Genomic DNA, 52,704 nt, shown 5'->3' with positions numbered 1-52,704 from the left:
AGGATGACAAGGACATCAACCGGCAGGTCGTGGCCGCGCTGGAGGAGGCCGGCTACGTGGCCGACAAGGCCTATGACGGCGAGGAGGGCGGCTATCTCGGCGAGAGCGAGCCCTATGACGCCATCATCCTCGACATGGGCCTGCCCAAAGCCGACGGCGTCACGGTGCTCCAGAAGTGGCGCCGGGCCGGCGTGAAGACGCCGGTGATCATCCTCACCGCCCGGGACCGCTGGTCCGACAAGGTCGACGGTTTTGATGCCGGTGCCGACGACTACGTCACCAAGCCCTTCCACATGGAGGAGCTGATGGCCCGCGTCCGGGCGCTGCTGCGCCGCGCCGCCGGACACGCCACCAGCCAGATCGCCTGCGGGCCGGTCACCCTCGACACACGCTCCGGCAAGGTCTTCGTCGACGGCGCCCAGGTGAAGCTGACGAGCCACGAGTACCGGCTGCTCTCCTACCTGATGCACCATACCGGCCGGGTCGTGTCCCGGGCCGAACTCACCGAGCACCTCTACGATCAGGATTTCGACCGTGACTCGAACACGATCGAGGTGTTCGTGGGCCGCCTGCGCAAGAAGCTCGCGGTGGACCTGATCCAGACCGTGCGCGGCCTCGGCTATCTCGTGGATCCCAACCAGCCGCCGGCGCGGATGTGAGCGCGGCCGCACGTTCCGGCACGCTGCCGGCCGTCTTCATGCGCGGTGGCACCAGCAAGGCGCTGATGCTGCACCGCCGGGACGTACCGGGAGATGTCGCCGCCCGGGAGCCGGTCTTCCTCTCCACCATGGACAGTCCCGACCCGTTCGGGCGGCAGCTCAACGGCATGGGCGGGGGCGTCTCGTCGGTGTCGAAGACCTATGTGGTGGAGCGCTCCGCGCGGCCGGATGCCGACATCGACGACACCTTCTTGCAGGTCGTGGTTGGCGACGGCTGGCGGGTCGCGCGCGGCGCGTTCGTCCGCACGGCGCGCCCGCTGATGCGGGGCGCCGTGTTCGACGATGCGCCGCCGCCCGTCTGAGCGACCGACGCATCCATGATCGACCTCATCGGCCTCTTCTCCCTGCGCCGCCGCTCCATCGCGGTGCGGCTCGCCGTGTCGGCGTTCCTGTCGAGCTCCGCGATTCTGCTGATCGCGGCCTGGATCCTCACGACCCTCTACCGCGAGAACACCGAGCGCTCCTTCGACAGCCGGCTCCTCGTCTTCGCCAACAACCTCGCCACCGATCTCGTCTCGCCCAACGATCCCGAGAGCCGGACCTTCTCGCTGGGCGATCCGCGCTTCGACCTGCCCCTGTCCGGCTGGTACTGGCAGGTCGGCAAGCCCGACGCGAAGCCGCGGGACGTGCGCACCTCCCGCTCGCTGGTCGGCGTGCCGCTGCCGGCGGCCACCGATTCGGACGGCAAGGCCGGCGTCGGCCAGATCCGCCAGGGCTACGGCAAGGGGCAGGACGGGCGCCTCCTGCGCATCATGGAGCGCGACGTCGATCTCGGCGAGGAGGGCCGCTACACGGTCCGGGTCGCGGGGCCCGCCGACGAGATCGTCAACGACGTCGACCGGTTCCGCAATTCGCTGACCATCACCTTCGGCCTGCTGGGCCTGTCCCTGGCGATCACAACCCTGCTGCAGATCCGGTTCGGCCTCGCGCCGCTCAAGAAGATGCGTGCGGCGCTGGGCGCCGTGCGCCGGGGCGAGGCCGACCGCATCACCGGCACCTATCCCCGCGACATCGCGCCGCTCACCGGCGAGGTGAACCTTCTGATCGAGACCAACCGGGAGATCCTGGAGCGCGCCCGCACCCAGGTCGGCAACCTCGCCCACGCCCTGAAGACGCCGCTCTCGATCATCGTCAACGAGGTCGGCGCCTCCGATGCCCCCGAGGAGCTGACGCACAAGATCCGCGAGCAGGCCGCGGTGATGCGCGATCAGGTCAATTACCATCTGGACCGGGCGCGGGCCGCGGCGCTCGCCGGCACGCTCGGCACCTCGACCGAGGTGGAGCCGGCGCTGGCCGGCCTCGTGCGCACCTTCGGGAAGATCTACCGGGACAAGGATATCGCCTACGACGTCCACGTGCCTCCCGGCCTGCGCTTCCGCGGCGAGCGCCAGGACTTCGAGGAGATGGTCGGCAACCTCGTCGACAACGCGTCGAAATGGGCCCACGGCCGGGTGGCGATCCGGGCCGAGGCGGTCGACAAGGACGATTATCCCCACCTCGTCGTCGCCATCGAGGATGACGGCCCCGGCCTGCCGCCGGAGGCCCGCCAGGCCGTGCTCGGCCGGGGGCGGCGCCTCGACGAATCGAAGCCCGGATCCGGCCTCGGCCTGTCGATCGTGGCCGACCTCGCCGCCCTGTACCGGGGGCGGTTCACCCTGGAGGAGGGAGCGCTCGGCGGCCTGCGGGCGGTGCTGGAGGTGCCGGGCGACCTGCCCGTCGGCACCGCGACCCACTGAGGCCGTCCGCGAGTTCCGCGAGGGGTCGGTGTGAGGTCGACGCGGCCTCATGGCCCAGCCCAGGCCCTTGTCATCGTGGGAGAGTTGCGTGACACCGTGCCGCCGTCGGGAGGCGTCGTGGCATCACGCTGCCGGCTCCACAGGGCGTGGGGAGGGGCGGGCCGGTCCGGCTCGTTGGCGGAAAGGTCCATGACGGCGATCTGGTTCATTCTGGCGGCCATGACCGCGGCGACCGTTCTCGGCCTGCTCTGGCCGATGTCGCGGCGCGCCGCCGTGCCGACCGGCGAGGCGGGCGGGAGCGGGCTCGCCACCGAGACCGCCTTCTACGAGGATCAGATCGCCGAGATCGACCGCGACTTCGAACGCGGCCTGATCGCTCCGGACGAGGCCGAGACCGCCAAGGCCGAGGCGGCCCGCCGCCTGCTCCGGGCAAGCCGCGAGGCGCAGCGCGAGGCCGAGGATGCCGGCCTCGTCGAGGCCGCGCGCCCGGCCGAGCCGCGCCTGCGCCGGCGGCGGGCCGCCTCGGCCTTCGCGCTCTCCACCATTCCCCTCGTGGCGCTGATCGCCTACGGCCTCTACGGCTCGCCCGAACTGCCCGCCCAGACGGAAGCCGACCGGCAGGCCACCCGCGGCGGGGCCGACGAACTCATGAAGGCTGTGGGGCAGATCGAGGCGCGCCTCGCCCGGGACCCGAACGACGCCCGCGGCTGGGCGGTGCTCGCCCCGGTCTACATGCGCACCGGCCGCTTCGACGATGCCGCCCGCGCCTACGCCAACATCGCGCGCCTGAAGGGCGAGACCGCCGACACCCTCGCCGATCAGGCCGAGGCCCTCACGGCGGCCGGCGACGGCACCGTCTCGCCCGAGGCCAAGGCCCTGTTCGAGAAGGCCCAGGCCAAGGAGCCGAACGCCCCGAAGCCGCGCTTCTATCTGGCCCGGGCGGCCGAGCAGGCCGGCGATACCGGTGAGGCAATCCGCCAGCTCACCGAACTCGAGGCCAGCAGCCCGCCGACCGCCCCCTGGCTCGGAATCGTCAAGCAGAGCCTCGCCCGCCTCAAGGGCGAGCCGCCGCCGCCCCCGACGACGCCCCAGGCCGCCCCGAAGATCCCGGCCGAGCAGCAGGCGGCGATCCGCGGCATGGTCGACGGTCTCGATGCCCGTCTCAAGGCCGGCGGCGGCACCTCCGACGAATGGCTGAGGCTCGTCCGGTCCCGGGTGGTCCTCGGCGAGCCCGATCAGGCGGCCGCCGCCCTGGCCCGGGCCCGGACCGCCCTCGCGGGTGACCCGCAGGGGCTCGCCCAGGTGGAGCAGGGCGCCCGCGCCGTGGGACTCGGCGCGGAGGGCGCGGCGCCCGGGCCCGCCGGGTCGGGTGAGGCCGGCCCGACCGCGCAGGCCGAGAAGGAGGCCGCGATGGCGGCGGTGCGCGCCATGCCGCAGGCGGAGCAGCAGGCGGCGATTCGCAGCATGGTCGAGGGGCTCGACCGGCGCCTCGCCGCACGGGGCGGCACGCCGGACGAGTGGATGCGCCTCGTGCGCTCCTACAGCGCGCTGGGCGAGCGCGACCAGGCCGTGAAGGCCCTCGACCGCGCCCGGATGGCGCTGGCCGCCAATAGCGACGCGGTGGCGCGGCTCGACGGACTCGCCCGGGAGCTGGACCTCGCCGCCAAGCCGAATCCCTGACAAGCTCGATCCGCGACACGGCGAAATCGTGAGGCCGCCTGCGCGGGACGGGGCCCGTACGACAATCGGTCCTGATGCCCGCCCTTGACCCGCGGGCGCCTGGAGCCGACACCCTCAAGACTAGAATGAGAACGGTTCCGGTCGGGGCGGGTCTCCGCGCGCCGGACCGCGGGGTGGAAGTATCGTGACGCGTAAGAAACGCCGCCTGATCCTGATCGCCGCCTGCGGCAGCGTGCTGGCGCTCGCCGTGGGGCTGATCCTGTACGCCATGAGCGGCTCGATCGTGTTCTTCCGCTCGCCCACCGACATCGTCCAGCAGGCCATCGCCCCGGGTACGCGCCTGCGGCTCGGCGGTCTGGTGAAGGACGGCTCGCTCAGGCGCGGCCCGGACCAGACGGTCGATTTCGCCGTCACCGACACGAACGCCACCGTCGCGGTCCACTACAAGGGGCTGCTGCCAGACCTGTTCCGGGAAGGGCAGGGCGTGGTCGCCGAGGGGGTCCTGGAGCCCGGCGGCGAGTTCCGCGCCGACACGGTGCTCGCCAAGCACGACGAATCCTACATGCCCCGCGAGGTGGCCGACGCGCTGAAGGCGCAGGGGCGCTGGCAGGAGGGGGGGCCGAACAAGGCGGCCCCGGCGCCGAAACCCGCTACGGCGGCGGCGGACAGCACCCTCGGCCCCCGCAGCGAGCGGTGAGGGAACCCGCATGATCGTCGAGACCGGTCACTTCGCCCTCGCGCTCGCGCTGGCGATCTCCCTCGTCCAAATGGTGATGCCGATCTGGGCGGCACGTTCGGGCGATCCGGCCCTGCGCCAGACCGCTTCGCAGGCGGCGCTCGGCGCCTTCGCCTGCGTGCTGTTCGCATTCGCGGCGCTCACCTGGGCGCACGTCACCTCCGATTTCTCGGTCCAGAACGTCGTCGAGAATTCGCACACGCAGAAGCCGCTGATCTACAAGCTCTCCGGCGTCTGGGGGAACCACGAGGGCTCGATGCTCCTCTGGGTGCTGATCCTCACGCTGTTCGGCGCCTGCGTGGCCGCCGCCAAGAACGCGGTGCCGCCGCGGCTGCGGGCCAACACCCTGGGCGTGCAGGGGCTGATCACCTTCGTGTTCGTGCTGTTCATCATCACGACCTCGAACCCGTTCACCCGCGTGATCCCGGCGCCGCTCGAGGGCAACGACCTCAACCCGCTGCTGCAGGATCCCGGCCTCGCGATCCATCCGCCGCTCCTCTATGTCGGCTATGTCGGCTTCTCGATCAGCTTCGCCTTCGCGGTGGCCGCGCTGATCGACGGGCGGATCGACGCCGTCTGGGCGCGGGCGGTGCGGCCCTGGACGCTGACCGCGTGGTGCTTCCTGACCCTCGGAATCGCGATGGGCTCCTATTGGGCCTATTACGAACTCGGCTGGGGCGGCTGGTGGTTCTGGGATCCGGTCGAGAACGCCTCGCTGATGCCGTGGATCGCCGGCACGGCGCTGCTCCACTCCACGGTGGTGATGGAGAAGCGCGACGCCCTGAAGGTCTGGACGGTGCTGCTCGCCATCCTGACCTTCTCGCTCTCGCTGATCGGCACCTTCCTGGTCCGCTCCGGGGTCATCACCTCGGTGCATTCCTTCGCCACCGACCCGACCCGCGGCGTCTTCATCCTGGCGATCCTGGTGCTGTTCATCGGCGGCTCGCTGACGCTGTTCGCGTGGCGCGCGCCGCTGCTCCGGCAGGGCGGTCTGTTCGCGCCGATCTCCCGCGAGGGCTCGCTCGTCCTCAACAACCTCTTCCTGGTGGCGGCCTGCGCCACCGTGCTGGTCGGCACCCTCTACCCGCTGGTGCTGGAGATGCTGACCGGCGAGAAGATCACGGTCGGGCCGCCCTTCTTCAATTCCACCTTCGTGCCGCTCGCGATCCCGCTGCTGCTGATCGTGCCCGTGGGGCAGGCACTGGCCTGGAAGCGCGGCGACGTGCTCGCCGCCGCCCAGCGCCTCTTCGCCGCGCTGGCGGTGGCCCTGGTCGTCGGCTTCGTGGTCCTGGCCCTCACCTGGGGCGGCCCGGTCCTGGCACCGGTGGGGATCGGCCTCGGCGCCTATCTGCTGATCGGCTCCGTTCTGGAGATCGTCACCCGCGCCCGGGGCTACGGGGCGAGCCGGGCCCGCTCGCTCGGCCAGATCGGGCGCCGCGCCGTCGGCCTGCCGCGCTCGGCCTGGGGCACCGCCATCGCCCATGCCGGGGTCGGCGTGGTGGTGCTGGGCATCGCCGCACAGGGCTGGGCCACCGAGGGCTTGGCGACCCTCAAGCCCGGCCAGACCCTTGCGACGGGGCCCTACACGGCCACCCTGGACCGGGTCGCGCCGCGCAAGGGACCGAACTACGAGGAGGCCGCCGCCTACCTGACGATCCGCACCCGCGCCGGCGACGAGGTGGGCCAGGTCGAGACCGGCAAGCGCTTCTACCCGAGCCGCAAGATGGCGGTGACGGAGTCCGGGCTGCTGACGATCGGCGCCAGCCAGGTCTATGCGAGCCTCGGCGAGATCGGCCAGGACGGTGGCGTCGGCCTGCGCCTCTACTACAAGCCGCTGGTCCTGCTGATCTGGCTCGGGGCGGTGGTGATGGCGGTCGGCGGCGGCCTGTCTCTGACGGACCGGCGGATGCGCGTGGGCGTCCCCGCCAAGGCGAAGGCGCGGCCGCTCCCCGTTGCGGTGCCGGCCGAATGATGGCGCGCCGCTCCCTCCGACCGGCCCTGGCGGCGCTGGCCCTGCTGGCGTCGCTTCCCGCCCACGCGGTCCAGCCCGACGAGGTGCTGAAGGATCCCACCCTGGAGCACCGCGCCCGGGAGATCTCGGCCGAGCTGCGCTGTCTCGTCTGCCAGAACCAGTCGATCGACGATTCCGACGCGCCGCTCGCCAAGGACCTGCGCCTGATCGTGCGCGAGCGGCTGCAGAAGGGGGACAGCGACAAGGCGGTGCTCGACTACGTCGTGGCGCGCTACGGCGAGTTCGTGCTGCTGCGCCCGGTCTTCGCGCTGCACACCCTGCTGCTCTGGCTGACCCCGGTTCTGGCGGTGCTGCTGGGCGGCTTCGGCCTGTGGCGCCTCGCCCGCCGCCGGCCGCCCGCACCGGTCCGGACTCTGTCGGCCGCCGAGCAGGCGGAGGTCGCGGCGCTGCTGCGACGCGATTAGAATTGGGGGCGGTAGCGATTCGCCCGCCCCATTCGGCACGAGTCTTGGATCGGGCTTCGCAGACCGCATGATCGGCGACGCGCCCCGGGGCAGGACGATGACGGCCGCTACGCTCACCATCTCGAGCCGCAATTATTCCTCGTGGTCGCTGCGGGGCTGGCTGATCTGCCGGATGGCCGGTCTCGACTTCCAGACCGAGGTCCTGTCCGGCACGGATGCCACCAGCCGGGCGGAGCTGCTGCACCTGTCGCCGTCGTTCCTGGTGCCGCGCCTGCGCCACGGCGACGTGGTCGTCTGGGACACCCTGGCCATCGCCGAATATCTGGCCGAGACTTTTCCCGCGGCCGGTTTCCTTCCCGGCAACGCGGCGGAGCGCGCCCATTGCCGGTCCATCTCCGGCGAGATGCATTCCGGCTTCGTCAATCTCCGCTCGGCCCTGCCGATGAACCTGCGTGCCTTCCACCCTGACTTCCGGGTGTTCAACGGCGCGAAGGCCGACATCGAGCGTATCGTGACGATCTTCGACGATTGCCTGGACCGCTACGACGGGCCGTACCTGTTCGGAGCGCGACCGTGCCTGGCGGACGCCATGTATGCCCCGGTCTGCACCCGCTTCCGCACCTACGACGTCGCCCTGCCGCCCCGCGCCGCCGCCTACCGCGACACGATCCTGCACTGGCCGCTGATGGTGGAATGGGCGGAAGCCGCTGCCGACGAGCCGGACGAGATCGAGGAACTGGAGATGGAGTTCTGACGAGCCGCCTGCTTGGCCTCCGGCCTGCGCAGGTCGTCCCTGCAAGCGGGGCGCGCAGGCAACCCGGATGCCCTCCCTCGGTCGCTCCCTGTCGCCGCCGGACGAAGGCGACCTACGCACCCTACGATCCAGGGTGACGGGACACGAGCCAGCGTCGCGGAGGTGCATGGCTCGCGCCGCTCGGAAAGGCAGAGGCGGACGATCGAGCAGATTCACCGTGTGGATGCAATTTATTGCAGGGCACAAATTCATGTTGCGCCGCACGCAGATGTGGTCCGTCACCGCTCCGATTCAAAAAATTAATTTCTGACAAAGAATTAGCCGGAATTGGCCGAGGCGCGGTCGGCCGGGTTACAGCTCGACAAACGTCCTTTGTCGAGCGACCGGACTGCGCGATTGAAGCCAACCGGCATTTCTGTTCCTCTTCGCATTAGAACAGGAACAGACTGGGCTGGAAACCATGGCGCGTCACGAGCCCTGGAGCGCGGAGCGCGCATCCGGGATCATCGCCGAACACACCCATCTCGAAGGGGCCACGCTGCCGATCCTGCACGCGCTGCAGGAGACGTTCGGCTACGTGGATTCCGGCGCCGTGCCGCTGATCGCGGACGCGCTGAACCTGTCGCGCGCCGAGGTGCACGGCTGCATCACCTTCTACCACGATTTCCGCGCCCACCCCGCCGGCCGCCACGAGGTGAAGCTGTGCCGGGCCGAGGCCTGCCAGGCCATGGGCTCCGACAAGCTCCATCGCGAGATCCTCGGCCGCCTCGGCTGCGGCTGGCACGAGACCACCGCCGACGGCAGCGCCACGGTGGAGCCGGTCTACTGCCTCGGCCTCTGCGCCAACGGTCCCGCCGCGCTGGTGGACGGTGAGCCCGTCGCGCACCTGACCGCCGACGCCCTCGAAGCTGCACTGACGGAGGTGCGCCAGTGAGCGTGACCCTCTACATTCCCCGCGATGCCGTCGCCCTCGGCCTCGGCGCCAACAAGGTCGCCCGCGCGCTGTTCGCCGGCGCCGAGCGCCGCGGTCTCGACGTCACCATCGTGCGCACCGGTTCCCGCGGCCTGTTCTGGCTGGAGCCGATGGTCGAGGTCGGCACGCCCGAGGGGCGCGTCGCCTACGGCCCGGTCAAGCTGGCGGATATCGACGCCCTTCTGGATGCCGGCCTCGCCACCGGCGGTGACCATCCCCTGCGCCTCGGTGATCCTGAAAAAATCCCCTACCTCGCCCGGCAGCAGCGGCTGACCTTCCACCGCTGCGGCGTGATCGATCCGGTCTCCGTGGACGATTACCGGGCCCATGGCGGCTATCGCGGCCTCGAGGCCGCGCTGAAGCTCGATGCCGAGGGCATCGTCGCGGCGGTGCGCGATTCCGGCCTGCGCGGCCGGGGTGGTGCCGGTTTCCCGGCCGGCATCAAGTGGAACACCGTGATGCTCGCCAAGGCGGACCAGAAGTATGTGGTCTGCAACGCCGACGAGGGCGATTCGGGCACCTTCGCCGACCGGATGATGATGGAGGGCGACCCCTTCAACCTCATCGAGGGCATGACCATCGCGGCCGTCGCGACCGGTGCCACCCGCGGTTACATCTACCTGCGCTCCGAGTACCCGCAGGCGTTTGCCACCCTCAAGGAGGCCATCGCCAACGGCGTGACCGCCGGCGTGCTCGGCGAGAATATCCTGGGCTCGGGCAAGACCTTCCACCTGGAAGTGCGCCTCGGCGCCGGCGCTTATATCTGCGGTGAGGAGACCTCGCTGCTGGAGAGCCTCGAGGGCAAGCGCGGCATCGTCCGCGCCAAGCCGCCGATCCCGGCGCTGAAGGGCTTCCTCGGCAAGCCGACGCTGGTCAACAACGTCATGACCTTCACGGCCGTGCCGTGGATCCTGGAGAACGGCGCCAAGGCCTACGCCGATTACGGCATGGGCCGCTCGCTCGGCACCCTGCCGATCCAGCTCGCCGGCAACATCAAGCACGGCGGCCTGATCGAGATGGCCTTCGGCATCACCCTCCGGCAGGTGATCGAGGATTTCGGCGGCGGCACCCGTTCGGGTCGGCCGGTCCGGGCCGTGCAGGTCGGCGGGCCGCTCGGGGCCTACTTCCCCGACCATCTCCTCGACACGCCCCTCGACTACGAGGCGATGGCGGCCAAGAAGGGCCTCGTCGGCCACGGCGGCATCGTGGTGTTCGACGACACCGTCGACATGGCCGCCCAGGCCCGCTTCGCCTTCGAGTTCTGCGCCACCGAGTCCTGCGGCAAGTGCACCCCCTGCCGCATCGGCGCCACCCGCGGCGTCGAGACCATGGACAAGGTCATCGCCGGCATCCGGCCGGATGCGAATCTCAAGCTGGTCGAGGACCTCTGCGAGGTCATGACCGACGGGTCGCTCTGCGCCATGGGCGGGCTCACCCCGATGCCCGTCATGAGCGCGATCACCCATTTCCCCGAGGATTTCAGGCGCGCCGGCGATCTGCCGGCCGCGGCCGAGTAAGGAGGCGTCGATGGGCCTGATCAAGGAGATCGACTACGGCACGCCGATCCGCGTGGCGGAGCAGACCGTCACGCTGACGATCGACGGCATGTCTGTGACGGTGCCGGCGGGCACCTCGGTGATGGCGGCGGCGATGCATGCCGGGACGCAGATCCCGAAGCTCTGCGCCACCGATAGCCTGGAGCCGTTCGGCTCCTGCCGCCTCTGCCTCGTGGAGATCGAGGGCCGGCGCGGCACCCCGGCCTCCTGCACGACCCCGGCCGAGAACGGCATGGTCGTCCACACGCAGAACGAGAAGCTCGCCAAGCTCCGCAAGGGCGTGATGGAGCTCTACATCTCCGATCACCCGCTGGACTGCCTGACCTGCGCGGCCAACGGCGATTGCGAGCTGCAGACGCAGGCCGGCGTCGTCGGCCTGCGGGACGTCCGCTATGGCTATGACGGCGACAACCACGTCAAGCCGAGCGCCGAGAAGTATCTGCCGAAGGACGAGTCGAACCCGTACTTCACCTACGACCCGTCGAAGTGCATCGTCTGCAACCGCTGCGTGCGCGCCTGCGAAGAGGTGCAGGGCACCTTCGCGCTGACCATCGCGGGCCGCGGCTTCGACAGCCGCGTGGCCGCCGGCCCGACCAACTTCTTCGAGTCGGAATGCGTCTCCTGCGGCGCCTGCGTGCAGGCCTGCCCGACCGCGACCCTTCAGGAGAAGTCGATCCACGAGTACGGCCAGCCCGAGCACGCCGAGGTGACGACCTGCGCCTATTGCGGCGTCGGCTGCTCGTTCAAGGCCGAGATGCAGGGCGAGCGCGTCGTCCGCATGGTCCCCTACAAGGGCGGCAAGGCCAATGAGGGCCATAGCTGCGTGAAGGGCCGCTTCGCCTACGGCTACGCCACCCACAAGGACCGCATCACCAAGCCGATGATCCGCGAGAAGATCACGGATCCGTGGCGCGAGGTCTCCTGGGAGGAGGCCATCGACCGGGCCGCGAGCGAGTTCAAGCGGATCCAGGCCAAGTACGGCAAGGATTCGGTCGGCGGCATCACCTCGTCGCGCTGCACCAACGAGGAGGCCTACCTCGTCCAGAAGCTCGTGCGCGCCGCCTTCGGCAACAACAACGTCGATACCTGCGCCCGCGTCTGCCACTCGCCGACCGGCTACGGCTTGATGTCGACGCTCGGCACCTCGGCCGGCACACAGGACTTCAAGTCGGTGGAGCATTCCGACGTGATCCTGGTGATCGGCGCCAACCCCACCGACGGCCATCCGGTCTTCGGCTCGCGGATGAAGAAGCGCCTGCGCCAGGGCGCCAAGCTGATCGTCGCCGATCCGCGCAAGATCGACCTCGTGAAGTCGCCCCACATCAAGGCCGACTATCACCTGCCGCTGAAGCCCGGCTCCAACGTCGCCTTCATCAACTCGCTGGCGCACGTGATCGTCACCGAGGGGCTGATCGACGAGGCCTATGTCCGCGAGCGCTGCGACCTCGCCGAGTTCGAGTCCTGGGCCCGGTTCATCGCCGATGAGCGGCACTCCCCGGAGAGCCAGCAGCCCTTCACCGGTCTCGACCCAGCGGAAGTCCGCGGGGCGGCCCGGCTCTACGCCAAGGGCGGCGCAGCCGGCATCTACTACGGTCTGGGCGTCACCGAGCACAGCCAGGGCTCGACCATGGTGATGGGCATGGCCAACATCGCCATGGCCACCGGAAACATCGGCAAGCTCGGCGCCGGCGTGAACCCGCTGCGCGGCCAGAACAACGTGCAGGGCTCCTGCGACATGGGCTCGTTCCCGCACGAGCTCACCGGCTACCGCCACGTCTCGGACGACGCCACCCGCGAGAGCTTCGAGGCCCTCTGGGGCGCCAAGCTCGACAACGCGCCGGGCCTGCGCATCACCAACATGCTCGACGAGGCCGTCGAGGGCTCGTTCAAGGGCATGTACATCCAGGGCGAGGACATCGCGCAGTCCGACCCGGACACGCACCACGTCACCTCGGGCCTGATGGCGATGGAGTGCATCGTCGTCCAGGATCTGTTCCTGAACGAGACCGCCAAATACGCCCACGTCTTCCTGCCGGGTGCCTCGTTCCTGGAGAAGGACGGCACCTTCACCAACGCCGAGCGCCGCATCTCGCGGGTCCGCAAGGTGATGGCCCCGATGGGCGGCTACGGCGACTGGGAGGGCACCGTGCTGCTCTCCAACGCGCTGGGCTACAAGATGGAGTACAGCCACCCGTCCGAGATCATGGACGAAATCGCCTCGCTCACCCCGAGCTTCACCGGCGTGTCCTACGCCAAGCTCGACGAGCTCGGCTCGGTGCAGTGGCCCTGCAACGAGAAGGCGCCGCTCGGGACGCCGATGATGCACGTGGACCGGTTCGTCCGCGGCAAGGGTCGGTTCATGATCACCGAGTTCGTGGCCACCGAGGAGCGGACGGGGGCGAAGTTCCCGCTGATCCTCACCACGGGCCGGATCCTGTCCCAGTACAATGTCGGCGCGCAGACCCGGCGCACCGAGAACTCGCGCTGGCACGAGGAGGACGTGCTGGAGATCCACCCGTTCGACGCGGAGCTGCGCGGCATCGTCGACGGCGATCTCGTCGCCCTGGAGAGCCGCTCGGGCGACATCGCCCTCAAGGCCAAGATCTCCGAGCGGATGCAGCCGGGCGTGGTCTACACGACCTTCCACCACGCCAAGACCGGCGCCAACGTCATCACCACCGACTACTCGGACTGGGCGACCAACTGCCCCGAGTACAAGGTGACGGCGGTGCAGGTCCGGCGGACCAACCGGCCGTCCGACTGGCAGGCGAAGTTCTACGAGGAGGACTTCTCCCTGACCCGGATCGCCAATTCCCAGGGCACTGCGCTCGACGCGGCAGAGTAAGAGTATCCGATGAGTGCCGTGACGCAGGCGGACAAGCTCGTCCGCATGGCCAACCAGATCGCCACCTTCTTCCGGTCCTACCCGGAGGAGGAGGCGGTCGCCGGGGTCCAGAAGCACATCAAGGCGTTCTGGACGCCCAAGATGATCGCGCATCTCGAGGCCGCCCTCCCGGAGCAGGGCGACCGGGTCGACAGCTACGTGCGGCGGGCGTTGCAGGGCGAGGAGCCGGCGGCCGACAGCCCGGTGAGGCCCGCGACCCGGGATCCGCAGCTCGCGGGGGCGGGCGCCAGCGACGCGGGCTGACCGATCGGCACTGGTCCGAGGCTTCGGGCTCTGACCCGGCCGGAGCCGAGCGGCGAAGGATCACGCGAAACGCCCCCCTCTTCCGACCGGGAGAGGGGGGCGTTTCGCGTCTGGCCTGTGCCGATGCGTGAAGGGGGGCTGGCGCTGACGAGGTGCGCCGACATCGGGCGCGTCTGAAGGGCGCCTGCGCCGTCATGCGATGGCCGCCCGATCTGGGCGGCCATCGCCCCGTTGGACCCGGCGACGTCGGTCGCCGGGCCTGCCGATGTCAGTTCTTGAGGGCGACCGTGAAGTCGGCCTCGGTCTTCTTGCGGATCTCGTCCTCGGTGACGCCGTCGGCGAGTTCGATCAGCGTCATGCCGCCGTCGCCCTTCTTGTCGATGGCGAACACGCCGAGATCGGTGATCACCAGATCGACCACCTGGGTTCCGGTGAGCGGCAGGTCGCAGGCCTTGAGCAGCTTCGGGCTCTCGGTACCGTCCTTGTTCTTGGCGACGTGCTCCATCACCACGACCACGCGCTTCACCCCGGCCACGAGGTCCATGGCGCCGCCCATCCCCTTCACCATCTTGCCGGGGATCATCCAGTTGGCGAGGTCGCCGTTGCCGGCCACCTGCATGGCGCCGAGGATCGACAGGTTGATGTGCCCGCCGCGGATCATCCCGAAGGAATCCGCCGAGGAGAAGTAGCTCGTCGTCGGCAGGGCGGTGATCGTCTGCTTGCCGGCGTTGATCAGGTCCGGATCCTCCTCACCCTCGTAGGGGAAGGGGCCCATGCCCAGCATGCCGTTCTCCGACTGGAGCTGCACCGACATGCCCTCGGGGATGTAGTTCGACACCAGCGTCGGGATGCCGATGCCGAGGTTCACGTAGAAGCCGTCCTCCAGCTCCTTGGCGGCGCGCGCCGCCATCTGCTCGCGGGTCCAGGCCATCGTTCTCGCTCCCTTCCCGTCCGGTCAGTGCGTGCCGCCGCCGGCCGCGGCGGCCGGGGTCGCATCGTTGCGCTTGCGCGTTGTGCGCTGCTCGATGCGCTTGTCGCGCACGCCCACGTCGACGATGCGCTTCACGAAGATGCCGGGCGTGTGGATCGTGTCCGGATCGATCTCGCCCGGCTTCACGAGATGCTCGACCTGCGCCACCGTCATCTTGGCGGCGGTGGCCATCATCGGGTTGAAGTTGCGCGCGGTCATCCGGTAGCGCAGGTTCCCCTCGGTGTCGCCCGTATGGGCGTGGACCAGGGCGAGGTCGGCGAACAGGCCGCGCTCCATGACGTAGTGCTCGCCATCGAACTCGCGGACCTCCTTGCCCTCGGCGACCTTGGTGCCGACGCCGGTCTTGGTGAAGAAGGCCGGGATGCCGGCACCGCCGGCGCGGATCCGCTCGGCGAGCGTGCCCTGCGGGTTGAACTCGATCTCCAGCTCGCCGCCGAGATACTGGCGGGCGAATTCCTTGTTCTCGCCCACGTAGGACGAGATCATCATCCGGACCTGGCGGGTGTCCAGAAGCTTGCCGAGGCCGACCCCGTCGATGCCGGCATTGTTCGAGACGACGGTGAGACCCTTGACGCCCGAGAGGCGCACCGCCTCGATCAGCTCGTCCGGGATGCCGCAGAGGCCGAAGCCGCCGCACATCACCATCATGTCGTCGTGCAGGAGGCCGGCCAGGGCCGCGGCGGCATCCGTGTAGACCTTCTTCATCGAACCGTCCTTTTCCCGCCGGACCCGACCGGCCGAAACCTTGGGAAGTGCGTGTCCTCGCGCCTGCTCTCCCCGATTCCGCGCGTGAAATCCAGTGGTGCGCCGCACCGGTCCGCGCGGACGCGGGCGATCCGTAACCGGCACTGCGTTGGGGAGGGCAGGGCGGCCCTGCGCGGGCGCGGCAGACAAAGCCGGCCAAGGACGCTAAATTGCTCACTCGACGTGCAGACCCTGCCGGGCCGCGGCAGCCCGAGGGGCCGGCGCGGCGCCCGGCTTCCGGTCACAGCCGCCGCCCCTTCGGAGCATGATGTCGCTGCGCCGCCCGATCTTCGTCCTCGCTCTCGGGAGCCTGATCGCGGCCGGCCTCGGCCTGCGCGATTGGCCCCTGGAGGACGGCCGGGTCACGGCCTACGCGCGCCGCGCCTTCGACGCCTACGGCCTGGGCCTGACGCTGCAGGGCCCCGCGAGCGTCGCGGTGCTGCCTTGGCCGCGCCTGACCCTCGACCGCGTCCGGCTCGCCGCCGGTTCCGACGGACCGGTCCTGGCGGATGCGGGCCGCCTGACCCTCGACCTCGACCCGCTGAGCCTCCTCGGCGGGCGCGCGGCCGTGAGCGGGCTTCGCCTGGAGGGTGCGCGGCTGTCGGATGACCCCGCCGGCTGGGACGCCCCCCTCGCGCGCCTCGCCGAGCAGGCCCGGTCCGGCGGGACGGCCCGGCCACGCCGCATCGTCGTGCGCGACGCGCGCCTCGCCGCCGGCGACACGGCCCGGGACATCGACCTGGACATCGCGTGGCCGCTCTGGGGAAAGACCGCCGAGGGCCGCGCCAGCTTCACGTGGCGGGGCGTGCCGACCCGGATCACCCTGACCCACCTGCGTCCGGCCGAGCTGGCCCAGCGCCGCCGCAGCCCGTTCACCGCGGAGGTCACGTGGCCGGACGGCAGCCTCGCGGCGGACGGAACGGTGGCGCCGCCCGCGGAGGGGAACGCGCTGCCCGTCCTGTCCGGGCAGGTCCGGTTCGAGACGCGATCCCTGCCGGAGAGCCTGGCCTGGATCGGCCGTGATGTGCCGCTGGCGCCGCTCGCCGGCGCCTTCTCGATCGACGGCCGGTTCGAGACGGCGGAGCGGTCCATCTCGTGGCCGAGCCTGCGCATCGGCCTCGGTCAGAACGTGCTGGAAGGCGCCGGCGCCGTCGCCTTCGGACCCGGCAAGGCGCCGCGCCTCTCGGTGCAGGCGACCCTGGCGGCCGAGACCCTCGACTTCACGCCGCTCGTCGAGGATCTGACCCGGCTCCTCGATCCCGCCCCGGTATCCGTCGCCCTGGCGCCGCTCACGCAGGGCGACCTCGACCTCCGCCTGTCGGCGGCGGAGGGCCGCGCCGGCGCCGTTCGGGTGCAGGATCTGGCGGCGAGCATCCTGGTGCGGGATACCGCCCTTGAGGTCGCGGTGAACCGGGCCCGGATCCAGGACGGCACGTTCAAGGGGCGCGTGAACCTGACGAGCGGGACCGATCCGGCCGCGACGGAGCTGCGCACCCAGGGGAGCCTCGACCGCGTCGATCTCGGTGCGCTCCTCGGCGAGATCGGCGCGGCCCGCTGGGTGGTCGGGCCCGTCCAGGGGCATTTCGCCCTCGAATCCAGGGCGCGTGACACGGTCGGCCTCCTGGCGCATCTCGGCGGACGGGCCACGCTCGCCATGGATGGCGGCGCCATCGCGGGCCTCGATCTCGCCGACGTCGTCCACCGCAACGGTGCCGTGGCGTCCGGAGCTCTGGCGCGCCGGAACGGCCGGACCGCGTTCGAGCGGGCCGTGGTGACGCTGCGCTTCGTCGACGGTGTCGGCGAGATCGCCGAGTCGGGTCTTCTGGGGCCGAGTGTCGGCGCCACCCTTCACGGCCAGGTGTCGCTGCCGGAACGGCGACTCGACGCCAGGGGCGATCTCGTTCTGCGGCCGCCCGGCGATTCCGCCCGCGGGATCCTGTTCGCGGTGACGGGCCCCTGGAACGCCCTGACGGCTCAGACGGCCGCCCACAGCGAGCCGTCCGATCCGGCCGGCCGGATCGGGGATGCGATGCTGCCCGATCCTCTCAAATTGCCCGCCACCCTCGGCCTGCCCGGCAGTGTCCGTGCCTTCGCGCCGTGACGGTCGCGCGTTGGCGCCGGCCCCGGCCAAGCTCTAAGATCGGATCCCGATCGCCGTCATGATCCCCATGCGCCGCCTGCTCATCGAGGAACCCGTCACCCGCGCAGGGCCTCTGGCCCGGCGGCTCGCCGTGTTCTCCGTCATCGCCACCGGCATCGCCCTGATCTTGGTCCGAGACCCGCGTGCCGACACCGACGCGGCGCTCGCGGCCCTGGTGGCCGGGTTCGGGGTCGCGGTGCTCGCCGCGGCGGCTGCGGTCTTCGCCTTCGTGCGGGTCTGGCGCGAGGGGGCTCGCGGTCTCGGGGCCGCCCTCGCAGGGCTGATCCTCGCGCTGGCGGTCCTCGGCTATCCCGCTTTCCTGGGCTTGCGCAGCCTGCGGCTGCCGGCGCTGTCCGACATCACCACCGACATCGACAACCCACCCGCCTTTTCGCGCTCGCGGGCGGCCTTCGCGGCTCGCGGCGGCCGCTACCCGGCGGATCCCGGCCCCGCGATCCGCGAGCGCCAGCGCGGCGCCTATCCGCAGATCGCGCCCCTGACCCTCGATATCGGCGCCGACGAGGCCTTCGAACTCGCCCGGCAGGCGGCGCTAAAGCGGCACTGGCAGATCGTCGAGGCGATCCGGCCGGGGGGACGCACCGGGAACGGTCGGATCGAGGCCGTGGCCCGCGGTCTGATCCTCAACCTGCCCGGCGACGTCACCGTGCGTATCCGCCCCCGCGCGGACGGGGCGCGGATCGATGTGCGCTCGGCCTCGCGCCTCAGCGGCCGCGATTTCGGCAGCAACGCGGACCGGATCCGGGCCTATCTCGACGACGTCGCCAACCTCGCCCTCGCGGTGAAGTGACCCGTCGCGTCCCTCAGGCCGGCGCGTAGGTGCCGTCCAGCCGGGGGGCGCCGTCGCAGGTTGCGCGCCCGCGTCCGACAAGATCCTCCAGATGGGCGAAGACCGACAGCGCCGCGGCGCCGCGGAGACGGGGATCGAGCCCCTGGTAGATCGCCGCGACGATGTCGGCGATCCGCCTGTCCCCGGCCGCCAGCCGCGCGCGGATCGCCGCTTCGCGCTGGCGGCGGTGCCCGGCCAGCCCGCGCAGGAACCGGGCGGGCTCGCATACGGGTCCGCCATGGCCCGGCCAGTACACGGTCTCGTCGCGCCCGCGCAGCTTGTCGAGGGAGTCCATGTAGGCCCGCATCGCGCCGTCCGGCGGGGCCACGATCGTGGTCGACCACGCCATGACGTGGTCTCCCGAGAACAGCGCCTGCGCTTCCGGCAGCGCGAAGGCGAGATGGTTCATCGTGTGGCCGGGGGTCTCGACGGCCACGAGGGTCCAGCCTCGACCGGACACGGAATCGCCCTCCGCCATGATCCGCTCGGGAGCGTGAGCCCGGTCGGCGCTGGCATCGAGCATCGGCGCTTCCGCCTCCGAGAGCGCGCGTGCGGCCCTGTGTGGCCCGCATCCGACGATTGGCGCGCCGGTGCGGGCAGCGAGGAGCCGCGCGCCCGGAGAATGATCACGATGGGTGTGGGTGACCACGATGGCCTCCACACGCTCCCCAGCGAGGTCCTGAAGCAGCGCCTCGATATGCACCGGATCATCCGGGCCCGGATCGAGCACCGCGACGCGATCCTGGCCCACCACGTAGGTGCAGGTGCCGCTCGCCGTGAAGAAGCCGCCGTTCGGCGCGACCCGGCGGCGGATCAACGGGGCGACCGGCTCTAGCCGCCCGGCTGGGGGCATCGAACGATCGAAGGTCAGGCTGTTCTCGTCGGCGTCCGCCATCGCGATCCCATGCGATCGACACGGCGTTTCCTTGGACGGTTCGACGCCGCGTGGCAATCGGCTCGGAGGCCGCGATCCGACGTTCCGGGCATTCCCCGCGTATCCGGCAAGTTCCGATGTCGCAGACGCGCTCTGCGACCGGATGACCGCCCCTGCACCGACCTCGCCCCCTGGAGGCGGCCCTCGGTCTGGGCGTGACGCTTACGGGCCAGACCGCGACGAAGGACGTCAGCCCTGGCGGCGGGTCTGTCGAGCGCGCACGCGGACCGGTACGGGCGCCGGTGCCGGCAGGAGACCGAGCGCTGCCGCGCGCAAGGCATCGCCGGTTCTATCGACGAGATCGGCGAGGCGCACCGCCAGCGCGGCGGCCTTCGATCGAACGGCACTCTTGGCAGATTGCAGCATCGCAAATCCCGGATCGAGCCTGGAGACCTCTCTTCGAACGCTAGCGCCCCTGTCTCGTTCCGTCACCCCTTGACGCGGACAGCGCACGAACCCCCCGCTCCCCAGGGGACTTCGCGATCGGGGCGGAACCGGAGCGAAACCTTGGCGTTTTCGTGTTCAGAACGACGCGGCCCGCCCGCGTTGAGACTTTCGAAGGATCTGAACGATGCTCGGTTGGGCCGTAACTTTTCTCGTCGTCGCCCTCGTGGCCGCTCTGCTTGGCTTCGGCGGCATCGCTGGCACGGCGATGGAAGCTGCCAAGCTGGTATTCTTCGTGGCCATCGTCCTCTTTGCGATCTCGGCGGTCGTGGGACTGATGCGGGGCCGCTCGCCGACACTTTGAGGAACGACCGGAGACGCCGGCCCCGATCCCGGGCCGGCGCACGGCGCGATGAGAAGCCGCCGCCCCGTTCGGCGGCTTTTTCCGTCGTGTCGGTCCGCATACTGGGCTCGAGACGGTTCCGTCTGGCCGAGGCGGGGGTATCGGGATGGGCGTCCGCTGGATCCGGGGTCGAGGGCTCTCGACCGTCAGGCTTTGCGGTCGGCGCTGTCCAGCTTCGCGATCAGTTCGGCAAAGCGGTCGGGCACCGGTTGCTGCGTGACCGTGTCGTACATCGCGCGCAGCTGCGTCGCGATACGATTGCGGGTCTGGTCGCTCAGGCCGTTCTTGGTCCGGTGGTCGGTGGTCTGGTCAGGGGTGTCGAAAGGTTGCTGATCGACGGCGCCGTCCTGGCCCTCCGACGAGCGATTCGAGACAGTCTCGGCATGCGAATAGCGCGCGCGAAGACCTCCCTCCTTTCCCTGGTCCACCATCAATAGGCCCCTTGTTGCCGAAGTCGGCTCGGCCGCATTGTGCTGCGGCTCGACATACGCCATGGCTGCGGCGGCAACGCCTGCCCGCCGGGATCGGTTCCGCCGGGGGGTGGAACGGAGTGCGGGCCTCCGCGTTGGGCGGTAGGCTGCGCAGGACACAAGCCGGCCCCGGCAGGACTTCGGTAAAGGACCGAGGCGTTCGCGGCCGGGCAACACGGCGAGGCACAGGGGATCGAATGTCGACATCGCAACTCGTGGTACAGCACCTGCCGTACCTGCGCCGCTACGCGCGGGCGCTCACGGGTAGCCAAGTGGCGGGCGACGCGTATGTCGCTGCCACCCTGGAGACCCTCGTCAACGAACCGGACACGCTCGGCCGGAGCACCAACATCAAGGCCGATCTGTTCCGTGTCTTCACGCGGATCTGGAACTCGCTCTCGGTGAACGGCCGCAGCGAGCAGGTTCAGCACGATCTGCCGGCGGAGGTCCGTCTCGGCCAGATCACGCCGCTGCCGCGGCAGGCGTTCCTGCTCTCCTGCCTCGAAGGCTTCTCCGAGGAAGATGCGGCTATCATCCTGGGCGTCGACGTCTCCGAGGTCCGTGACCTCGTGGACGAGGCCGGCCGCGAGCTGGCCGCCGACATGGCGACCGAGATCCTCATCATCGAGGACGAGCCGCTGATCGCGATGGATCTCGAGGCCCTCGTGGAGGGTCTGGGTCACAATGTCATCGGCGTCGCCCGCACCCGCACCGAGGCGATCAAGATCGCCGGCGAGGGTAAGCGTCCCGGCCTGATCCTGGCGGACATCCAGCTCGCCGACGGCTCCTCGGGTCTCGATGCCGTGAACGATCTCCTGAAGACCTTCGAGGTCCCGGTGATCTTCATCACGGCCTATCCGGAGCGGTTCCTCACCGGCGAGCGTCCCGAGCCCGCCTTCCTCATCGCGAAGCCCTTCCAGCCGGCGAATGTCTCGGCGGTGATCAGCCAGGCGCTGTTCTTCCAGCAGACGGCCCGTCGGCGCGAAGCCAAGACGGCCTGAGAGGACGGCCTGAGCCGGGCTCGGCGGTTCTCGCCGGGCTGAACCGGTCCCAGGCCGCCTCCGAGCCTCGATGACGACAAAAACCCCGGCTTGCGCCGGGGTTTTTTGTTGTCCGTGCCGGAGACCCGGACATCCCGGATGCAGGCGCAAAAAAACGGGCCGGAGAAGTCTCCAGCCCGTCGCGAAGGTTCCGGCCGATGCACAAGGGGAATGCGGGGAGGACCAGGTGGCCGGGTGCAGAGAAAACGGATGCCGGACCGGGAGGTTCCAGCAAACGCACTTTTTCTGATGCGGTGGCCTTTTGGCCACATGTGGATGGTGTGGATTGCGGGCGTGCGCCGCCGCACCAACGGCCGGGCTGTCATCGAATACTCAGGATACGTAGGCGCGTCACAGTCTAGGAACCTGCGATTGCAGGGCGCGTTATACGAACATCCTGTCAAGCTCTCGCATGAGGTCGGGGCAATGCTGCGGTCTGGTTTCCTCCTGGGCGTGAGTGCTCCTGCCGCTCTTCTCACCGTCCTCGTCCAGCCGGTCGTGCGCGACACGGCGGATCGTTGGGTGCCCCCGGTGCCCACCGCCCAGACGGCGCAGATTCCGCTGCCGGGGATGCGGCCGGTCTCCATCGCGCTCAGCCCGACGCGGGTCGCGGGCGTTCAGAAGGCCGACGGTCGGATTGCCCCGGTCGCAGGGGAAGCTCAGGATCTGGAGATCAAGCCGATCCTGCGTCAGCCGCCCCGGCGTATGGTCCGCGAAGGCTGCGAGACGGCTCTGAGCTCCCTGGTCGGGCCCGAGGCGCGCCGCATGACCCCCGGGCGTTGCATTTCCTGATCGTTGCCCCCCGGATCCCGTAACGCAAAAGGCCCCGTCACCATGGCGGGGCCTTTTGCGTTGGTGTGCCGTGTTGGCATTGCCGAAACGAAAACGGCGCCGGTCCGAAGACGCGGCGCCGCTACGCGATACGCGTGAGCCGATGCCTCACTCGGCCCGGCCTGTCCCCGTGGACTGACCGCCCTTGCGACCGGCGGACGAAGCCAATTCGCGATCCTGCGAAAAGGAACGCTTCTCTGCCGGCACGCTGCGGCCGCCCTTGCTGGCGATCTCGCGCTGCCGCTCGAGGTTCATCGAGGCAAAGCCCCGCTTCGAGGTCGAATTTCCGGATGCCATCAGTTCCTCCTCAGGCTTCGCTTCACCCCGCAACAACCTTCAGCAATAACCAAGGTTCCTATCCCGAGACCTGCTCAAGCTTCCGCCAGCTAAGCTTGGCAGCAACCCGGACTTGTGTCGGGCGTTGGTCGACGTTCGACCTTGGTCGACATCCGCGGCCGTGTCGGCATGACCGGAGCCACGGCGACTTGGTCCGGGAGGCGGTGCGACAGTGCGACCGCGGAATGAGATGGGGTATCGCGCATGACGAACCGCAACATGGTCAAGGATCCTGCCCCGGGCACGGCGACGGAGCGGCCGAACACGCCGCCGATGCCGCCGATGCCGGCCCCGGAAGATTCCGCTACGCCGACCACCCGTGAGGAGCCCACCGACTCGCCCCATCTGAATGCCAGCCTCAAGCGCGAAGCGCCCGCTCCCGGGCGCCAGGGCCTCTCGACCGAGCGCTGATCCAGGTCGAAGCCGCCCTCAAGCCTGCCGCCGGTGCGTGAGGCGGATCAGGGCGGCGATCAGGAGGGCGATTGCCAGGATGGTGACGATTCCGGCCCCCGTCAGGATCCGCTGGATGAGCGGCGTATAGAGACCCCGTGCGGCATCGTAACCGTAGCAGAGCAGCGTGAGCCGGTCGGCGAGGCTGCCGACCCGGCCTTCGCCGGCCTCGGTCAGGGCGAGGCGGAGATCCCGCCCGGTTAGGGCGAGGGGCGACAGCACCCGTGCCACCCGGCCGTCGGCGGCGAGAAGAATGGCCGCCGCCGGATGGGCGAAGCTGTCGGTGCCGGCATCATAGACGGCCTGATAGCCCAGGGCGCCGGTGAGGCGCGCGAGGGCCGTGTCCGAGGCGATCAGAGCCCGGGGGCGGGCCGATGCATCCCGGTCTCCCAGCGTATCCGCGAGCATGCGGCGCGCGGCCGCGGGATCGTCGCGCGGGTCGATCCCGACCAGGACGAGCCCGTAATCGTCCCGCGGGAGTCCTGTCGCCGCGAGGGCCTCCACCGACATCGACACCATCGGGTCGCATACATTGCCGCAGGTGTAATCGACCGGCAGCAGCAGGGCGGCCCGACCGTCGAGGGCCTTGCCCAGGGTGGTGGGCTGCCCGGTGCGCGCATCGGTGACCGCAAGGTCGAGCGGGACGCGGGCCCCCGGGGGCGGCGTGACCGCGACACGGGCGAGATCGGCCTGGACCAGCCGGGCTACGGCCGGCCTCGACCCCAGGATGAGGCCGAGTGCCAGCAGGGCGCCGAGACCACACCGCCAAGTTGCGTCCAGTGCAGGGCTGGACAAGTGCCTGACGAACCGCATGGATATACGGGCCCGTCCGGCCCCGCCGTCCTGGGCGTGAGACCCGTCGCGGAGCCCCCGAATGACCCTCGACACCGAGGTTTCCTCCCTGAAGCAGGTGCCGCTGTTCCGCGAGGTGGAACCGTCGCGCCTGAAGCTTCTGGCCTTCACCAGCGAGCGGGTGCATTTCGAGCCGGGGCAACGCTTCTTCGCCCGCGGCGATGTGGCGGATGCAGCCTACGTGATCCTCTCGGGCACCGCGGAGGTCAGCATCGATGGCCCCGCCGGCCCGGTGCGGCTGGCGTTGCTGGGCCAGGATGCCCTGGTCGGCGAGATGGGCATCCTGGCCGAGCAGCCCCGATCCGCCACCGTGACGGCGCAATCCGCGGTGACCGCCCTGCGCATCGACCGGGGCGTCTTCCTGGAACTGCTCGCACAGTTTCCCCAGATCAGCATCGCCCTGATGCGCGTCCTGGCCTTGCGGCTGGAGCAGACCAATCAGGCGCTGGCCGAGAGCCGCGGCTGATCACGCTGCGTAAGTGATGAATTCCAGGAGCGACCCGTCCGGATCCCGGAAATAGACGCTCTGGCCGGGACCCGCGGCGCCGTGCCGCTCCACCGGCCCGAGTTCCACCACGATGCCGGCTGCCTCGAGATGCGCGATCGCCGCCTCGATCGGACCCGACCAGCGGAAGCACAGATCGCTGTTGCCGGGCTGGACGGGTTTGGCCGCCACGGGCACCGCCTCGACGCCAGGGCCATGGCAGTTGAGCTGGACGCCGCCGAACCGGTAGGCGAAGCCTGGGCCGCGCTCGATGATCTCGGCGCCCACCACATCCCGGTAGAAGGCATTGGATCGGGCCCAGTCGCTGACGTGGATCACACAGTGGTCGAGGTGTATCGCCGGGCTGAGCGGGACCTCGGGTGCGGTCGTCGCCTCGGTCGGAAGAGTTTGGGTCTCGGGCATCCTTCACCTCCGCGCCGGCCGCAATAGAGCGTTGCCGCGATTCTGAATTAGGGCGCAACCGTGGCCGCGCGAGCCGCCCGCACGCGATCCGCTGCGGCGGAAAAGCTACATCGTCACGGGCGCTGAGGCGGTAGGCATGGCGCGACGACCGTATCCCGCACGACAGGACCTATGATCGCCACGCTTCCATCGGCCTGGAGCCGCCTGCGCCGGATCGCCCTCTCGCGGATCCTCCTCGCCGTGGTGGCGATCGCGCCGCTGGCGGCCTGTCAGACCCGTCCGGTCCAGGTCGCGCAGGACGACGAATCCGCTTGGTACATCGGCGCAAAGCCCGACAAGCCCTTCGACATTCCCCTCGTCGATACCCAGCGGCTCGACCCCAAATATCGCCGGCAGCAGGTCAGCTACAACGGCCCCGAGCAACCCGGCACCATCGTCGTCGACATCGACAAGCGCCAGCTTGTCCTTGTTCAGGCCGATGGCACGGCGATGCAGTACGGCGTCGGCGTCGGCAAGGCAGGCTTCTCCTGGAAGGGCGAGGCCCGGGTCGGACGCAAGGGCGTCTGGCCGGATTGGAGCCCGACGGCCACGATGGTCTCGCTCCATCCCGACTTGCCACGGACCCGTAAGGGCGGCGTCGACAACCCGCTCGGTGCCCGCGCGCTCTACCTGTACCAGGGCAACCGCGACATCCTGTTCAGGATCCACGGCACCAACGAGCCCTGGAGCATCGGTGAGCAGATGTCGTCGGGCTGCGTCCGGATGCTGAACGAAGACATCGCGGATCTCTACGAGCGCGTGCCGGTGGGAACCCGCGTTCTCGTCAAGCGCAACGGCCAATACCGGACCTGATCGGTCTGGCTCCCCCGACGTCGGCTGCGACGCGCAAAGGCGGCGGTCAGCCGGCCGGCCTCACAGAGGCGGCGTCGCGCGCCTCTTCGGAGGCGTGGCGCGCGAGACGGCCGAGACCCTCACGATCCAGCGCCGGGTCACGCGGGGCGCCGTCCCGTACCATGCCGTCGCTCGCCAGGACCGCGGCCGTGGTCAGCCCCGGGCTCGTACGGGCGGCCGGTCCTTCCGGCCCGATCGCGAGGCCGATCCAGGTGAGAAGGGCTGCGCTCAGGGCCAAGCCGGCGAGCAGGGTCTTGAGAAAGCTCATGCGATACAACGACGGCTCCGGGGCGCCGTTCCGTGGCGCAGCCCGCGCGCAGGGTTGGAACGCTTTCGCAACCACGACGGGAGAAAGTCGGCGCCGGGGAAGCGCCGTTCCTCCGGTCGCCCGACAAATTCGCCACATTGGTCGTGCAGCGTGACGGCCCTCACACCGCTTTTCTTCGACGCCTTGCCTCCCGCGTGGACAGTTCCGTGATGATCAGACCGATGCTTGCCCTGCTCCTCCTGTGCGGCCCTGCTGCCGCGGCCGGGACGATCAGCGGTCCGGCAACCGTGATCGACGGCGACACGATCGAGGTGCAGGGGACGCGCATCCACCTGTACGGCATCGACGCCCCCGAGACCGCGCAGAGCTGCGAGAGCGCCAAGGGCCTGGAATATCGCTGCGGCCGCGAGGCCGCGCAGGCCCTGCGCGCGCGGATCGACGGCGGCGTCGTCACCTGCGAGCGGCGGGAGGGAGCCGTCGCCGGGCGTGTCACCGGGATCTGCCATGTCCATGGCGAGGATCTGTCCGCCTGGATGGTCGGCCAGGGCCTGGCGCTGGCCAGCCGCCACGTGACGCCCACCTATGTCCGCCACGAGGGGCACGCCTGGGCGACCCGCCGCGGCATCTGGGCCGGCACCTTCGAGAAGCCGGCCGATTGGCGCCAGGATCGGCGCCGGGTCGAGGCCACGGCCGGGGCGAGCGCGGCCGACTAGCGGGTCCGGCGGCTCAGGCCGTCGCGTCCTGCCCCTCGGTGAATTCCCGCCACAGCAGGACCAGGGCGGCCATCACCGCCGGGCCGACGAACAGGCCGAGCAGCCCGAAGGTCTCGACGCCGCCGAGGATGCCGAGGAGCACCCACAGGAAGGGCAGTTTCGTCGTGCCGCCGATCAGGGCCGGCCGGATGAAATGGTCGGCGACGAAGGTCACGACGAAACCCGCCGCAGCCACCACCAAAGCCGCCGTCACCGAACCCGCCGCAACCAGAAGAAGCGCCGCGATGGCGATGGCCACGGCGGCTCCGAACGGGATCATCGCCGCGACCGCCGTGAAGGCGCCGAGCAGCACGGGGTGGGGTACCCCCGCGAAGTGGTACACGATCCCCAGCACGAAGCCCTCGCCGAGGCCGACCAGCACGAGCCCGTCGACGGTGCCGTGCACGGAGGCCACCATCTGGCGGGCGACGCGCTCGCCGCGCGGGCCGAACAGCCGGTGGCAGGCGGTCAGCGACTGGTCCCGCACCGTCCGCCAGTCGCGGAACAGGAAGAACAGGGCCACGAGGCTGAAGCCGAACAGCACGATCCGGTGCACCACCTCGCGGCCGACATTGCGCGACGCCCCGAGCACGGAATTGTTCTCGAACCGGCGCAGCAGGTCCGAGCCCGCCTGCGCGTGGCCGAGATTGTCGTTCCACCACGCGGTCGCCTGCGCGGCGCCGTAGGGCAGGTGCTGGAGGAATTCCGGCGCCGGGATGCCGTTCGCCTCGGCATTGCGGACGAACTCGGCCACGTCGTGGGCCTCGCGGGCGGCCTGGACGCCGAGGATCGCCAGCGGCGCCAGGAAGACCAGCGCCACCGCCGCCGTCATCAGCGTGGGCAGCAGGATGTTGTGCTTCCCCGGCGGGAAGCGGTGCTCCAGCCGCGTGTAGACTGGCCACAGGGCGATCGCCAGCACCACCGCCCAGGCCAGCGCGGGCAGGAACTCGTGCAGGATCCAGAGACCCAGGGCCGACAGGGTCAGCACGAGCAGGACGCGAGCCGCACCCTGGGAGCGCGCCCGCTCCTGTGGCGGGAGGGGTGGCGTCTCGATCCGCGCCGGCGGAGCGGCGGGCTTGGTGATCGGTGGCATCCGTCTGTTCTCCTGAGGACGCGCGGTCCTCTCGCCGTCAAGCTAGGGTCGGCGCGATCGGCGCACATGCGCGTCCGCGCACCCGGCGGCGCACGCTTGTGGACAGGCGCTGAAACGCCGGGGAAGCGCCGCGGTTGCCGCCCCTGACACCCTCGTGTAGAGGTCGCCGCCATTCGACGGGGCCACGTACGAGGGCCCGTATACGCGTAGGGTGGCCGCACGGGGCGTTTCCGCCGGGCCGCCCGGGCGGCGAGGGGGCTCCCGCACGACCGATCCGGAATTCGAACAGCCCGCGAGAAGACATGTCCGACGAGCCCGCCCACGGCAGCGCCACCTTCGAGCGCGTGGCCGACATCATAGCCGAGACCGCCGACATCCCGCGGGACAAGATCACGCCCGAGAGCCACGCCATCGACGACCTCGGCATCGACAGCCTCGCCTTCCTCGACATCGCCTTCGCGGTGGACAAGGCCTTCGGGATCAAGCTGCCGCTCGAGCGCTGGACCCAGGAGGTCAACGAGGGCAAGGTCCCGGCCGAGGAGTACTTCGTCCTCAAGAACCTCTGCGCGCGCATCGACGGCCTCGTGGCCGAGAAGGCCGCCAAGGTCTGAACGCAGGCCGATCCGACCCATCATGCGCCTCGAATATTTCGAGATGATCGACTCCGTGCGGCTCCTCGATCGGGCCGCCGGCCGCATCGAGGCGCTCGCCCGGGTGCCCATGGCCAGCCCGGTCTTCGAAGGGCACTTCCCCGGCCATCCCCTGGTGCCGGGCGTCCTCCTCACCGAGACGATGGCGCAGGCCTCCGGCTACCTCGTGCTTGCCCATCTCGACTTCGCCCGGATGCCGTTCCTCACCGGCGTCGACAAGGCCCGCTTCCGGTCCTTCGTGGGCCCCGGGGCGAACCTCCTCGTCACGGCGCACCTGGAGCATGACGGCTCGGGCTACGCGGTCACCAAGGCGGCGATCAGCCACGACGGCAAGGCGCTGTGCGACGCGGAGCTGCGCTTCCGCACCATGCCGTTCCCGGACGGCCTCGACGCGCCGATGCGCGAGCGGGCGCGGACGATCGGCCTGTTTCCCGATTCGGCGCCGGCCGAACGCGAGCCCTGAGTCAGCCATGAGCCGCCCCGTCGTCGTCACCGGCCTCGGCCTCGTCTCCTGCGTGGGTGAAGGCGTCGACGCCCACTTGGCCGCCCTCGCCGGGGAGGCGGCTCCGCGCACGGACAGCGAGACCTTTGCGCCCTACCCGGTGCATCCGGCGCCGGCGATCGCCTGGGACGGCCAGATTCCCAAGCGCAGCGACCAGCGGCAGATGGAGGCCTGGCAGCGGCTCGGCGTCTACGCCGCCGGCCTCGCCCTCGACGCCGCGGGCGTAAAGGATGAGGCCGCCTTCAAGCAGGCGCTCCATCTCGTCGTGGCGGCGGGCGGCGGCGAGCGCGATTATGTGGCGGACGGGGCGATCCTCACGGGCCTGCGGGACGCCGCCGATCCGGGCGCCTACCTGAACGAGCGGCTGCAGAACGACCTCCGGCCGACCCTGTTCCTCGCTCAGCTCTCGAACCTGCTCGCCGGCAACATCGCCATCGTGCACGGGGTGACGGGCGCCTCGCGCACCTTCATGGGCGAGGAATCCGCCGGGGTCGACGCCCTGCGGATCGCCCAGGCGCGGGTGGCTTCGGGCCAGATCGATGCGATCCTGGTCGGCGGCTCCTACAGCGCCGAGCGGCCGGACGTTCTGGTCATCCACGAGATGGGCGGCTACCTCGCCCGCGACGCCTACCGCCCGGTCTTCGCGCGGGGCGAGGCGGGCGGCTTCATCCTCGGTAGCTGCGCAGCGTTCTTGATGCTGGAATCGGCTGCGCATGCGGCCGCCCGCGGTGCCCGTGCCCTGGCCCGGCTTGAGACGGTGGCGAGCGACCGGACCCGGCGCAGGCCCGGCAGCGTCGCCGACAGCCTCGAGGCCCTCTGGCGACAGGCCGGCCTCTCGGGCCCCGATCACGTCCTGTCCGGTGCCACCGGAGTCGCGCCGATCACCGCGGAAGAGCACGCTGCGCTGGCCCGTCTCGCGCCCGGCGCGCGGCTGCGCGCCCTCGGGGACGTGATCGGGCACGGGCTCGAAGTGGCGGCACCCTTCGGAACGGCGCTCGGGGCCGCCCTCGTCGCCGGCGGCAGCGCCCGCGAGGTCGCGGTGACCGCCGTCGGCCATCGGCGCGGCGAGGGGGTTCTGCGCCTCGTTCCGGCCTGAGCAAGCCCGTCCGGTGCCTGCGTGCCGACGGCGCTAGTTCGTGCGGCCGTAACCACAGACTTCATGCGCCCACGCCGCATTGAACTCCCTTATCTCGTTGTTCTCGCGGCCGTTCTGGCGTTGCTCAGCCGCATTTTCCGCTGAGAATTTCCCGCATCGGCGGGCCTGTTGCCGGGTGAAATATTTCCCTGCGCTTGCCAAAAAACCGCCGGCGGTTTATTTAAGCCGTATCGGCACGTGTCCGGATATCTTGGACCGTTACGCCTTCGCAGGGCGGTTCTGACTTTCCTATCGCTATCGGTCGATGCCGGCGCCTTCTCGCATGAGCGGGTGCCATTCCTCACTATGCCTGCGAAGATCAAGGACTTCCATGAGCACCGGAACCGTCAAGTGGTTCAACGAGACCAAGGGCTACGGCTTCATCCAGCCGGATGACGGCGGCAAGGACGTGTTCGTTCACATCTCGGCCGTCGAGCGCGCCGGCCTGCGCAGCCTGAACGAAGGCCAGAAGGTTTCCTACGAGCTGGAGACCGACCGTCGCAGCGGCAAGCAGTCCGCCGGTCAGCTCCAGACGGCCTGATCGCCGTCCTAGGCGTTTCTGTCGAAGCCGCTCCCTTGGAGCGGCTTCTTCGTATCTGCATTCTCTTTCCTTGCCTTTCTCTCGTGGGCGACGGCCTTCGCCGCGCCCGATCCAGGAGTGTCTGTGAGCTTTTTGAAGAATCAGGGTGTCGTCGATCGTCTGGAGACCGCCGCGAAGGCGCGGTCCGAGATGCTGGCCCGGTTCCGGGCGCGCCCGTCTGCCGATGATCCCACGGTCCTGGCTCGCCAATCCGCCCGCCGCGCCGTGGTCGATGCCCGCGAGGCCCGTGCGGCCGAACGCGCCGCCCAGCGTCAGGCCGAGCTCGAGCGCGCCGCTGCCCTGGCCGAGGCCGAGCGTCTCGCGGAAATCGAGCGCAAGCACGCCGAGCAGCTGGCCGCGCAGGAGCGCGCCAAGGCTCTCCAGGCCGAACAGAAGGCCCAGCGCGACGCTCGCTATCTCGCCCGCAAGGCGAAAGCGCAGAAGAAGCGCTGAGGCGCGGCAGCGGCAACACCCTCCAGGAGCCCGGCATGTCCCACAAGTTCAAGATCGGCCAGCGTGTCTGCCGGCCCCGGCTCGGGACCCCCGGCGAAGCGGGCGAGGTCGAGGTGTTCGAGGTCCTGCGGCTCATGCCGCAGGATCAGACCGGCGAGCCGAGCTACCGGATCCGCACGAAGGCCGGCGAGCGGGCGATCCGCGAAGGCGACCTCGTCGCAGCTGCGCAGCCCTGATCCGGGCGCACCTCAGAGCGTCCGGAACATCACCAGCGCATCGACCGGCCCGAGGTCCGGGTGTCGAAAGGCGCCCGGCAGCCGTCCGACCACGGCGAAGCCGAAGCTTTCCCATAGCCGGACGGCCCGGACGTTGGTGCTGACCACGAAGTTGAACTGCATCGCCGTGAAACCGCGCGTCCGCGCCCGATCGAGGGCATGCGCGCACAGGGCGCGGGCGATTCCGCGGCCGATCGCGGCCTCCCCCGTCATGAATCCGCAATTGGCGACGTGGGCGCCTCCGCCCGCCTGATTGGCGCGCAGGTAATACGTGCCGACCACCGTCCCCGCTTCCTCCGCCACGAAGGTCTCGCGGTCCGGTCCGGTCCAGTAGGCGAGGGCTTCGGCCTCGCCGAGGTCGCGGTCGAGGGCATAGGTCTCTCCCGCCCGGATGGTCGGCACGATGATGCGGGTGATCGCCGCGTGATCGGTCGCCCGCGCAGGTCTGATGTCCAGGCTCACCCGAATTGCTCTCGCAGGATGCGCTCGTCGAGGCTGTGGCCGGGATCGTGGAGCAGCACGAGTTCGGTGGCGCGGTCGAGGGATGTCTCCACGGTGCAGACGCGGCGGAACTCGGTGTGGTCGGCGACCGCCGCCACCGGGCGGTGGGGCGCGTCGAGCACGTCGATCCGGATGCGGGCGTAATCCGGCAGGAGCGCGCCGCGCCAGCGCCGGGGACGGAAGGCCGAGATCGGCGTCAGTGCCAGCAGCTTGGCGTCCAGGGGCAGGATCGGGCCGCCGACCGACAGGTTGTAGGCGGTCGAGCCCGCCGCGGTGGCGACGAGTACGCCGTCGGCGATCAGCAGGTCGAGCCGGACGTTGCCGTCGACGGCGATCTTCAGCTTGGCGGTCTGGTGGGTCTGGCGCAGCAGATAGACCTCGTTGATCGCCCGCGCCCGGTGGGAGCGGCCTTCGGTGTCGAGGACGTCCATCACCAGCGGGTGGATGACGCTGCGATGCGCCGTCTCCAGATGCTCCAGAAGGTCGTCGTCGCGAAACTCGTTCATCAGGAAGCCGACCGTGCCGCGGTTCATCCCGTAGATCGGCTTCGGGTTGTCCATGAAGCGGTGGAGCACCTGCAGCATCAGGCCGTCACCGCCGAGCGCCACGACGACGTCCGCCTCCTCGGGCGGGACGTGATCGTAGCGGCGCATCAGGGCGGCGGCGGCCTCGCGGGCATGGCCGGTCGGGCTCGCCACGAAGGCGATCTTCTGGAAGAGCGCCATGGCTCAGGCGCAGCCGCGCAGGCGCGTCAAAATCGCCTCAGGGTTCACGTCACGGCTCCAGTCTGATGAGCGAACCGCCCGGTTGACGTCCTGGCTTGGCATGGGCCTCACTCTGACGGCACATGCGCAATCGGAGGCATAGCATGGAGCGTCCGCTCCTCGTCTACACCACCTTTCCCGACCTCGCCTCTGCGCTGAATATCGGCGAGGCCCTGGTCCGCGAGCGTCTCATCGCCTGCATCAACGTGATGCCGGGCATGCAATCCGTCTACAGCTGGAAGGGCGCCGTCGAGCGCGGCGCGGAGGTCGCGGCCCTTCTCAAGAGCCGCGAGGGTCTTGCCGACGCCCTGACGGCCGCCCTGAAGGCGCGACATCCCTACGACACGCCGATCATCCTGCATCTGCCGGTCGCCGGCGCGGACGCCGACACCGCCGCCTGGATCCTGGCGGAAACGCAGCCGGACGGCTCGGCTGGAGCGGAACCCCAGTCGGCCTGATCCAATAGGCCGAGCCGCGGCACGACGGTCCGCTGTGCGATCACCGCACCCGGGCGAACACCGCTTTGGCAGCGATCCGGATGAACGCGCCGACCCACCGGCGCCAGGACGACCGGGCGGTCCGGCGCCGCGTTGCGGCGATCGGCAATGCCGGCACCGAGCAGGCTGTCGCCGGCGAAGGTGACAAGAGCCGCCGGCGCTCCCGCGAACAGGACGGCTGCCGCTGCTGTGAAAGCCGGGCGCGCGCGGTCGTGCGCTGCGAGCCACGAGGCGGCGTATCCCGCGATGGTGAGCCCGGCATCCGAAGCCGTCGGATCCATCTGCGCCTCCGACCGGATCCTGCATCTGGCGGTCTGTGGGCGATGAGCGATCTTCGCCCCGATCTGCGGCCGCGGATCGGAGCCGAACCCGTCAGGTTGCCGGCCTCGCTGTCCGGCGTCTGTGGACAAGACTTCTGCGCCGTCGGACGCCGCATGGAGCGCGTGCATCCGGGTATTTCCTTTGCCTTGCTTCTCGGCGTCGTGAACAGATCTAAGTTTGCATGCAAAGGTTCGAGATTAAAGATCGATGTTTCAGATAAATAAAAGCATCGGAAGGTCGTTGCACGGGAAAAAGATTGAGAAAATCTGGCGGACGATTTTAATGGGCTGCGGCGCGCGTCGCGCCCGAGACAAAGCCGAGGGGAAACCATGGGATGGTTCAGGATGGCAGACCGCGCCGCTGCGGCTCTGCTGATGTCGGTCATGGGCGCCCTGAATGTTCAGGCGGCCGGCGATCCGAAGAAGGAACTGTTGATGACCATCGAGGCGGCGCCGTCCGGTCCGGCCGGTCTCGCCTCAGCCGATCCGCCCGCCTTGCGGTACGGGGTTCTCTATGCCGACGACAAGGGTCACAGCCATGTCCAATACTGTGACCTGAAGAATTTCATCTTCAAGAGCTACGCGCCTCCGGCAGCGCCGCAATACGTCGGATTTCCGCCGGGGGAGGTGGCGTCGATCAAGTATGCGGTCCTGCCCGTCGGCTATGTCGGCACGTGGCACACGGCGCCGGGGCCGCAATGGGTGATCACCCTGTCGGGCCGCTGGTCGGTGGAGGCCACCGACGGGAGCGTGCTCGAGCAGGGACCCGGCGAGGTGGAGTTCAACGCCGACATGGGATCGACGCCGCAGGGGGCGGAGGGCCATGTCGGGCACCTGACCCGGCAGGTCGGCGATGTGCCGAACGTTCAGCTCATCGTCTCGCTGAAGCCGTCTTCCGGAAAGGCCCGCAACACCAACCCGTGCCAGCCCTGAACGCGTGATCCGGGCCGGCGGTGGCCTTCCGTCGGCCTGCGCGGGTCAGCCGCCGCTCACGGGATAGCTGCGCCCCTTCCAAGTGGCCGCGCCGGCTCGCTCGCGTCGCAGGAGCACGTTCCACTGGATCGCCAGGGCCACCGCGACCGCCGCCGGGTGGAGCGGGATCGTCGCCCAGGGTGCCCGGACCGCCACCGTGACGGCCGTCCGGGTCGCCAGCGACAGGGCCAAGGCCAGGCCGCCCAGGGCCAGGGCGGAGGCGGGCACCAGCCCGAGCAGGCCGGCCAGGATGAGGAGCGGCGGCAGGACCTGGCCGCAGCCGAGCAGGAGCGTCCAGACCGGAAGGGCGCGGGGCGTGGCCATGCCCTCGTGGGCGTTCTTGGAGAAGCCGGCCCAGGCTTGGGTGAAGCCATCGTACATCCGGCATGTCGCCAGCGCGGCGGCGGCCACGAGATCCGTCCGGTAGCCCGCGGCACGGAAGAGGCGGGCCAGGCGGACGCCGTCATGGAGGGATTTGCGGATCGCAGCGTGTCCGCCGACGGCCGTGTAGGCCGCACGATCGACCAAGATCAGCTGACCGCAGGCCGCGCCGAGCGACGGGTCCGGCAGCCGACGCATCAGCGGCACCGGCAGGAAGCCGAGGAGCAGGAAGTCGATCATCGGGACGGTCAGCATCTCGCCGAGCGTGTCCGTGCGCTGCCGGGGTACGCCGCTGACGAGCGCCGCACCGGTGCGGCGGGCCTGGGCCGCCACGGCAGCCGCGGCCTCGGCTTCGAGGCGCACGTCGGCGTCCAGGAACAGCAGGTGGTCGCCGCGGGCGAGGCCGGCCATATGGCTGCAGGCGTGGTTCTTGCCCGTCCAGCCTTCGGGAAGGGCCGGCACCGAGACGAGGCGCAGACGCGGATCGCCGACGGCGCGCACGATCTCCGCGGTCGCGTCCGTGGAATGATCGTCACCGACGATGACCTCCACCGGAACCGATGTGCTGGCGAGCGCCGCCCGCACGGTGGCGTCGATGTTGCCGGCCTCGTTGCGTGCCGGGATCAGGATCGAGACCAGGCCCGTCCCGGTCTCCGGCATGGGCCGGCGCAGAGCCGCGAGATTCACTGCCGCCAGCACGGCCGGCAGGAGGGCGGTGACCAGGCAGAGCAGGGCCAGGGCCGTGAGGATCGAATCGGTCATCGTCCGCGCCGCGCTGGTGTCGGGTCTCGACCTGGGATCGTACGGGGCCGGGCGCGAGCGGAAGGGGTCATCCGGCGCGATCCTGGCCGCCCGCGGCGCGATGCGCCGGATCGAAGCGTCGCCCGGAGAGCCGGGCCGCCACGCGTCGCCACAGATCGTAGAGGCCGCCGACGCCCTTTCGGCCGGAGACCAGGGTGCGGAAGCGTCCGGGTTCCCGGCTGATCACATCGGCGCTCAGACGGTCGAGGGTCGTGGTCAGGTCGGATTCCAGGCGCGCGAGCCGCTGGTCTCGCGGAAGCGCGGCGAGTTCGGATCCGCCGATCCCGGGACCGAAGGCCACGAAGGCGCCGGCGCCGCGCTCGTCCCAGAAGGTGTATTCCACGGCGAGGGGAACGAACAGGGCGTCGGGGGCGATCTCGGCGAGCCGTGCCACGCCGGGCCTCAGGGCCAGCGGCCGTGCGCGGGCATCCGCGAAACGGCCCTGTGCGGTGATCCAGAGCATGCCGTCGGAGGACGCCAGGATCGACCGGGCGGCCGTGAGGAACTGCGCCGCCCCGCGCGGGCTCTCCAGGTCGACCCCGAAGGCGCCGATCCGCTCAAAGATCCGGTAGCGCGCCAGCATCGCGGCGTCGAACGGGGCGCGGCTCCATCGCTCCGGATAGAGGCGGCCGGCCAGCACGACGATCAGCGCGGCGTCCCACCACGCCGGGTGGTTGCTATAGACCACGATCGCGCCCGGATGGCTCGCCGCCGGCGGTGTGCTCCAGAGGGGCAGCCGCACGGCGTCGAGGTGACGGTGCATATAGCGCTCGAACCACGCCACCATGAAGGCGCGGATTCCGGGCGAGATCGGGGGCAAGGGGGCGCCGCGCGTACCTCTCTCGCCCCCCGGGACGGAGGCGGGAGGTGGCGGCGTCGCCGTCACGCCGAGGCGCGCAGGGCGCCGCGGGCGTCCTGGTCGTGCGCGTCGGCGGCGATCCAGCCCGACATCATCACCATCGGCATGCCGGGACCCGGATGGGCGGCGCCCCCCGCGAGGTAGAGGCCGCGCACCTGCCGCGAACGGTTTCCAGGCTTGAATGCGCCCATCACCCGCCCGTGGGAGGCGAGACCGTAGATCGCGCCGTTCAGCACCTTGTAACGCTCGTGGATGTCCTGCGGCGTCAGGTGGCGCTCGACGACGATGCGCTCCTCCAGGTCCGGCATGCCGCCGGTGCGCTTGAGCTTGTCGAGGATCGTCCGGCGGTAATTCTGGAACAGCGGTCCGTCCGGACGCCAGTCGTGGTGCGGGCGCAGATACGGCGTATGCACGAGGACGTAGAGCGCCTCGCCACCCTCCGGCGCCACGCTCGGATCGGTGGAGGAGGGCGCCGCCAGATAGGCGGTCGGGTCCGGGGCCGGCTCGCCCTTGTTGTAGATGTAGTCGAACTCCTCTTCCGGATCCCGGGAGAAGACGAAGTCGTGGTGGTTCAGGTGCTCGTAGCGCTTGTTCAGGCCGAGATAGAGCACCACGCCCGAGCAAGCCGGCTCGGGGTTCTTCTTGGCGTAGACCTTGGCCGCTTCGCCGCCGACGAGTTCGCGGTAGGTGCGGACCGAATCCATGTTGGAGATCACCGCGTCGAAGGGCGTGACGCCGTGGGCAGTCCGCACGCCCCGGACGGCGCCGTTCGCGGTCTCGATTCCGGTCACCTCGGTGTCGGTCTTGCAGGTGGCGCCGAGTTCCTGGGCGAGCTTCGCCAGCCCCTCCGCCACGGCGCGGGTGCCGCCCATCGGGTACCAGACGCCGTCGGCGGTCTGCATGTGCGCGATGGCGCAGAGCACCGCCGGCGCGCCATAGGGCGAGGAGCCGACATATTGCACGAAGTGGTCGAGCATCTGCGCGAGCCGGGCGTCCTTGACCTTGCCGCGGATCGTCGAGGCGACGGAGGCGTGCATGCGCAGGGAGAGCACGTCGCGCAGCGTGCCCGGGTTCATGTTGGCGCGGATGTTGATCGTGTCGAACAGGTCTTCGACCGGCTTCCAGAAGAAGAACTTTTCCGAAACGCCGTGCAGGTGTTCCGAGATCGAGAGGAACTTCTTGTAGCCCTCGCCGGTGCCGGGCGCGAAGCGCTCCATGTCGCCGGCCATCCGCTCGACGTCCTGCATCAGGTCGATCTGGGTGCCGTCATCGAAGAAGCACCGCCATTGCGGGTCGAGGCGGCGCAGATCCATGTAGTCGTGGACCGAGCGGCCGGCTTCAGCGAAGATCCGTTCCAGCACCCGCGGCACGGTCAGGATGGTCGGGCCCATGTCGAAGCGGAAGCCGCCCTCGTGGAGCACCGCCGCCTTTCCGCCGAGCCAGCCGTTCTTGTCGTAGACCGTCACGCGGTGTCCCCGCGCGGAAGCGACACACGCGGCCGCCAGACCGCCGAGTCCGCTGCCGATAACGGCCACCGTTGAATCCTGGCTCATCCTGATAGGTCGCTCCCCGGGCCTTCCACGAACGTGACCCGCGACAGCGAAGCTAGCCCCGGGGTCGTGCGGGTCAACGCGCCACCCGGTCGCGGCCGCATCCGGTCAATGCTCACCTGTGGACAGCCGGGTCAGAAAGTTGCCGATCTCGCGGCGGCGGCGATCCGCCTCCAGCACTTCCGGCCCCAATCCGTGGCGCCATGCGAGCCGGCGCACGGCTGCGGGCTCGCCTGTCTGAAGGCCTGCGATCTCGTCGGCATAGGCCGCCACCGTCTCCGGATCCTCCGCCAGGCCCGCCGCGACGATGGCCGTGTCGCACAGGCGGAGCATCGCGGCGACTTCGTCCAGGTCGAGCTCGGGATGATACTGCGTCCCCCAGAACCATCCGTCCCCCTGGCGGATCTCGATCGCCTGGATGCCGAGGATCCGGTTCCCGGCAAGCACGCGGGCGCCCGGCGGCGGTTGCAGCACCGCATCCGCGTGGATCGCGGGGGCGTCCCACGTGGCGGGCCGGCCGGCGAGGAGCGGATGGGTCCGGCCCTCCTCGGTCGGGGTAATGGAGCGGGCGAAGCCGTATTCCGGCCCGCGCGGGTTCTCGGCGGCCCGCCCGCCCGCCACCGTGGCGGCGACCTGCACGCCCCAGCACGATCCGAAGATCGCCAGCCCCGCGTCCAGGGCGGCCCGCATCAGCACGAGCTGCCGCCTCACCTCGGGCGTGCCCTCGGAAACTCTGAGCGTCGAGCCGGTGAAGATCACGCCGTCGACATCCGCGAGGGTCGCCGGGAGGGTGGCGTCGGCATCGGCGGGGCTGACGAGATGGCAGCTGATCTCCGGCCGAAGATCTCGGACCACGGCCGCGTAGGACTCGGCCGAGGTTCGGCCGGTGGCCGCGACGTGCCGGTCCCGGGCCGCGCGGTCGTTGCCGTCGGCGATGAGCAGGCGGAGCATGGGAGTTCCGTTGAGCGGGGCCGTGCGGCGGGGAAGCTGCATGTGCCCTCGCGGAGCCGCGGGGAAACGGCGCGGATCGTCGCGGGCCGAGCATGCCGCAGCCCGGAGCGGCTCCCGGAGCCCGTCGCGGGCGACCGGGTCGGAGCGCCCCCGGCCGGACGTACAGGGCAACGACCACGGTGTGACGGATGCCGAGCGCACGGGTCTTGGCGCGGGTCTCGGCACGGGCCTCACGCCCATCCATCGGGCTGTCGAATATTATTTATTCGTTGGCGCATCCAAATGAATGATGCGCCTTATCCCGCATACGATTCATATTGGATCAGATCATTACTGAAATCAGGCTATGCTGGAGGGCGAAATGCCGGATTTCACAGGGATCGAACTCTGTGTCCGAGAGGGGTGGGGTCTCCTCGTCCGTGACACGGAGGCCGTCCGTCGCGCGGCGCAGGCGGGCGCCTGCGCGGGGTCTCGCAGGACGGTCGTGCCGAGGCGTGCCGCGATCGACGACCGTCATCCGATGATCGAGCTGGACGGCAATTGCCTCGCCTTCGCGACGCTGCCCGATGCCGTGGGCCGGCCGGTTTCCGGAAGGCGGACCGGCTGTGCTCTCAGGGGGCACGGCCATGTCGGCGAAGTCCGCGCCTCGGCAACGCGCACCGGGCGGGATTATCCGGTGACCTCGGAGGGCTCCCGGCAAGATCCTGACAAGACGAGCGTGGACCCTCCGCTATCCGTTCGGCCGGACTCCCGCAGCCATCCCCTCTCCGGGCAGGCGGGGCTGGAGACGGTGCTGCGGCCGCACCTGCAGTTCGGCGCGCCTGCCGCCTTGGGCGGATCGCCGTGGCGCAGCGCGCCGTGATCGTCTCGGGATCGCCTGGGACGTCTCAGATTCAATCGGTGAGGCGACCACATGTGGAGAGCCCTGCTGATATGGCCGGTGTTGCTCGTGATCGGCCTGACGCTTCCCGCATTCCGGACGCGCTCGACCCCGCCCGTCCATCAGGCGGCCGAGATCGAGGCCCTGGTGAACCGGGCGGCCGAGGCGTTGGAAGACCGCGGCGCCGGGGCGTTCGGAGAGTTCAGACGGAAAGGTAGCGTCTGGCGCTACGGGGACGTCTATCTGTTCGTCATCGACATGAAGGGGATCGTGCTGTTCAATGCCGCGCATCCGAACCGCGAGGGGCATGATCTTCTCGACGAGCGCGACGCCGACCGGAAGCAGTTCCACAGGGACTTCATCGAGGTTGTGGACCGCTTCGGTTCCGGCTGGGTCGATTACATGTTCCCGAAGCCCGGTCAGTCCGTCCCGACCGTGAAATGGAGCTACGTCTGCGCGACGCACGTCGCCGGTTCGGACGCGGTCATCGGTGCGGGCGTCTACGTCGAGTAACGCGGGTCCGATCCGCGCGCCCGATGGCTGCCCTACACGGTCCGCCGCGCCGCCAGGGTGAGGGCGAGGCCGAGCCCGCAGAGCGTCAGCGCGCCCAGCACCGCGAGCGACGGCGCTGCGGCGGAGAACCCTTCGCCGAGCGCGCTCTGATACGCCTCGATCGCCCAGGCATTGGGGGTGAGCCAGCCGGCCTGCTGCAGCCAGGGCGGCATCAGGAAGCGCGGAACCATGGAGCCCCCAACCGCCGAGAGCAGCAGCACTCCGAAGGTCGAGGCGAGGTGCGCCTGCTGGCGCGAGCCAGCCAGCGCGCAGGCAGCGAGCGCGAGGCCGGCGGCCATCGCCGAGACCAGCAGGCAGGTGGCCAGGAAGGCCGGCCAGTGCGGCCCGATCTCGACTCCGTAGAGCAGCGCGGCGGCCAGGAAGATCAGCCCGGCCTGGACGAGACCCTGCAGCGTCAGGAAGGCGAACTTGCCGAGCACGACCACCGGCAGGCCGCCCGGACCGGCCATCAGCCGTTCGGCGAGGCCCGTCTCGCGCTCCTCGACCAGGGACATCGCCCCCTGCATCGCGGCGAAGAGCAGGAACACCGCTGTGATCGCACCGGCATAGTAGCTCACCCGCGCATTGGCGCTGCCAGCGGCGGTGCTGCGCCGCTCCACCAGGGCGGCGAAGCTGAACGGCTCCTTCTTGGCCCGCTGCTCCGCGAAGGCCTCGTCGAGGAAGCGGCGCTCGTCGGGGCCGATCTTGCCCGTGCGCTCGACGTCGGCGACGATCCGCGACAGGACCACGTCGGGCAGCGCCTCGTTCAGGACCCGCTGGAGCTGGCCCAGGGCAATCGGCGTCGCCAACGCCTTGGCGGGGTTCTCCACCAGCACCACCGGTTGATCGACAGACCCGGATGCGGCTTCCGCAGGCGCGGCGATCAGGTCGCCGCGCAGGACCAGCGCCACGTCGACCTCGCCCGCACGAACCGCCTGCGCCACGGCGGCAATGTCGGTGGCGGGCAGGCGCGTCACGCGCAGCGAGGGATCGGCCGCGAGGGCGTCGGCGAGGCGCTCGGTGGCGGCGGTGTGGGCCAGATCGGCCAGTCCGAGATGAATGCGGATCCGGTCGCCGATCGCCCCGGAGAAGATGGCCGCGAAGATCGAGAAGATCACCGTCGGCAGCACGAAGGCCATCACCAGCGCGGCCCGGTCGCGCAGGAGGGTCAGGAGCATCACGCGGAAGGCGGCGGCGATCATCCGGCTGCACCGACCCGGAGCGGCGTGGCCGCGGGATCCGTCAGCTCCCGCGGCCGGAGGGCGTCGAGGTAGAGCGTCTCCAGCCGTGGCGCCCGAACCCGGATCTCGGCCACGGGAACGCCCTGGGCGCGCAGCGCGCCGAGCAGGGCCGCGCCGTCGAGGCCGGAGCGCTCGACGGACCGCCAGACGAGGCCTCCCGCCTCGGCGGGCGCGAACCCGGCCCGGCGTAGCACACCCTCGGCCGGTCCCGTCGCCGGGACGGCGAGGCTCAGCTCCCGCTCGGGGGCGCCCGTGCGCAATTGCGCGAGCAGATCGGCGAGCCGGCCGGCACGCACGACCCGACCCTGGGCCAGGAACGCAACCCGGGAGGCGAGGCGCTCCGCTTCGGCGAAATCGTGCGTGGCGATCAGGATCGCGGTGCCGGCGGCCTTCAGGCGGTCGAGCACCGCGTGGATCGCGGCCCGGGCGGCGAGGTCGACGCCGCTGGTCGGCTCGTCGAGGAGGACCAGCCGGGGCCGGTTCATCAGGCTCGCCGCGATGTTGACCCGGCGCCGGTATCCCCCCGACAGGACGCCCACCGGGCGTCGGGCCACGTCGGCGATGTCGGCCATGGTCAGGGCGGCCTCCACGGCGGCCTTCCGGTCGCGTCGGGCAACCCCCGCGAGCTGCCCGAAGACGCCGAGATTCTCCGAGACGGTCAGCCGGGGATAGAGGGCGATCTCCTGCGGCACCCAGCCGATGGCGCGGCGTGCGCGTCCCGCGCGATAGGGGTCCGCCTCGGCCACGCGCACCGACCCCGCGCTCGGACACAACCGCCCCGCAACGAGGCGCATCAGCGAGGACTTGCCGGCCCCGTTCGGCCCGAGCAGCGCGAGGGTCTCGCCGGCCCCGAGCTCAAGATCGACCCGGTCCAGGACCCGTCGCCCGCGGAGGTCGAGGCCGACGTCCACGAGGCTGACGAGGGGGCCCTCCATCGTCTCACCGTCTCGGAAGGGCACGGCCAAGGCGCACCCGCAGGGCGGCGCCCGGTTCCCGTAGGGCGAAGGCCGCCTCGGCGAAATCGGGCCGCGCCCGGCGCCCGACGGCGCCCGAGAAGCCGTAGGGCTCCAGCGGCAGGCCGAGGCCGGTCCGGTCGAGGCGTCCGTTGCCGTTTGCGTCCTGATAGGCCGCCACCGCGTAGGTCCCCGGCGGAACGTCCCGGAAGGTGAACAGCGCCCGGTCGGCCGTCGCCGGCGAGTCGTCGCCCCGCAGGCACGACGTCTCCGAAAGACCGCCCTGACAGAGCGCCACGCGCACCTGACCGCCGCCCGGCTCGATCCCGTCGACCTCGACCTGAACGGCGGCGGCTGAGACGGGCAGGGCTGCGGCGCAGAGCCAAGCCGACAGGGCGATCGTCACGCGGCCCGTCGGCCCGCGGCCGTGTCTCCTCCGATCCGTCGCCGCGCTCACGAGGCCTCGCCGGAGGTCGCCAAGGGCGCCGTATCGGGAATGCCCGCCGTGGCGGCGGCGCGGGCGCCGGCCAGTTCCTCGATCAGCAACCGTGCCGAGATGCGGGCACCCTCGTAGATCACCGGCAGGCCGGAGCCCGGATGCGTGCCGCCGCCGACGATGTACAGCCCCGGTCCGAAGCGGTTGTGCGGGCGGAAATACAGCATCTGCATCAGGTCGTGGGCGAGGTTGAAGGTGGCGCCCTCATGGACGGCGAAATCCTCCTCCCACTGGGTCGGATCGATGATCCGCTCGTAGCGGATGCGGGATTCGAGATCGTCGATTCCGAGGAGTTTCAGACGCTCCAGGATCAGCGCGCGGTAGGTCTCCCGCAGCGTCGACCAGTCGATCCCCGCCTTAAGGTTCGGCACCGGAACCAGAACGTAGAGGGCCGTATGCCCGGGGGGCGCCATGCCGCCGTCCGTGTAGCCCGCATGCTGCACGTACAGGGAGGGCTGCATCGGCAGCGTGCCCTCGGTGATCTCGCGGATGTTCTTCTCGTAGCCATCGGCCAGGAGGATCGTGTGATGCCCGAGGCTGTCGGGCATTTTCCCCTCGAGGCCGAGATACAGCATGAAGGTCGAGCAGGAGAGCCGGGCCTTCTGGATCTTGGCGTCGCGCCAGCGCGGCCGGTGCCGCTCCGGGACGAGGGCGCGGACGACCTTGGCGAAGTCGCCGTTGATCATCACCGCGTCGGCGTTGAAGGTTTCGCCGTCCGCCACCAGGCCGCAGGCGCGCTTGCCGTCGAACAGCACCCGCTCGACCGTGCTGTTCAGCCGGAGATCGACGCCCATGCGGCCGGCCAAGCCCGCCATGGCCTCCGAGACGGCCCCGCAACCGCCCACGGGGTGGTAGACCCCGTGCTCGTATTCGAGGAACGACAGGATGGTGAACAGGCTCGGGCACCGGAACGGCGACATCCCGAGGTATTTGGTCTGGAACGAGAAGGCGAGGCGCACCCGCGGGTCGGCGAAGTGGCGCTTGAGGTCGCGGTCGACGCTTCGGCCCGGATGCAGGTAGGGCAGGGCAGCCAGCATCGCCGGGCTCGCCATGCTGCGCAACGTGTGGAAGGCCTGTTCGAGGACCGGCTTGAAATAGTTCAGCTTGGTGCGGTTCTCGGCGAAGAAGGCTTTGACGTTCTTGGCGTCGTCCGGCGCGAGGCGGGCGATCTCCTGCTCCAGGCGCCCGACATCGCCCGTGGCGCTGATCGTCCCCGAAATGCCGTCCTGCCCCTCGAAAACGAGGTGGTACTGCGGGTCGAGCCGCTCGAGCTTGACGTGGTCTTCCAGCCGCTCCCCGCAGCTCGCGAAAATGTCCGCCAGAATCTGCGGATAGAGGAAGAACGTCGGTCCGATATCAAAGCGGTATCCGCCGGGCGCCTCAACGGTTTTCGTCCGGCCGCCGACTTGGGAATCCTTCTCGAAGATGGTGACATGGATCCCGGCCCGCGCCAGGAGCAGGGCAGAGGCAAGCCCACCTGGCCCGGCCCCGACCACGGCCACCCGGCGCCCGGTCAGCGCTCGCAACCCATCCCCAGACTGAAGCAACGTCCCCGACTCCTCACAGAATCCCGACACCCATGTGGCCAAGCTAGCTTGGCATCATCGCGCGGCAATTGCAGCCGTTTGTCGCGCGCAGAACGCTGTATACGATCATACCAGGGACACCCATTCGCAAGATTTGCGCAAGGCCGCCGTTGTCCCGGCCACCGAGGCGCCCGAGGGCGGGCCGGCCCGCAGGCCGCGGACCTGCGCGGGCCGAGACGCGGCCATCATCCGGGAGCCGCCGGTCGGCGGACATCCTGCGCCTCAGCACCGGCCCAGGCGTCGATACCATCCATGCCGAGTCCGGCCTCCGCCCGAAGGTCCCGCTGCCGACCGCCCCCTGCATCGGGCGCCCGGCCAGGGCGGCGATGCCGAGATCGGATTCCGGGCCCCGACCCGCCGGCGCCGCGCGCTCACGTCGGACCGAGGCGCCCCTGGCCGCGGGCGATGGTGAACAGGGCGATGCCCGCCGCCGTGGCGACGTTGAGCGAATCGAATCCGGCGGCCATGGGGATGCGGAGCGGCCGCGCCTGGGCCAGCGTCGCCGCGTCGAGGCCCGGCCCCTCGGTGCCGAGGATCAGGAGCGCCCGCGCCGGCACGGTGAGGGCATCCAGGGGCTCGGTCGCCCCCGGGCTGAAGGCCAACGGCTGGAGGTCGAGGGCGTCGGCCAGCCGCAGCCAGTCCTGCCCCGCCGGGAGCCGCGCGAAGGGCTGGATCAGCGCGGCCCCGGCCGAAACCCGGATGCTCTTGCGATAGAGCGGATCGCAGCTCTCTCCGTCGAGGATCACCGCGTCGGCCCCGAAGGCGGCCGCGTTGCGGAAGGCGGCGCCGACATTGTCGTGATTGGTCAGGCCGGCAAGGCCGACCACCAGCGCGGGTGCGGGCGGCGGCGGCACGAGGGCGGTCGCCGCGGGTTCCGCGCCGCGCAGGCCGATGGCCAGGACCCCCCGGTGGATCGGGAAGCCGGTGACCGCGCTCATCACCGCCTTGCTGGCGCAATAGACCGGAGGCGGCTCCGGGCAGGCGGCGACGTCGGCGACGAGGCTTGGCCAGCGCTCCGGGGCGATCAGGATCGATTCCGCGCGGAACCGGCTGCGGCGGCCGAGGAGCAGCCGCAGCGTCACCTCGCCCTCGACGATGAAGCGCCCGGCGCGGCCGACGAGGTCGCGCTCGCGCATCCGGGTATAGGGCTCCAGGCGGGGATCGTCCGGGTCGCCGAGGTCTTCCGGGTCCGGGGTCACCTCAGCCCTGGGCGCGCTCGGTGCGGCTCGCCAGCGGGTCGGCCTCGGCCTTGGTCGGCACCTTCACCAGCGCCTCGCCGTCGAGGACGGTCTCGCCCCCGACGGAGCACCGGCAGGCGAGGCGCGCCCGCCGCCGCTCGGGCATGAGTTCGGCCACCGTCACGGTGACGTCGACGACGTCGCCGATCCGCACCGGGGCGCGGAAGTTCAGGGTCTGGGAGATGTAGACGGCGCCCGGTCCGGGCAGGCGCGTGCCCAGCACCGCCGAGATCAGCCCGGCCGTGTACAGGCCGTGGGCGATGCGGGTGCCGAAGGGCGTGCGCGCGGCGAAGTGCTCGGACAGGTGGATCGGATTGCGGTCGCCGGTGATCTCGGCGAAACCCACCACATCCGACGAGGCGATGGTCTTCGACAGAGTCTCCGACAGTCCGACTTCGAGATCCTCGAAATAGAGCACGCGCAGTTCGGGCAGCATGACGCGGCAGACCTCCGGTTCGGGCCGGTCATTCGTCTCGTGCGGCCGGCTCCGGAAACGGCGTCGCACGATCCCGGCGCCGAATCCACCCGGACAAAGGCTGAAGGGCCTCGAACTTTCTTGAGCCGCCGACAGGGTTTTCTCAACAGCCGCTCGACAGAGCCGTGCGCGTCGGCGAAGAGGCGTCCCGTGATCGCCGATGATGTGCCCCCGCCCGCGCGGCCCGCCCTGCGCCCGGTCGTCGCCCGCGTGGCGGCGCTCAACCTCGGCTATTTCGGCATCGAGATCGCGGTGGCGCTCGCCATCGGCTCGGTGGCGCTGATCGCCGACAGCCTCGATTTCCTCGAGGACGCCGCGATCAACCTGCTGATCTTCGCGGGCCTCGGCTGGAGCGCGCGCAACCGCGCCCGCCTCGGGACCGCCATGGCGGGCATCCTGCTGCTGCCGGCGCTGGCGGGCGCCTGGGCGGCCTACGGCAAGATCGCCGATTTCACCGCCCCCGCCGCTCTGCCCCTGACCCTCGCGGGGCTCGGGGCACTGGCCGTCAACCTGACCTGCGCGCTCATGCTCGCCCGGCATCGCTCCGGCTCGGGCAGCCTGACCCGGGCGGCCTATCTCTCGGCACGCAACGACGCCTACGCCAATCTGGCGATCATCGCCGCCGGCCTCGTGACGGCCCTCCACCCATCCCCCTGGCCCGACCTCGTCGTGGCGGCCGGGATCGCGATCCTCAACGCCGACTCGGCCGCCGACATCCTCAAGGCGGCCGCGGCCGAGCGCAGAGCCGCACGATAGCGGCCCCTCAGCAGCGACCATCATGCGCATCTTCCCCATCTCGGATCTGCACCTGGAGCGGCGCCGCCTCGACCTGATCGCGCCGCCCGCAGAGCCGTTCGACCTGCTCGCCTGCCCCGGCGACCTCCACGAAGGGCATCCCGAACGGGGGCTCGCGGCCCTGCTGCATCTCGCCCAGGGGCGGCCGATCGTGCTGGTGCCGGGCAACCACGAGCGCTATGCCCCGACCGGGGACCGGCGCACCGCACCGGAGCTGCTCGCCGCCCTGGAAGGCGAGGTCGCCCGGCTCAACGAGCTGGGTGCCCGGATCCATCTGCTCCAGCGCGCGCAGAGCTGCGTCATCGACGGCGTCCGCTTCGTCGGCACCACCCTGTGGAGCGACTGGGACCTCGCCGGGCGCTGGCTCGCCCCGGATGCCCCGGACCGGCCCGCCGATCCGGTGGCCTACGCGGCCGCCCGCATGACCGATCCTGTGACGGGCTCCCGGGAATATCTCGGCGCGATCCGCAAGGCCGACGGCAGCCCCTGGCAGCCCGCGGACGCGATGGCGGAGCACCGGATCGAGCGGGCCGCCCTGCACGCGGCGCTGCAGATCCCGCACGACGGTCCGACCGTCGTGGTGACCCATCACCCGGCGAGCCCGTTGGCCGCGGACCGGTTCCGGGACGTGGCCGGCGTTCCCTGGTGGGTGCCGGCCTTCTATGCCAGCACGGCCCTCGACGCCCTTTCCGATCCCGCGCGACCGGCGCTGTGGATCTCCGGGCATTTCCACGCGGGCCACGACCTCGCGGTCGGGCGCTGCCGCTGGGTCTCGAACCCGGTGGAGGGCGCGACCTACAGCAGCGATTTCGTCGTGGAAGTTGAGAACCGGTGATTTAGTCCCGTCCCAAGAGATCGGACCGTCGAGGCTGTGCCGTTGCGCACGGCTTGGCCGTAACGGCGGGATGTTGTCGGAGCGAGCGCCCGTCCAACCCTGATCGGCCCCGCATCCCGGGGGCCTGGTTCGGGGTTCTCATGGTCGGATTTAGCCTGACGTCACGCGAGTTCGCGGCGGTGGTTCTTGCCGTCACCGCTCCCATCTCCGTCGCGTCGACGGCGACGGGCGCCCGGGCGGCTTCCGCTGCGCAGCCGGGGCAGACGGTCGGTCTGCCGGTGGGCGATCAGCTTCCCGTCGGCCTGTATTTCGTGAACCTGTCGAGCTTCGGCGTGCGCGGCACCCGCCCGCGGGATTCCGCGACCAACGTCAACCTGCCGACCTTCGCGTGGGCGACGCCCTGGGACGTCGCGGGCGCGCGCCTGCAATTCTTCTTCACCCAGCCGATCGCGGCCGCGAGCAGCCAGGGGGCGCCCTACCAGAGCGGCGTCGGCCAGCAATTGCTCGCCGCGCAGCTCGCCTGGGATCTCGGCGGGGATGTGGGTGTCAGCTACCTGTTCGGCGGCTACCTGCCGATCCAGACGCGCTTCCTGACCCAGTCCGCCTCGCTGACCCACCGCTTCGCGGTCAGCTACACCGGCCAGGGCTGGAACCTCACGGCGAACCTGCTCTACGGCGTCTTCCTCGACCCGCGCTCGCCCAGCGGCACCCTGTACCCGGACTACCTGAACCTCGACCTGACCATGACGAAGAAGTTCGGCGCGTGGCAGGTCGGCGCGGTGGCGTTCGGGTCGACGGACCTTCCCACCGGGGTGGCGAGCTACCGCCCGCAGGGGCAGATCGCGGTGGGCGGTCTCGTCGGCTACAATTTCGGGCCCGTGAACCTCCAGGCCTACCTCACCCACGACGTGGTCGAGCGCAATTACGGCGGCCGCGAGGTCCGCGGCTGGCTGCGGGCGATCGTGCCGCTGTACCAGGACAAGAACGAGGTCGAGCCGGGCCGCACCCTCGTGACGCGGCGGCAGGCCGAGTAGCCAAGCCGGCTGACGCTGTCCGGGCTGGTGCCATCCCGGGCGCAGGCGGCGGATCCGGGTCACGGACCGCTGCCGCGCGGCGAATGCACGACGACGGGGCCGGACGGGGCCCCTTTTGCGTGCAGGATTGCGCTGCCGTTCAGGCGGCGGATCCGCGCCCCGGCTGACGGGGCGCGGCAGAGCCTTCAGCCGTGCACCAGCACGTTGCGGAACTGCCAGGGATCGCTGGTGTCGATGTCCTCCGGGAACAGGCCCGGGCGGTCGGTGAGCGGCGTCCAGTCCGTGTACACGCCCACGACCGGGCCGAGATACGGGGTCTGGACCTCCAGGCAGCGGCGGAAATCCATCTCGTCGGCCTCGACGATGCCGGCCTCCGGGTTCTCCAGGGCCCAGACCATGCCGGCAAGCACCGCCGAGGTCACCTGCAGGCCGGTGGCGTTCTGGTACGGTGCGACCCTGCGGGTCTCCTCGATGGAGAGCTGCGAGCCGTACCAGTAGGCGTTCTTCTTGTGGCCGTAGACGAGCACGCCGAGCTCGTCGATGCCGTCGACGATCTCGGTCTCGTCGAGGATGTGCTGCTGCTCCTGCACCTTGGCCGCCTTGCCGAACATCTCGTGGAGCGACAGCACGGCGTCGTCGGCCGGGTGGTAGGCGTAGTGGCAGGTGGGCCGGAAGACCGGCTTATCGCCCTCGCGCACCGTGTAGTAGTCGGCGATCGAGATCGCCTCGTTGTGGGTCACGAGGAAGCCGAACTGCGAGCCGGCGGTCGGGACCCAGGTGCGCACCCGCGTGTCGGCCCCCGGCTGCAGCAGATAGATCGCGCAGCGCGAGCCCTTCTCCTGCTCGCGGGCGTTGTCGGGCTTCCAGGTCTCGTGCGTGCCCCAGCCGAGCTCGGCCGGCTGGTTGCCCTCGGAGACGAAGCCCTCGACCGACCACGTGTTGACGAAGACGCCGCGCGGCTTCGGATTCTTGGCGCGCTGCGTGTCCCGCTCGGCGATGTGGACGCCCTTCACGCCCAGATCCTTCATCAGGGCGGCCCACTCGGCCTTGGTCTTGGGCTCCGGCCGCTCCAGGCCGGTATCCTGGGCGATATTCAGGAGCGCCTGCTTGACGAACCACGAGACCATGCCGGGATTGGCGCCGCAGCAGGAGACCGCCGTGGTGCCGCCCGGCTTCTGCTCGCGGGCGTCGAGGATGTTCTCGCGCAGGGCGTAATTGGTGCGGTCGCCCTGGCTCTTGGTCTTGTCGAAGTAGAAGCCCGGCCAGGGCTCGGCCACGGTGTCGATGTAGAGGGCGCCGAGTTCGCGGCACAGCTCCATGATCGCCCGCGAGGAGGTGTCGACCGACAGGTTCACGCAGAAGCCCTGGCCGCCGCCTTCAGTGAGGAGCGGGGTGAGCACGTCGCGGTAGTTCTCCGGCGTCAGCGCCACCTTCTCGAAGCGCAGGCCGTGCTTCTCGGCGAGGGCGCGATGCGTGTCGACCGGGTCGATCACCGTGAAGCGGGCCCGGTCATACTCGAAATGGCGCTCGATGAGCGGCAGGGTGCCCCGGCCGATCGAGCCGAAGCCGATCATCACGATGGGGCCGGTGATCCGGCCGTGGATCGGGTGACGGGTCGGCTGATCGGTCATGCGGGATATCCTCGTTGGCGGATGCCGGGCGCGTCCGCTCATCTGGCTCGCGGGCGGGTTATGGCGCGCGTGTGACAGTGCAGCGACAGGCCCGCGCCGCCGGAGCGGTGCCGGTGCGGTCCAGGGGCCGAGTCGCCGGAAGCGCGCTCAATGGCCGCTCGCCCGTCGCCGGTCAACCGCGCGGATCCGCGCCTTCGTTAACGGCATCTTGCACGCGCCGGGTCGAAACCATGACCTCGACGCATGCGCCCCCCGCCTTGGAACGGATGGCAGGCTCCGCGTGCATGGCTCATATTGCAGTGCAGCAAGGTCACCGAGAGGACCGCAGGAACTGGGGAGCGTGGAAACGCCCGGGCCCTCGCACTTGGAGTCCGTCATGCTCGCGCTCATAACCTCCCGGATCCCCGGCCCGGCCGTCGAGACCGCCGACCGTGATCCCGGCTTCCTCACCCTCGTCTTTGCGGTCGCCCGCGGCCTGCGCAACGGAGCGGAGACCGCCTTCGCGCGCCGCTGCGCCCTGGCCCGCGCCGTCGGCGGCCCGAATCCGCTCTGAGGGCGGCCCCCGACCCACTGACGATGCTCCGGACGATTGCGTCGCCCCGGCTAGGGCATTAGGCGGCTCTGCCGTCCAATGGCTTCGGGGGATCGTGATTCCATGCCGACATTTCGTGCGCATCTGCGTCTCAGCCTGATCGCGACCTTGCTCACGGCGGTCCCGATCCTGGCGGCGCGCGCACAGGATGCCGAGCCCGAGGCCGCGCCGGCCGCCGAGGCACCCGCCAAGGCACGTCCCAAGCCCCGGCCGAAGCCCGTCCCCCACAAGGCGGCCAAGCCCGCGGAGGCCGCCAAGCCCGCCGAGGCGGCGAAGTCCGAGGCGGCCGCCACGCCTGCGGCGGCGCCGGCCCACGCCGCGTGGCCCACCGGAGCCAGCACCGTCAGCGAGAGCTACGGCGACTGGACGATGACCTGCACGCGTCCGAACGAGAAGGTCACCTGCATCGTGGCCCAGGCGCAGGGTGATTCGCAGACCGGCCGGCGCAAGTTCGGCATCGAGCTGCAGACGCCGGCGAACGGCCGCTCCGAGGGGATCGTGCTCATGCCCTTCGGACTTGCCATCGAGCCGGGCGTGACCTTCAAGCTCGACGAGCAGACCCTGGGCAAGGGCGCGCCCTACACGACCTGCAGCGCCGAGGGCTGCATCGTGGCGATCAGCTTCCCGACGCTGGCCCTCGACGGCATGCGCACCGCCAAGGCGCTCACCGTGACCGGTCAGAAGGCGGGGGGCACCGAACCGGCCACCGTCTCGGTGCCGCTGGTGGGTTTCCCCCAGGCCTTCGACCGGGCCGTCGCCCTCAGCGGCTGAGGCCCGTCGCCTTTTCCGGTTACGGTTAAGCCAGCGTTAGCCGCAGCGCGGCAGGATCCCGCCGAGATGTGGCGCCGCGCGCCGCGGCGCGTCCAGTGCCGCGCGCCGGGTTCGGATCGGCGAGGCGATGGGATCGGTGGGCGGGCGACCCCGGGTCGGTCGAGGACGTGGCGTGCGGCTGCTGACGACGGCGTCGCTGGCGCTGCTTGCCCTTCTGGCGGCGATCGACCCGGTCCTGGCCGCACGGCTGATCGGCGCGAAGGGCAGCGAGAGCGGCAACGGTGCCGGCGGTTACGGCCGGATCGTGTTCACCTTCGACAAGCCGGTCGCGATCAAGACCAAGCTCGCCGGCGGCGTGCTGCT

Annotated in this window: 61 protein-coding genes (2 of these 61 only partly in view); 38 read left to right on the top strand and 23 right to left on the bottom strand. The window is 70.4% G+C overall.

The window, feature by feature from the left end; genetic code table 11:
• The 12 genes from A3862_RS06320 to A3862_RS06265 all read left to right on the top strand — a co-directional run.
• Positions 1–659, top strand: partial view of a response regulator transcription factor gene (locus A3862_RS06320; protein WP_012321897.1) — the 3' portion only. Its footprint begins 19 nt before the window's first position; the window shows 659 of its 678 coding nt (coding positions 20–678); the start codon falls outside the window, past its left edge; it ends in the stop codon at positions 657–659.
• Positions 656–1,021: a PrpF domain-containing protein gene (locus A3862_RS06315; protein WP_236961813.1), complete on the top strand. Its 366-nt coding sequence runs from the start codon at positions 656–658 to the stop codon at positions 1,019–1,021. Before A3862_RS06320 ends, A3862_RS06315 begins: the two co-directional genes overlap by 4 nt.
• A gap of 15 nt (positions 1,022–1,036) precedes the next feature.
• On the top strand, positions 1,037–2,455 hold the full coding sequence (locus A3862_RS06310; protein WP_043349505.1) for an ATP-binding protein: 1,419 nt from the start codon (positions 1,037–1,039) through the stop codon (positions 2,453–2,455).
• 189 nt (positions 2,456–2,644) lie between these two features.
• Positions 2,645–4,135 (top strand): c-type cytochrome biogenesis protein CcmI, encoded by a 1,491-nt coding sequence (ccmI, locus tag A3862_RS06305; protein ID WP_111473445.1) that lies wholly within the window; start codon positions 2,645–2,647, stop codon positions 4,133–4,135.
• A gap of 184 nt (positions 4,136–4,319) precedes the next feature.
• The gene (gene ccmE, locus A3862_RS06300; RefSeq protein ID WP_111473444.1) at positions 4,320–4,832 is read left to right on the top strand and encodes a cytochrome c maturation protein CcmE; all 513 of its coding nucleotides are present in this window, start codon (positions 4,320–4,322) and stop codon (positions 4,830–4,832) included.
• Positions 4,833–4,842: 10 nt separating this feature from the next.
• Complete coding sequence (locus tag A3862_RS06295; protein WP_043760138.1) at positions 4,843–6,843, top strand: heme lyase CcmF/NrfE family subunit; 2,001 nt, start codon at positions 4,843–4,845, stop codon at positions 6,841–6,843.
• Positions 6,843–7,307, top strand: coding sequence for a cytochrome c-type biogenesis protein (locus A3862_RS06290; RefSeq protein ID WP_043388082.1), 465 nt, complete (start codon positions 6,843–6,845; stop codon positions 7,305–7,307). The genes A3862_RS06295 and A3862_RS06290 overlap by 1 nt, the downstream gene beginning before the upstream one ends.
• Before the next feature lie 97 nt (positions 7,308–7,404).
• Positions 7,405–8,061, top strand: coding sequence for a glutathione S-transferase family protein (locus A3862_RS06285; protein ID WP_043349495.1), 657 nt, complete (start codon positions 7,405–7,407; stop codon positions 8,059–8,061).
• 460 nt (positions 8,062–8,521) lie between these two features.
• Positions 8,522–8,995 (top strand): formate dehydrogenase subunit gamma, encoded by a 474-nt coding sequence (locus A3862_RS06280; RefSeq protein WP_010684574.1) that lies wholly within the window; start codon positions 8,522–8,524, stop codon positions 8,993–8,995.
• Entirely contained in the window at positions 8,992–10,551 is a 1,560-nt protein-coding gene (locus A3862_RS06275) for a formate dehydrogenase beta subunit (protein WP_043760140.1), read from the top strand. Before A3862_RS06280 ends, A3862_RS06275 begins: the two co-directional genes overlap by 4 nt.
• Before the next feature lie 10 nt (positions 10,552–10,561).
• Complete coding sequence (gene fdhF / locus A3862_RS06270) at positions 10,562–13,435, top strand: formate dehydrogenase subunit alpha (RefSeq protein WP_043349489.1); 2,874 nt, start codon at positions 10,562–10,564, stop codon at positions 13,433–13,435.
• Positions 13,436–13,444: 9 nt separating this feature from the next.
• A complete protein-coding gene (locus A3862_RS06265; RefSeq protein ID WP_043349488.1) occupies positions 13,445–13,738 on the top strand; it encodes a formate dehydrogenase subunit delta in 294 nt (97 codons plus the stop codon).
• A gap of 268 nt (positions 13,739–14,006) precedes the next feature.
• Here the strand turns inward: A3862_RS06265 and A3862_RS06260 are convergent, their stop codons facing one another.
• Entirely contained in the window at positions 14,007–14,669 is a 663-nt protein-coding gene (locus tag A3862_RS06260; RefSeq protein ID WP_043349486.1) for a 3-oxoacid CoA-transferase subunit B, read from the bottom strand.
• A 24-nt stretch (positions 14,670–14,693) separates the two neighbouring features.
• Entirely contained in the window at positions 14,694–15,434 is a 741-nt protein-coding gene (locus A3862_RS06255) for a CoA transferase subunit A (protein WP_111473443.1), read from the bottom strand.
• Positions 15,435–15,738: 304 nt separating this feature from the next.
• Between A3862_RS06255 and A3862_RS06250 the strand changes: the two genes are divergently transcribed.
• Entirely contained in the window at positions 15,739–17,574 is a 1,836-nt protein-coding gene (locus A3862_RS06250; protein ID WP_236961811.1) for an AsmA family protein, read from the top strand.
• A gap of 67 nt (positions 17,575–17,641) precedes the next feature.
• A complete protein-coding gene (locus A3862_RS06245; RefSeq protein WP_043349473.1) occupies positions 17,642–18,421 on the top strand; it encodes a DUF1499 domain-containing protein in 780 nt (259 codons plus the stop codon).
• 13 nt (positions 18,422–18,434) lie between these two features.
• Here the strand turns inward: A3862_RS06245 and A3862_RS06240 are convergent, their stop codons facing one another.
• Together A3862_RS06240 and A3862_RS31410 are read right to left on the bottom strand one after the other, a co-directional pair.
• Positions 18,435–19,355, bottom strand: coding sequence for an MBL fold metallo-hydrolase (locus A3862_RS06240; RefSeq protein WP_043760142.1), 921 nt, complete (start codon positions 19,353–19,355; stop codon positions 18,435–18,437).
• A 228-nt stretch (positions 19,356–19,583) separates the two neighbouring features.
• The gene (locus A3862_RS31410; protein WP_164706346.1) at positions 19,584–19,760 is read right to left on the bottom strand and encodes a hypothetical protein; all 177 of its coding nucleotides are present in this window, start codon (positions 19,758–19,760) and stop codon (positions 19,584–19,586) included.
• Positions 19,761–19,965: 205 nt separating this feature from the next.
• Between A3862_RS31410 and A3862_RS06235 the strand changes: the two genes are divergently transcribed.
• Positions 19,966–20,142 (top strand): DUF1328 domain-containing protein, encoded by a 177-nt coding sequence (locus tag A3862_RS06235; RefSeq protein WP_007568853.1) that lies wholly within the window; start codon positions 19,966–19,968, stop codon positions 20,140–20,142.
• A gap of 185 nt (positions 20,143–20,327) precedes the next feature.
• On the opposite strand, the gene A3862_RS06230 is transcribed toward A3862_RS06235, so the two are convergent.
• Positions 20,328–20,675, bottom strand: a complete 348-nt coding sequence (locus A3862_RS06230) for a NepR family anti-sigma factor (RefSeq protein WP_236961801.1) — start codon at positions 20,673–20,675, stop codon at positions 20,328–20,330.
• Between the two features lie 173 nt (positions 20,676–20,848).
• Here A3862_RS06230 and A3862_RS06225 point away from each other — a divergent pair, with 173 nt between their 5' ends.
• Positions 20,849–21,652: a response regulator gene (locus A3862_RS06225; protein WP_043349459.1), complete on the top strand. Its 804-nt coding sequence runs from the start codon at positions 20,849–20,851 to the stop codon at positions 21,650–21,652.
• Positions 21,653–21,901: 249 nt separating this feature from the next.
• The gene (locus A3862_RS31960) at positions 21,902–22,483 is read left to right on the top strand and encodes a hypothetical protein (RefSeq protein ID WP_236952777.1); all 582 of its coding nucleotides are present in this window, start codon (positions 21,902–21,904) and stop codon (positions 22,481–22,483) included.
• 147 nt (positions 22,484–22,630) lie between these two features.
• On the opposite strand, the gene A3862_RS06215 is transcribed toward A3862_RS31960, so the two are convergent.
• Positions 22,631–22,819: a general stress protein gene (locus tag A3862_RS06215; protein ID WP_043349455.1), complete on the bottom strand. Its 189-nt coding sequence runs from the start codon at positions 22,817–22,819 to the stop codon at positions 22,631–22,633.
• 243 nt (positions 22,820–23,062) lie between these two features.
• Here A3862_RS06215 and A3862_RS06210 point away from each other — a divergent pair, with 243 nt between their 5' ends.
• Positions 23,063–23,269 (top strand): hypothetical protein, encoded by a 207-nt coding sequence (locus tag A3862_RS06210; protein ID WP_053609227.1) that lies wholly within the window; start codon positions 23,063–23,065, stop codon positions 23,267–23,269.
• 18 nt (positions 23,270–23,287) lie between these two features.
• Here the strand turns inward: A3862_RS06210 and A3862_RS06205 are convergent, their stop codons facing one another.
• Positions 23,288–24,103 (bottom strand): electron transporter, encoded by an 816-nt coding sequence (locus tag A3862_RS06205; RefSeq protein WP_236961799.1) that lies wholly within the window; start codon positions 24,101–24,103, stop codon positions 23,288–23,290.
• 79 nt (positions 24,104–24,182) lie between these two features.
• On the opposite strand from A3862_RS06205, the gene A3862_RS06200 reads away from it, so the two are divergent.
• Complete coding sequence (locus A3862_RS06200; RefSeq protein WP_043349450.1) at positions 24,183–24,626, top strand: cyclic nucleotide-binding domain-containing protein; 444 nt, start codon at positions 24,183–24,185, stop codon at positions 24,624–24,626.
• Here the strand turns inward: A3862_RS06200 and A3862_RS06195 are convergent, their stop codons facing one another.
• A complete protein-coding gene (locus tag A3862_RS06195) occupies positions 24,627–25,067 on the bottom strand; it encodes a VOC family protein (protein WP_043386008.1) in 441 nt (146 codons plus the stop codon).
• Between the two features lie 171 nt (positions 25,068–25,238).
• On the opposite strand from A3862_RS06195, the gene A3862_RS06190 reads away from it, so the two are divergent.
• Positions 25,239–25,919 carry a L,D-transpeptidase gene (locus A3862_RS06190; RefSeq protein ID WP_043349444.1) on the top strand — a complete coding sequence of 227 codons (681 nt, stop codon included), beginning with the start codon at positions 25,239–25,241 and terminating at the stop codon, positions 25,917–25,919.
• A 46-nt stretch (positions 25,920–25,965) separates the two neighbouring features.
• Here the strand turns inward: A3862_RS06190 and A3862_RS06185 are convergent, their stop codons facing one another.
• Positions 25,966–26,226, bottom strand: a complete 261-nt coding sequence (locus A3862_RS06185; protein WP_043386011.1) for a hypothetical protein — start codon at positions 26,224–26,226, stop codon at positions 25,966–25,968.
• 209 nt (positions 26,227–26,435) lie between these two features.
• Between A3862_RS06185 and A3862_RS06180 the strand changes: the two genes are divergently transcribed.
• Positions 26,436–26,939, top strand: a complete 504-nt coding sequence (locus A3862_RS06180; RefSeq protein ID WP_043386014.1) for a thermonuclease family protein — start codon at positions 26,436–26,438, stop codon at positions 26,937–26,939.
• Between the two features lie 13 nt (positions 26,940–26,952).
• On the opposite strand, the gene A3862_RS06175 is transcribed toward A3862_RS06180, so the two are convergent.
• The gene (locus A3862_RS06175; RefSeq protein WP_043350201.1) at positions 26,953–28,071 is read right to left on the bottom strand and encodes an AI-2E family transporter; all 1,119 of its coding nucleotides are present in this window, start codon (positions 28,069–28,071) and stop codon (positions 26,953–26,955) included.
• Between the two features lie 302 nt (positions 28,072–28,373).
• Here A3862_RS06175 and A3862_RS06170 point away from each other — a divergent pair, with 302 nt between their 5' ends.
• From A3862_RS06170 to A3862_RS06145, 6 genes are all read left to right on the top strand, one after another.
• Positions 28,374–28,682: an acyl carrier protein gene (locus tag A3862_RS06170; protein ID WP_010683687.1), complete on the top strand. Its 309-nt coding sequence runs from the start codon at positions 28,374–28,376 to the stop codon at positions 28,680–28,682.
• A gap of 22 nt (positions 28,683–28,704) precedes the next feature.
• Entirely contained in the window at positions 28,705–29,184 is a 480-nt protein-coding gene (locus A3862_RS06165) for a 3-hydroxyacyl-ACP dehydratase FabZ family protein (protein WP_043386017.1), read from the top strand.
• A gap of 7 nt (positions 29,185–29,191) precedes the next feature.
• Entirely contained in the window at positions 29,192–30,319 is a 1,128-nt protein-coding gene (locus A3862_RS06160) for a beta-ketoacyl-ACP synthase (protein ID WP_043760149.1), read from the top strand.
• A gap of 370 nt (positions 30,320–30,689) precedes the next feature.
• Positions 30,690–30,899, top strand: coding sequence for a cold-shock protein (locus tag A3862_RS06155; RefSeq protein WP_010683690.1), 210 nt, complete (start codon positions 30,690–30,692; stop codon positions 30,897–30,899).
• Positions 30,900–31,022: 123 nt separating this feature from the next.
• On the top strand, positions 31,023–31,391 hold the full coding sequence (locus A3862_RS06150; RefSeq protein WP_043350195.1) for a DUF6481 family protein: 369 nt from the start codon (positions 31,023–31,025) through the stop codon (positions 31,389–31,391).
• Between the two features lie 35 nt (positions 31,392–31,426).
• Complete coding sequence (locus tag A3862_RS06145) at positions 31,427–31,627, top strand: hypothetical protein (protein WP_043350192.1); 201 nt, start codon at positions 31,427–31,429, stop codon at positions 31,625–31,627.
• A 12-nt stretch (positions 31,628–31,639) separates the two neighbouring features.
• On the opposite strand, the gene A3862_RS06140 is transcribed toward A3862_RS06145, so the two are convergent.
• Positions 31,640–32,122 carry a GNAT family N-acetyltransferase gene (locus A3862_RS06140; RefSeq protein WP_043761689.1) on the bottom strand — a complete coding sequence of 161 codons (483 nt, stop codon included), beginning with the start codon at positions 32,120–32,122 and terminating at the stop codon, positions 31,640–31,642.
• Between the two features lie 2 nt (positions 32,123–32,124).
• Positions 32,125–32,892 carry an NAD kinase gene (locus A3862_RS06135; RefSeq protein ID WP_043350190.1) on the bottom strand — a complete coding sequence of 256 codons (768 nt, stop codon included), beginning with the start codon at positions 32,890–32,892 and terminating at the stop codon, positions 32,125–32,127.
• 143 nt (positions 32,893–33,035) lie between these two features.
• Here A3862_RS06135 and cutA point away from each other — a divergent pair, with 143 nt between their 5' ends.
• The 3 genes from cutA to A3862_RS06125 all read left to right on the top strand — a co-directional run bounded on the left by cutA (position 33,036) and on the right by A3862_RS06125 (position 34,681).
• On the top strand, positions 33,036–33,389 hold the full coding sequence (gene cutA, locus A3862_RS06130; protein WP_043350188.1) for a divalent-cation tolerance protein CutA: 354 nt from the start codon (positions 33,036–33,038) through the stop codon (positions 33,387–33,389).
• Positions 33,390–33,469: 80 nt separating this feature from the next.
• On the top strand, positions 33,470–33,973 hold the full coding sequence (locus tag A3862_RS31025; RefSeq protein ID WP_124262941.1) for a hypothetical protein: 504 nt from the start codon (positions 33,470–33,472) through the stop codon (positions 33,971–33,973).
• Positions 33,974–34,093: 120 nt separating this feature from the next.
• The gene (locus A3862_RS06125; protein WP_236961797.1) at positions 34,094–34,681 is read left to right on the top strand and encodes a hypothetical protein; all 588 of its coding nucleotides are present in this window, start codon (positions 34,094–34,096) and stop codon (positions 34,679–34,681) included.
• A gap of 45 nt (positions 34,682–34,726) precedes the next feature.
• Here A3862_RS06125 and A3862_RS06120 read toward each other — a convergent pair whose 3' ends face one another.
• The 4 genes from A3862_RS06120 to A3862_RS06105 form a co-directional block, all read right to left on the bottom strand.
• Positions 34,727–35,863 carry a glycosyltransferase gene (locus A3862_RS06120; RefSeq protein ID WP_043386025.1) on the bottom strand — a complete coding sequence of 379 codons (1,137 nt, stop codon included), beginning with the start codon at positions 35,861–35,863 and terminating at the stop codon, positions 34,727–34,729.
• Positions 35,864–35,930: 67 nt separating this feature from the next.
• Entirely contained in the window at positions 35,931–36,689 is a 759-nt protein-coding gene (locus tag A3862_RS06115; protein ID WP_111473441.1) for a lysophospholipid acyltransferase family protein, read from the bottom strand.
• A 95-nt stretch (positions 36,690–36,784) separates the two neighbouring features.
• Positions 36,785–38,314: a phytoene desaturase family protein gene (locus A3862_RS06110; protein WP_043760156.1), complete on the bottom strand. Its 1,530-nt coding sequence runs from the start codon at positions 38,312–38,314 to the stop codon at positions 36,785–36,787.
• A gap of 105 nt (positions 38,315–38,419) precedes the next feature.
• Entirely contained in the window at positions 38,420–39,262 is an 843-nt protein-coding gene (locus A3862_RS06105) for a type 1 glutamine amidotransferase (protein ID WP_111473440.1), read from the bottom strand.
• A 520-nt stretch (positions 39,263–39,782) separates the two neighbouring features.
• Here A3862_RS06105 and A3862_RS06100 point away from each other — a divergent pair.
• Together A3862_RS06100 and A3862_RS06095 are read left to right on the top strand one after the other, a co-directional pair.
• Entirely contained in the window at positions 39,783–40,124 is a 342-nt protein-coding gene (locus tag A3862_RS06100; RefSeq protein WP_124262940.1) for a hypothetical protein, read from the top strand.
• 78 nt (positions 40,125–40,202) lie between these two features.
• Positions 40,203–40,655 carry a cache domain-containing protein gene (locus tag A3862_RS06095; protein ID WP_236952780.1) on the top strand — a complete coding sequence of 151 codons (453 nt, stop codon included), beginning with the start codon at positions 40,203–40,205 and terminating at the stop codon, positions 40,653–40,655.
• Positions 40,656–40,687: 32 nt separating this feature from the next.
• Here A3862_RS06095 and A3862_RS06090 read toward each other — a convergent pair whose 3' ends face one another.
• The 6 genes from A3862_RS06090 to croR form a co-directional block, all read right to left on the bottom strand.
• The gene (locus A3862_RS06090; protein ID WP_043386036.1) at positions 40,688–41,896 is read right to left on the bottom strand and encodes an ABC transporter permease; all 1,209 of its coding nucleotides are present in this window, start codon (positions 41,894–41,896) and stop codon (positions 40,688–40,690) included.
• Positions 41,893–42,870 carry an ABC transporter ATP-binding protein gene (locus A3862_RS06085; RefSeq protein WP_043350168.1) on the bottom strand — a complete coding sequence of 326 codons (978 nt, stop codon included), beginning with the start codon at positions 42,868–42,870 and terminating at the stop codon, positions 41,893–41,895. The genes A3862_RS06090 and A3862_RS06085 overlap by 4 nt, the downstream gene beginning before the upstream one ends.
• Before the next feature lie 4 nt (positions 42,871–42,874).
• On the bottom strand, positions 42,875–43,294 hold the full coding sequence (locus A3862_RS06080) for a DUF2141 domain-containing protein (RefSeq protein WP_043350167.1): 420 nt from the start codon (positions 43,292–43,294) through the stop codon (positions 42,875–42,877).
• 47 nt (positions 43,295–43,341) lie between these two features.
• Complete coding sequence (gene crtI, locus A3862_RS06075; RefSeq protein WP_043350165.1) at positions 43,342–44,931, bottom strand: phytoene desaturase family protein; 1,590 nt, start codon at positions 44,929–44,931, stop codon at positions 43,342–43,344.
• Between the two features lie 410 nt (positions 44,932–45,341).
• Positions 45,342–46,169, bottom strand: coding sequence for a TrmH family RNA methyltransferase (locus tag A3862_RS06070; protein WP_205782328.1), 828 nt, complete (start codon positions 46,167–46,169; stop codon positions 45,342–45,344).
• Between the two features lies 1 nt (position 46,170).
• Positions 46,171–46,644 carry a 3-hydroxybutyryl-CoA dehydratase gene (croR, locus tag A3862_RS06065; RefSeq protein ID WP_043350156.1) on the bottom strand — a complete coding sequence of 158 codons (474 nt, stop codon included), beginning with the start codon at positions 46,642–46,644 and terminating at the stop codon, positions 46,171–46,173.
• A gap of 189 nt (positions 46,645–46,833) precedes the next feature.
• Here croR and A3862_RS06060 point away from each other — a divergent pair, with 189 nt between their 5' ends.
• The 3 genes from A3862_RS06060 to A3862_RS06050 all read left to right on the top strand — a co-directional run bounded on the left by A3862_RS06060 (position 46,834) and on the right by A3862_RS06050 (position 49,347).
• Positions 46,834–47,439 (top strand): cation transporter, encoded by a 606-nt coding sequence (locus A3862_RS06060; RefSeq protein WP_182591268.1) that lies wholly within the window; start codon positions 46,834–46,836, stop codon positions 47,437–47,439.
• Positions 47,440–47,461: 22 nt separating this feature from the next.
• Positions 47,462–48,313, top strand: coding sequence for a metallophosphoesterase (locus A3862_RS06055; protein ID WP_205782327.1), 852 nt, complete (start codon positions 47,462–47,464; stop codon positions 48,311–48,313).
• A gap of 140 nt (positions 48,314–48,453) precedes the next feature.
• The gene (locus A3862_RS06050) at positions 48,454–49,347 is read left to right on the top strand and encodes a transporter (RefSeq protein ID WP_111473438.1); all 894 of its coding nucleotides are present in this window, start codon (positions 48,454–48,456) and stop codon (positions 49,345–49,347) included.
• Between the two features lie 185 nt (positions 49,348–49,532).
• Here A3862_RS06050 and A3862_RS06045 read toward each other — a convergent pair whose 3' ends face one another.
• Positions 49,533–50,978 carry a homospermidine synthase gene (locus tag A3862_RS06045; RefSeq protein WP_043350149.1) on the bottom strand — a complete coding sequence of 482 codons (1,446 nt, stop codon included), beginning with the start codon at positions 50,976–50,978 and terminating at the stop codon, positions 49,533–49,535.
• Positions 50,979–51,354: 376 nt separating this feature from the next.
• On the opposite strand from A3862_RS06045, the gene A3862_RS31405 reads away from it, so the two are divergent.
• From A3862_RS31405 to A3862_RS06035, 3 genes are all read left to right on the top strand, one after another.
• Positions 51,355–51,531, top strand: a complete 177-nt coding sequence (locus A3862_RS31405; RefSeq protein WP_164706345.1) for a hypothetical protein — start codon at positions 51,355–51,357, stop codon at positions 51,529–51,531.
• Positions 51,532–51,633: 102 nt separating this feature from the next.
• On the top strand, positions 51,634–52,341 hold the full coding sequence (locus A3862_RS06040) for an invasion associated locus B family protein (protein WP_043760167.1): 708 nt from the start codon (positions 51,634–51,636) through the stop codon (positions 52,339–52,341).
• Between the two features lie 127 nt (positions 52,342–52,468).
• Positions 52,469–52,704 carry the beginning of a hypothetical protein gene (locus A3862_RS06035; RefSeq protein ID WP_052083768.1) on the top strand. It continues 3,157 nt past the right edge of the window, so the window shows 236 of its 3,393 coding nt (coding positions 1–236); it begins with the start codon at positions 52,469–52,471; the stop codon falls past the right edge of the window.

This window comes from Methylobacterium sp. XJLW, from assembly GCF_003254375.1.
GTDB lineage: Bacteria > Pseudomonadota > Alphaproteobacteria > Rhizobiales > Beijerinckiaceae > Methylobacterium > Methylobacterium fujisawaense.
The sequence above is the reverse complement of the archived record's forward strand: the minus strand, read 5'-3'. Positions and strand labels throughout refer to the sequence as shown.

Excerpts from the sequence above, each read along its gene's own strand:
- A3862_RS06310 (WP_043349505.1), top strand. The coding sequence starts at position 1,037 with ATGATCGACCTCATCGGCCTCTTCTCCCTGCGCCGCCGCTCCATCGCG.
- ccmI (WP_111473445.1), top strand. The coding sequence starts at position 2,645 with ATGACGGCGATCTGGTTCATTCTGGCGGCCATGACCGCGGCGACCGTT.
- A3862_RS06295 (WP_043760138.1), top strand. The coding sequence starts at position 4,843 with ATGATCGTCGAGACCGGTCACTTCGCCCTCGCGCTCGCGCTGGCGATC.
- A3862_RS06290 (WP_043388082.1), top strand. The coding sequence starts at position 6,843 with ATGGCGCGCCGCTCCCTCCGACCGGCCCTGGCGGCGCTGGCCCTGCTG.
- A3862_RS06285 (WP_043349495.1), top strand. The coding sequence starts at position 7,405 with ATGACGGCCGCTACGCTCACCATCTCGAGCCGCAATTATTCCTCGTGG.
- A3862_RS06280 (WP_010684574.1), top strand. The coding sequence starts at position 8,522 with ATGGCGCGTCACGAGCCCTGGAGCGCGGAGCGCGCATCCGGGATCATC.
- fdhF (WP_043349489.1), top strand. The coding sequence starts at position 10,562 with ATGGGCCTGATCAAGGAGATCGACTACGGCACGCCGATCCGCGTGGCG.
- A3862_RS06265 (WP_043349488.1), top strand. The coding sequence starts at position 13,445 with ATGAGTGCCGTGACGCAGGCGGACAAGCTCGTCCGCATGGCCAACCAG.
- A3862_RS06260 (WP_043349486.1), bottom strand. The coding sequence starts at position 14,669 with ATGGCCTGGACCCGCGAGCAGATGGCGGCGCGCGCCGCCAAGGAGCTG.
- A3862_RS06255 (WP_111473443.1), bottom strand. The coding sequence starts at position 15,434 with ATGAAGAAGGTCTACACGGATGCCGCCGCGGCCCTGGCCGGCCTCCTG.
- A3862_RS06250 (WP_236961811.1), top strand. The coding sequence starts at position 15,739 with ATGATGTCGCTGCGCCGCCCGATCTTCGTCCTCGCTCTCGGGAGCCTG.
- A3862_RS06245 (WP_043349473.1), top strand. The coding sequence starts at position 17,642 with ATGCGCCGCCTGCTCATCGAGGAACCCGTCACCCGCGCAGGGCCTCTG.
- A3862_RS06240 (WP_043760142.1), bottom strand. The coding sequence starts at position 19,355 with ATGGCGGACGCCGACGAGAACAGCCTGACCTTCGATCGTTCGATGCCC.
- A3862_RS31410 (WP_164706346.1), bottom strand. The coding sequence starts at position 19,760 with ATGCTGCAATCTGCCAAGAGTGCCGTTCGATCGAAGGCCGCCGCGCTG.
- A3862_RS06235 (WP_007568853.1), top strand. The coding sequence starts at position 19,966 with ATGCTCGGTTGGGCCGTAACTTTTCTCGTCGTCGCCCTCGTGGCCGCT.
- A3862_RS06230 (WP_236961801.1), bottom strand. The coding sequence starts at position 20,675 with ATGGCGTATGTCGAGCCGCAGCACAATGCGGCCGAGCCGACTTCGGCA.
- A3862_RS06225 (WP_043349459.1), top strand. The coding sequence starts at position 20,849 with ATGTCGACATCGCAACTCGTGGTACAGCACCTGCCGTACCTGCGCCGC.
- A3862_RS31960 (WP_236952777.1), top strand. The coding sequence starts at position 21,902 with ATGCCGGACCGGGAGGTTCCAGCAAACGCACTTTTTCTGATGCGGTGG.
- A3862_RS06215 (WP_043349455.1), bottom strand. The coding sequence starts at position 22,819 with ATGGCATCCGGAAATTCGACCTCGAAGCGGGGCTTTGCCTCGATGAAC.
- A3862_RS06210 (WP_053609227.1), top strand. The coding sequence starts at position 23,063 with ATGACGAACCGCAACATGGTCAAGGATCCTGCCCCGGGCACGGCGACG.
- A3862_RS06200 (WP_043349450.1), top strand. The coding sequence starts at position 24,183 with ATGACCCTCGACACCGAGGTTTCCTCCCTGAAGCAGGTGCCGCTGTTC.
- A3862_RS06195 (WP_043386008.1), bottom strand. The coding sequence starts at position 25,067 with ATGCCCGAGACCCAAACTCTTCCGACCGAGGCGACGACCGCACCCGAG.
- A3862_RS06190 (WP_043349444.1), top strand. The coding sequence starts at position 25,239 with ATGATCGCCACGCTTCCATCGGCCTGGAGCCGCCTGCGCCGGATCGCC.
- A3862_RS06185 (WP_043386011.1), bottom strand. The coding sequence starts at position 26,226 with ATGAGCTTTCTCAAGACCCTGCTCGCCGGCTTGGCCCTGAGCGCAGCC.
- A3862_RS06180 (WP_043386014.1), top strand. The coding sequence starts at position 26,436 with ATGATCAGACCGATGCTTGCCCTGCTCCTCCTGTGCGGCCCTGCTGCC.
- A3862_RS06175 (WP_043350201.1), bottom strand. The coding sequence starts at position 28,071 with ATGCCACCGATCACCAAGCCCGCCGCTCCGCCGGCGCGGATCGAGACG.
- A3862_RS06170 (WP_010683687.1), top strand. The coding sequence starts at position 28,374 with ATGTCCGACGAGCCCGCCCACGGCAGCGCCACCTTCGAGCGCGTGGCC.
- A3862_RS06165 (WP_043386017.1), top strand. The coding sequence starts at position 28,705 with ATGCGCCTCGAATATTTCGAGATGATCGACTCCGTGCGGCTCCTCGAT.
- A3862_RS06160 (WP_043760149.1), top strand. The coding sequence starts at position 29,192 with ATGAGCCGCCCCGTCGTCGTCACCGGCCTCGGCCTCGTCTCCTGCGTG.
- A3862_RS06155 (WP_010683690.1), top strand. The coding sequence starts at position 30,690 with ATGAGCACCGGAACCGTCAAGTGGTTCAACGAGACCAAGGGCTACGGC.
- A3862_RS06145 (WP_043350192.1), top strand. The coding sequence starts at position 31,427 with ATGTCCCACAAGTTCAAGATCGGCCAGCGTGTCTGCCGGCCCCGGCTC.
- A3862_RS06135 (WP_043350190.1), bottom strand. The coding sequence starts at position 32,892 with ATGGCGCTCTTCCAGAAGATCGCCTTCGTGGCGAGCCCGACCGGCCAT.
- cutA (WP_043350188.1), top strand. The coding sequence starts at position 33,036 with ATGGAGCGTCCGCTCCTCGTCTACACCACCTTTCCCGACCTCGCCTCT.
- A3862_RS31025 (WP_124262941.1), top strand. The coding sequence starts at position 33,470 with ATGAACGCGCCGACCCACCGGCGCCAGGACGACCGGGCGGTCCGGCGC.
- A3862_RS06125 (WP_236961797.1), top strand. The coding sequence starts at position 34,094 with ATGGCAGACCGCGCCGCTGCGGCTCTGCTGATGTCGGTCATGGGCGCC.
- A3862_RS06120 (WP_043386025.1), bottom strand. The coding sequence starts at position 35,863 with ATGACCGATTCGATCCTCACGGCCCTGGCCCTGCTCTGCCTGGTCACC.
- A3862_RS06115 (WP_111473441.1), bottom strand. The coding sequence starts at position 36,689 with ATGGTGGCGTGGTTCGAGCGCTATATGCACCGTCACCTCGACGCCGTG.
- A3862_RS06110 (WP_043760156.1), bottom strand. The coding sequence starts at position 38,314 with ATGAGCCAGGATTCAACGGTGGCCGTTATCGGCAGCGGACTCGGCGGT.
- A3862_RS06105 (WP_111473440.1), bottom strand. The coding sequence starts at position 39,262 with ATGCTCCGCCTGCTCATCGCCGACGGCAACGACCGCGCGGCCCGGGAC.
- A3862_RS06100 (WP_124262940.1), top strand. The coding sequence starts at position 39,783 with ATGATCGAGCTGGACGGCAATTGCCTCGCCTTCGCGACGCTGCCCGAT.
- A3862_RS06090 (WP_043386036.1), bottom strand. The coding sequence starts at position 41,896 with ATGATCGCCGCCGCCTTCCGCGTGATGCTCCTGACCCTCCTGCGCGAC.
- A3862_RS06085 (WP_043350168.1), bottom strand. The coding sequence starts at position 42,870 with ATGGAGGGCCCCCTCGTCAGCCTCGTGGACGTCGGCCTCGACCTCCGC.
- croR (WP_043350156.1), bottom strand. The coding sequence starts at position 46,644 with ATGCTGCCCGAACTGCGCGTGCTCTATTTCGAGGATCTCGAAGTCGGA.
- A3862_RS06055 (WP_205782327.1), top strand. The coding sequence starts at position 47,462 with ATGCGCATCTTCCCCATCTCGGATCTGCACCTGGAGCGGCGCCGCCTC.
- A3862_RS06050 (WP_111473438.1), top strand. The coding sequence starts at position 48,454 with ATGGTCGGATTTAGCCTGACGTCACGCGAGTTCGCGGCGGTGGTTCTT.
- A3862_RS06045 (WP_043350149.1), bottom strand. The coding sequence starts at position 50,978 with ATGACCGATCAGCCGACCCGTCACCCGATCCACGGCCGGATCACCGGC.
- A3862_RS31405 (WP_164706345.1), top strand. The coding sequence starts at position 51,355 with ATGCTCGCGCTCATAACCTCCCGGATCCCCGGCCCGGCCGTCGAGACC.
- A3862_RS06040 (WP_043760167.1), top strand. The coding sequence starts at position 51,634 with ATGCCGACATTTCGTGCGCATCTGCGTCTCAGCCTGATCGCGACCTTG.